Source organism: Streptacidiphilus rugosus AM-16, from assembly GCF_000744655.1.
Taxonomy (GTDB): Bacteria; Actinomycetota; Actinomycetes; order Streptomycetales; family Streptomycetaceae; genus Streptacidiphilus; species Streptacidiphilus rugosus.
On sequence record NZ_JQMJ01000004.1, the window covers coordinates 2309384 to 2366470 of the forward strand.

Sequence of the window (57087 nt, forward strand, 5' to 3'; positions counted from 1 at the left end):
GCCCCTCGATCTGCCGACCCGGGAAGGAGGGCGACCGCCCGTTCCGCCCAGGCGCCGCGCACCGTCGTCCGCCGTTCGCGGATGTCGCCGCCGACCGGCGGCCCGGCCCGTCCGTCCGGGCGGGGCCGTCGGTCGTGGCGGCCGTTCAGTCGCCCTCGGCGTAGTGGACGGCCCCCATCCAGTCGACGGAGACGACCTCCTCGTCGCCGATCACCCAGGCGTCGTGGCCGGCCCGCAGCGCCGACACCTCGCCGGGGCCGATCTCGAACTCGGTGCCGTCGGACATGCGGACGGCCAGCCGTCCGGAGACCTGGTACTGGAAGTGCGGCGCCTCGCACCACTCGGTGCCCGCGATCGGCTTCACGTGCTCGGCCCAGTGCCAGCCGGGCTCCAGCACCAGCCGGCCGACGACCCCGCCGCCCACGTTGAGAATCTCCGCACGGCCCTTCTCGAAGCTGCGGACCTCGTCCGGTGCGGCGAAGTCGCGGTGTTCGGTCTGCTTCATCGCTCTCTCCTCACTCGTCCCAGGCCTGGATGCCGGTCTGCCGGACGATCCGCCCGTCGCGCAGGTCCAGCACACTGGCGCAGAGCACGCGGGTGCTGTCCGGGTAGCGGCAGGCCTCCAGGTAGGCGGCGTGCTCGCCGGAGGCGTCGACGACGACGCGCTCCAGCCGGTGCTCCATGTCCCGCCCGCTGATCTCGTCCAGGTAGGCGGTGATGGCGGCCGCGCCGCGCAGCTCCAGCGGGCGGCTCGGCTGGTCGCGCCGGTCGACGAGGGTCACCTCGGCGTCGTCCGCGTACAGCGCGCGGAGGGCGGCGGCGTCGCGCTCCTCGATGCCCCGGCGCAGCGCCTCGGTGTCGAACGCGGGGGTGGTCTGCAAAGTGCTCATCTCGAGTTCCGCCTTTCTCGGTCGTCGCTCCTGGTCTGCTCGTCCAAGACGCTCCTCCGCGACCGTCAATCCACCGTCAACGCGCTGGTCAGCCCGGGTACGGACGGCCCACGCGGAGTCTTGCGCCCGGCCCCGGAGGGACGTCGCGCGCCGACCCCGCGCGCGCCCGCAACGCCCTGCCGGACCGGCTTGAGCGAGGCTCCAGATCCCGTCACGAGACTCTCCCCGCACGAACCACCGCACCGACCACGAACCCAGGAGGCTGACATGACCAACGCCACGCTGCCGACCGCCGAGGACATCCAGGTCGAGGACCTGTTCGACCTCGACGTGCGGATCGAGCTCGACGACGCCGACGCCGCCGAGGCCCGCTTCACCTCGATCACCTGCTCCTCCTGCTACCCCACGTGGTGCTGCTGACCTCGGCTGCCCGAGCGGCTCCGTCCCACCGCGCCGGTGCGACGGAGCCCGCGCCGATCCTGCCCGTCGACCACCACGAGGGACCGCCGCCGATGCCGATGCCGCCCGCCCCCGAGCCGCTTTTCCGCACCGCCCCGGTCGCCCTGCTGCGCGCCCCGCTCCGCGGCCGCGACCGACGCGCCCCCTGGGCCGACGACCCGACGGCCGGCACGGACCGGGTCGCCTGTGAGGAACTGCTGAGCGGCGCGGCCGGGGACGGGGTCTTCATGGACGCCCTCCGGGTGGCCAGCCCCAGCCTGGCGGCGCTGGTGGCCGCGTGCGCCCGGCCCGGCGGATCCGCCGGTCGCAGCGACGCCCAACTGCGTCGGGCCGTGGTCTCGGTGCTGCGCTACGAGATCCGGCTGCGCTCCCGCTGCACCCCCTTCGGCCTCTTCGCGGGCGTCGCCCCGGTCGCTCTCGCCGCCGCTGCCGAGGGCCCGGCGGCCAAGGTCTCCTGGTCGGGCCCGGCACACAGCCGTACCCGCGTCGACCTGGACTGGCTGCTGCGGCTGGTCCAGCAGCTGGAACGGGACCGCGAGCTGCTCCCGCACCTGACGCTGCACGTCCACGGCGGGACCGTCCCGCGCGGTGACCGGCTGGTGACCGCCGCGCCGTCCAACCCCGGGGTCACGGCGGGCGACAGCGCCCGCAGCGAGGTCTCGGTACGGCTGACCCCGGTGGTCGCCGCCGCCCTGGAACTCGCCGCCGCCGGCCTCACCGGCAGCGCGGCCGCCGCCGAGCTGGAGCGGCGCTTCCCCGCCGCCGCGCCCGGCGCGGCCGCCACCCTGCTGGCCACGCTGGTCCGGCAGGAGTTCCTGATCACCGGCCTGCGCCCGGTGCTGGACGGCGGTGACCCGCTGGGCCGGGTGATCGGCGTGCTGAGCGCCGCGGAGGAGTCCGCCGGTAGGCCGCTGCCGATGCTCGCGGCCCTGCGCGCCGTCGCCGCCGACCGCGACCGGTACGACGACGCACCGCTCGGCGAGCGTGGTGCGACGCTGGCCGCGCTCGAACAGAGGATGCGTCAGCTCGCCGACGCCGACCGGCTGGTCCACGTCGACCTGGCGCTGGGCGCCGAGGTGCGACTGCCGCACTCCGTCGCCGAGGAGGCGGCCCGCGGGCTGGGCGTGCTGTGGCGGCTGTCCCAGGCCGTACCGACGCCGCTGCGCGGCTACCACGGGGACTTCCTGCAACGCTACGGACCGGACCGGGTCGTCCCGGTGCCGGAGGTGCTGGACGACACGCACGGGCTCGGCTCCCCGGCCGGCTACACCTGGCCGGCCTCCTCCCGCACCGCGGACCCTGCCCCGCAGCCGGACAGGGAACGGCAACTGCTGCTGGGCAGGCTCGCCGCGGAGGCGGTGCGCGACGGCGCGAGGGAGGTGGTGCTGACGGACGAGCTCGTGGCCCGGCTGGCCCCTGGAGAGCCCGCCGCTGAGCTGCTCCCGCGCTCCTGCGAGCTGTTCTGCACCCTGGTCGCCGCCGACGAACGGGCGCTGGCGGAGGGGGACTTCCTGCTGGTCGGCCACGGCGGGCAGGGCGCCCTGGAGGCCGGCGCCACCTACGGCCGCTTCGCCGGGCTCGCCGGTTCGGTCAACGAGGAGCTGGCCGCGTTCTGCTTCCCCGAGGAGCCGGACGCCACGCACCTGGCCGTCTCCTTCCAGCCGCGTCTCACCCGGGCATTGAACGTCGCCAACAGCCCGCGCACCGCCGGGCACGAGGTGGCGGTCGGGCTGCCGCCGGACCCTGCCGCGACGGCCGTACGGCTGGAGGAGATCGGCGTCGGCGCGACCCTCGACCACCTGTATCTGGTGCACCTGCCCACCGGGCGGCGGCTGCTCCCGCACGCCCACCACGCCCTCGACCTGCGCGGCCAGGCGCCGAACGCCGCCCGCTTCCTGCTGGAGGTCGGCCGCGAGGCCCACCGCGCGCACGCGCCCTGGGACTGGGGACCGGCCGCGAACGCGCCGTTCCAGCCCCGGGTCCGCTACGGCCGGACGGTGCTCGCCTCCGCCGTCTGGCGCCTGGACGAGTTGCGCGGGCACACCCGGCTCGACCCGGCCGGCTGGGCGGAGGCCGTGCACGGCTGGCGGGAGCGCTGGCGGGTTCCGGCGCGGCTGGTGCTCACCCGCGCCGACCACCGGCTGCCGGTGGACCTGACCGAGAGCCGGCATCGGGAGCTGCTGCGCGACGCGCTCGCCAAGGACGCCGATCTGCTCGCCGTCGAGCTGCCCGGCGGCGAGGACCGGGCCGACGGCTGGCTGCGGGACTCCGAGGACCTGGCGCACCACTCCGAGCTGGCGCTGGCCTTCGTCCGGCGGCCGTCCGCCGCGGCGTCCTCCGCCGCGGCCGCGCTCGCCCGCACGACGCCGGTGCGCCCGGCCGGGCCGCGGCTCGCCGGGCCCGGCGGCGAGTGGCTGTACGCGAAGCTCTACCTCGCGGGCCGCAGGACCGACTCCTTCCTGGTCGAGCAGCTCGCTCCCTTCCTCGCCGAACTTCCTGAGCCGGCACGCTCGTTGATCGACCGATGGTTCTTCATCCGCTACCGGGACCCGGACGACCACGTCCGGCTGCGCTGCCACGGTCCCGCCGACGGCCTGTGGCGGGAGCTGCTGCCCCCGCTGCGCGACGCGGTCCGGCGGTGGAACGCCCAGGGCCTGGTCGGGCGACTGGTCCTGGACGGCTACGACCCCGAGTGGGAGCGCTACGGCGGCCCCGAGGCGCAGGCCGCCGCCGAGCGCTTCTTCGCCGCCGACAGCCGCACCGCCCTCGCGCTGCTGACGCTCGCCCGGCAGCGGGACGGCCGGAGCGGCCCGGTGCCGTGGGACAAGGACACCCTGGCCGCGCTCGCGCTCGCCGCCGTCGCGCACGGCTTCGGCCCGCCGCCGGCGGCGGACCCCTGCTCCCGCTACCCGGATCCGGGCGCGGCCTGGCTGGCCGGGAGCGCGGTCGGCGTGCAGCCGCCCGCCGACTTCCGGACGCATCGGGCGCAGTGGCTACGGCTGATCGACCCGGTCGGCGGCTGGCCCGCGTTGGCCGAGCACCCGCTCGGCGGACGGCTGACGCGGGCCCTGGCCGACCAGGCGGAACAGCTGCGGGCCTATCGCGAGGAGCTGGACGCGATCGCCGCCCGCGGCGCCGACTGGTCCCCGCACTCCCGGGTGCTGACGAGCCTGCTGCACATGTCGTGCAACCGGCTGCTCGGCACCGACCCCGAGGCCGAGAAACGCGCGCACGCCCTGGCCCGCGCCTGCCTGACGGGCAACGCCGACCGGAGGAGGCACCAGCGGTGACCACGGCACCGGTGTCCACCGGGGTGGGGACCGCTCGGACCCGGCGGATCGCCGCCGTGGTCGACCGGGTGGCCGCCGCCCTCGACGGCGATCCCGGTCCGACCGGGCCCGCGGTCTCCCTGGAGGGCGGCGCCGGGGTCGCCCTGCTCCTCGCCGAGCTGGCCCGTCGCGACCCCGCTCGGCTGCCCGCCGCGCACGGCCGACTGGCCGCGGCCGCCGAGGCCCTGAAAGGAACCGCCTCGTTCGGCGGGCAGCACGGCCCGGCCGCCGTGCTGACGGCCGTTCAGGCGGCCGCCAAGGTCGGCGGCCACTACCCGGGGCTGCGCCGCACCCTGACGGCACATGTCGCCGCGGAGCAGCTCGGCCGCCTGGCGGCGACCGAAGGCACCGGACCGGGGGTCACCTGGGCCGACTACGACGTCATCACCGGGGCCGCCGGGGTCGGGCGGGTGCTGCTCGGCGCGGTCACCGACGGCGACGCCGAGGAACGGGCCGCCGCCGAGCCCGCGCTGCGCGCCACCCTCACCCGCCTCGTCGGGATCAGCCGACCGGTGCGGGTGGACGGCCGGCAGGCGCCCGGCTGGTGGGTACCGGCCCACCGCCAGGTGACCGAGGCGGACCGGACCCGCTTCCCACGCGGCGCTCTCGACCTCGGGACCGCGCACGGCATCGCGGGCCCGCTGGCACTGCTCGCCCGCAGCGCCGAACTGGGCGTGACCGTCGCAGGACAGTCGGCTGCCCTGCGCCGGATCGGCGACTGGCTGGCCGAGCGGGCCGACCGGGACGCCTACGGGCCGTACTGGGAGCCGCGGCTTCCGCTGGACGACGAGTGGGCCAGGGCCCGGGGCGGGCGCACGCCTCCTGCTCCACCCCGCACGGCCGGGGCGGGCGCCGCCTGGTGCTACGGGACGGTCGGCATCGCCAACAGCCTGCTGCGCGCGGCGGGAGTGACCGGCGAGCAGGACTGGGCCCGGCTCGCGCTGGCCGGCGCGCACGGGGTGTCGGCCCGGCCGGGCAGTCTCGACGCTCTGCGGGGTCCCACCGTCTGCCACGGCGAGGCCGGCTTCCTGCAGACCCTGTGGCGGCTCGGACGCCAGTCCGCCGACCCGGCCCTGCTCGCCCGCTGCGACGCGCTGGCCGACCGGCTGGCCGGGGCCTGGGACGAGCGGTCCCGCTACGGCTACCGGCACCTGAGCGGCCCCCGCGGCGCGGCCGGGCCGCAGTACGGCCGACCGCCGGTCGAGGACAACCCCGGCATCTTCGAGGGCGCCGCAGGCGTGGCCGCCGCCCTGCTGTCGACGCTGCCGCACCCCGCCGGGACGGACGGCGAGGCGCACGAGCCGGTCTGGGACCGCGTCCTGCTGCTGTCCTGATCGGCGGATCCGACGGCTCCCCGGCAGGCCCACCTGCACGGTTCGCCTCCCGCGCCGGAGGCCGGAGCAGGGCCGGACCGGCCGTGCCGACGGCCCGGGCCGATCCGACGCGGATCTGAAGACGGCCCTAGCCTGGAGGGGTGGAGACCGGCAGCCTGGGGATCCGGCTGTTCGGCGAGCTCACGGTGGAGCTCGGCGGGCGTCCCCTCGCGCTGCCCGCCGGGCGGGCGAGGGAGCTGCTGGCGTGGTTCGCGCTCGCGCCGGGACCGCACGCGCGCGGGCGCGTCGCCGGGACCTTCTGGCCCGCCGCGCCGGAGCAGGCCGCCAGGGCCAGCCTGCGCAGCACCGTCTGGTCGCTGCGGGCCGCGCTGGGCGAGGCCGCGGAGGAGCACCTGATCGCCGACCGGTCCTGCGTCGGACTGCGCGCCGAGTACCTGACCGTCGACCTCGCGGAGTTCGCACGGCTGGCCGAGGACGGCCGGCCGCGGGAGGCGATGGCGCTGTGCCGGGGCGAGCTGCTGTCCTCCTTCGATCAGGACTGGGCGGTCAACGCCCGCGAGGAGCACCAGGTCAGGGTCGCCGCCCTGCTCGCGCAGACCGCGCAGGCCGCGGGCGAGGGCGGGGAACTGGGCGAGGCGCTGGCCGCGGCGGGCCGACGGCTGGCGCTGCGTCCCTACGACGAGGAGGCCGCCGCCGCACTGATGGAGTTGCTCGCGGCGTCCGGCAACCGTCCGGCGGCGCTGGCGGTCCACGCCGGCCTGCGGCGCCGGCTGGAGCGCGAGCTGGGCGTGACCGAGGGGCCGCAACTCGCCGCGCTGGCCCGCAGCATCCGTGCGGCCGACCGTCCCGCGCCCACCCCGCGTCCGCACCCGCGTCCGCACCCGCCCCGATGCTGGGACGCGAGGCGGAAGTCGCCGCACTTGACCGGGCCTGGCAACAGGCCGAACAGGGCCGGGGCTCGGTGTTCGCCCTGGCGGGCGACGGCGGCATGGGCAAGACCCTGCTGGTCACCGAGTTGCGGCGGCGGCTCGACGCGAGCGGCGTCCGGACCCTGACCGGTTACGCGGACGCGCCGGCCGGAGGCGTGCCCTACGCCCTGTGGGCGGACGTGCTCGCCGACCTGGCCGACCCCGCCGCCGACGGGGAGCACCGGGTCGATCCCGACGCCGAGCGCCTGCGGCAACTGGAGCGCTGCACGCAACTGCTGCTGCGGGCCACCAGGGAGGGTCCGCTGCTGCTGGTTCTCGAGGACGTGCACCGGGCCGACCCTTCCAGCCTGGACCTGCTCGCCTACGCGGGCCGCCGGCTGGCCGGTCAGTCGTCCTGCCTGGTGGTGCTGACCCGGCGTCGGCTCCCCGGCCACCGAAGACTCGACGCGGTCCTGGCCGCGCTGCGCGCCTCCGGCAGCATCGGCGGCGAGGTGGAACTGGCCCCGCTCCCCGACCGGGTGCTGCGGCAACTCGCCCTGTCTCAGCCGGGACTGACGGAGGCCCAGGCAGCGCGGATCGCCCGGATCGCGGACGGCAATCCGCTGCTCACGGTGGAGGCGGCCCGCGCGGCGGCGCTGCGCGACGCCGACCTGGCGGCGGGGCTGCGCGGAGCCGTCCACGCGGCGCTCGGCCGGCTCTCGCCCGAGGCGCGCCAGGCCGTCACCTTCGTCGCGGCCGCGGGACGCGCGCTGTCCATGCCCGAACTGCGCTCCCTTCCGCTCGCCGACGCCGACGCCGCGGCCACGGAGGCCCTGAGCTCGGGGCTGCTCCAGGCTGACGCCTCCGGCGTCGGCTTCCGCCACGCGCTGCTGCGCGACGCCTGCTACGCCGACCTGCCCGGCCCCCCGCGCGCCGCGGCCCACGCCGCGTTGGCCACGGCGCTGGCCGCCCGCTCGGAGACGTCGGCCGGGCCGCGGTCGGGGCGGACCCGGACGGCCGCCGAGCTGGGCCGGCATCTGCGGCTGGCCGGGGAACCGACGGCCGCGGCCGCACGGTACGCCGAGGCAGCCCGGGCGGCCCGCGCCGTGTGCGCGCTGCGGGAGGCGGCGGGCTTCCTGCGGGAGTCCCTCGCGCTCGTCCCCGACGCGCCGGACCTGCTGGTGGAACTCGCCGAGGTCGAGGCCTGGCAGGGACGTCTGCCGGAGTCCGACCAGGCCTTCGAGCGGGCACTGGAGCTGATCGCCCCCGAGAACAGCGCGCCGCAGGTGCGCGCGTGGCTGCGGCGCGGCTACTGGATGCGCGGCGGGCTCTGCCATCCGCGCGAGTCGCAGCGCAGCTTCACCCTCGTGCTCGACCTGCTCGACCGCGCACCCGAGGCGGCCGACGCCGACACCAGGGCCCAGGCACTGGCCGGGCTCGCCTGGGCGCAGGCCGTCGCCGGAGATCCCGCGGAGGTGGAACGGATCCTGCGTGAGGTCTCCGAGGTGACCGGCCACCGCACGCCCAGCGATCTGCTCGCCCACGACATCGCGCTGGCACGCGGCCACGCGCTGATCAGGGCGGGTCAGCTCAGCGAGAGCTACGGCCCGCTTATCGCGGGCGCGGCGGCGGCCGGGCGGGCGGGCCGTCCGGAGCTCGGGTACAGCTCGCTGATGAACGCCGCCAGCGCCGCGGCCTGTGCCGGCGACTGGGAGCGTGCGCTCGACTTCACCGACCGCTGTCTGGCGCTGGTCGTCCCCAACGGCCTGCTGCGCGACACGGTCTACACGCATTCGGCGCGGGTGGCGGTGCTCTGCAGGCTGGGCCGGCCGGTCGAGGCGCGGGCCGCCTGCGCGGCGGGCGAGGAGGTCGCGGCGCGCACCGGTCTGCCGGACCTGATCGCGCTCGGCCATCACGACCGAGGGCAACTGGCCCTGGCGGTGGGCGATCCGGCCACCGCCGCGACCGAGCTCGCGGAGGCGCTGGCACGGCAGGAGGTGCCGGTCAGCCGTCCCCGCACGCGGCTGCTGCTCGCCGAGACGCTGGCCAGGGCCGGACGGTGGGAGCACGCGCGGGCCCAACTGCGCGAGGCGGCGCTGGAACCGGTCTCCGCCGGCGACTTCCCCGCGACCCTCGTGGCCCGGATGAGCCACGTCCAGGGCCTGATCGCGCTCGCCGAGGGCGACCGGCGGACGGCCGCGGCGCGGCTGGAGGAGTCGGCGGCGGCCTGGCGCCGCAGCGTGGGCCACTTCGACGGGGACGCGGTCTCCGGCTCCCTGATCGATCTGGGCCGCCCTCCGATCAGCGCGCTGGTCGAGCCCGCCCGTGAGTTGTCGGCGGTCCTCGCCGACCTCGCCACGCTGGACGATCGAAGGAAGAGGTGACGCGCCGTGCCGGAGTTCGACGAGGAACTGGCCATCGCCGCCCCGCCCGAGGAGGTGTGGAAGCTGCTCTACGACCCGGTCGGCTTCCCCCGCTGGTGGGCCGGGGTCGGCAGCGTCGACACGACGACGCCGGACGGCTACACCCTCTACCCGGAGGGCTACCCGGACTTCCCCATGCCCCAGCTGCTCAGCGCCAGCCGCGCCGACGGCGTGGTGCGGATCTCCTGCCTGGTCTCCGACCTGGTCTTCGAGTGGCGCCTGAGCTCCACACCCGACGGCGCGACCCTCCTCTCCGCCCACGTCGAGATCCCCGCCGCGGAGTCCGCCCGCCTGGCCACCCAACGCGAGGTCATCCACACCTCCCTCCACCGCCTGTCCGCGCTGGCCGCGCAGGCCGCCGGGAGCAGCCGGGGCTGAGGGCTGTACCGAGCAGGCCGAACGTCGTCTGCCCGCCCGGACGCGCCTGCGCGCGGGTGGTCGACCGCCGCGCGCGACACCGGCTGAGCCGAGGCTTCCGCCGGCGGGATCCGGCGGTCATGACAAGGGCGGGGCCGAGCAGGCCGAACGGCCGCTCGGCCGCCCGGAGGTCCCGGCACGCACGCGGCCGACCGCCGCGCGCGGCGCCGCTGGACCGCTGAGGCAGCGGGATTCCCACGATCGGGGGACGTTCTGCGGCCAAGGACGGCTGACCCGCCCCGACGTCCAGGAGGACTGGGCGGGCGAGCCGTGCGCGGTGGCGGGCCGGCCGTCCTCGCGCCGGGCCGGGCCCACCCCGCAGGGCCTCCCCCAGCCCTCGGCCGCTGCGTGGTCGGCCCCGGCTGATCCGCCGCGGGTGACGTCAGGCCTAACGGACCGCCGCGCAGCAGTCCGCAGTGAGGCCGGTCGGGAGGCTGTCGCCGCCGAAGACCGTGACGGTCGCCTCGTCGCCGCCGAGGGCCGCCACGGCGAGCAGCAGCGCGCCGGCCGTCCAGGTGGTGCGCTCCTCGGGCCAGATCGCGTCGTCCTCGAAGACGTAGCCGGTCCAGTAGCCGCCGTCCTCGTGGCGCAGGTGCTGGATGGACTGCAGGATCTCCACGGCGCGGGTGGACTCGCCGATCGCCCACAGGGCCAGCGCCAGCTCCGCGCTCTCCCCACCGGTCACCCACGGGCGGTCGGAGACGCAGCGCACGCCGAGCCCGGGCACGACGAAGCGGTCCCACTCGCGCTCGATCCGCTCCTTGGCCGCCGGGCCGCGCAGCGCCGTGCCGAGGACCGGGTAGTACCAGTCCATCGAGTAGCGGTCCTTGTCGAGGAAACGCTCGGGGTGGTGGGCGACCGCGTGACCGAGCTGACCGGCCGCCAGCTCCCAGTCCGGCTGCGGCTCCTCCAGGTAGTCGGCGATCGCCAGCGCGCAGCGCAGCGCGTGGTGGACGCTGGAGCAGCCGGTCAGCAGGGCCTCGTCGGGCGCCGAACCGTTCTCCTCGCGCCGCCAGGAGACCGTGCCGTCCGCCCGGCCGAGCCCCAGCACGAAGGCCACCGCCCGGCCGACGGTCGGCCAGATCTCCTCCAGGAAGGAGTCGTCGCCGGTCGCCAGGTGGTGGTGCCAGGCCCCGACCGCGACGTAGGCGCAGAAGTTGGACTCCCGGTTGAGGTCGCTCGGCTCGCCCTCCCGGTAGGCGGCATACCAGGAGCCGTCCGTGTTCTGACGTCGCATCAGCCAGCGGTAGGCGGCCTCGGCCGCCGCGTGCTCGCCGGCGACGTCCAGCGCCATCGCCGCCTCGACGTGGTCCCAGGGGTCGAGGTGACCGCCGGTGAACCACGGGATCGCGCCGTCGGCGCGCTGCTCGGCGAGGATGCTGCGCACGGTCGCCGCGGCCTGCTCGGAGGTGAGCACGCCGTCCAGGGTCAGCGTCCTCACGCCCGGCTCCCGTGCGGCTTGGTCGCGTAGGCGACGAAGCTCTTGCCGATGGCGGGGTTGAGCGCCTTCTCGGTCCAGCGGGTCAGCTTGCCGATCACCGGGGCGCCGACGATGTCCCAGACCAGCAGCTGGTGGTAGGCGCGCACCGGCAGCGCCTTCTCGTTGTCGACGCCGACCGCGCACTTGATCCACCAGTACGGCGAGTGCAGCGCGTGGGCGTGGTGCGTGCCGTAGGGGTCCAGACCGGCTCCGCGCATCTTCTCCAGCAGCTCGTCGCCCCGGTAGATGCGGATGTGGCCGCCCTCGACCTCGTGGTACGCGTCCGAGAGCGCCCAGCAGATCTGCTCGGGCAGCCAGCGCGGCACGGTGATCGCGATCGAGCCGCCGGGACGCAGCACCCGCACCATCTCGGCGAGCACGCCCTTGTCGTCGGGGATGTGCTCCATCACCTCGGAGATGATGATCTTGTCAAAGCTGTCGTCGGGGAAGGGCAGCGACAACGCGTCGCCCTCGACCGCGATGGCGGAGGCGCCGGCCGGGGCCTCGCCCTCCAGCTCCATCGCCGCGAACCAGCGCCGGACCTCGCGGATCTCCTCCGGGTTCCGGTCCAGGGCGACCACGCGGCCGCCGCGCCGGTACACCTCGAAGGCATGGCGTCCTCCGCCGCAGCCGAGGTCGAGCACCCGGTCGCCGGGGGCGATCGGGAAACGGGAGAAGTCGACGGTCAGCACGGCCGGGGCTCCTAACGGTTGCGGTGAAGGGGCGAGGCGGAGGAACGGGGGTGGGGTCAGACGTAACGCCAGCCGGCGCCGGAGCGGGCGTGCCGCCCGACCCCGGTGGCGATCGCCTCGCGGTAGCGCTCGACGGTCAGCTCGGCGGCCCGTCGCCAGGTGAAGCGGGTGAGCACGCGCTCGCGTCCCGCCGCGCCGATGCGGGCCCGCAGCTCCGGCTCGTCCAGCAGCCGGCCGAGGGCCAGCGCCAGGGCGCCGGGGTCGCCCGGCGGCACCGCCAGGCAGCTCTCCCCGTCCGGCCCGGCGACCTCGGGGATCGCGCCGCCGGTCGTGGCGACCAGCGGGGTCCCGGTGGCCATCGCCTCGGCGGCGGGCAGCGAGAAGCCCTCGTAGAGGGAGGGCACACAGGCGACCTGCGCGCTGCGGACCAGGTCCACGAAGGCGGCGTCGTCGATGCCGCCGCGGAACTCGACCGCGCCCTCCAGGTCCAGACGGCGGATCGCCTCGGCGACCGGCCCGCCCTCGGGCCGCTTCCCGACGACGACGAGATGCGCGTCGCGCTCGGTGCGGACCTTGGCGAGCGCCTCGACCAGGTGCACCAGGCCCTTCAGCGGCACGTTGGCGCTGGCCGTGGTGACGATCCGGCCGGGGACCTCGGCGACGGCGGGGTTCGGCGACCACAGGTCGACGTCCGCGCCGATCGGCACGACGTGGACTCGCTGCGGCGCGACGTCGAGGTGCTCGACGATCTCCCTGGCGGAGCTCTCGGAGACGGTCAGCACCGAGTCGAGCCTGGCCGCGACCCGCCGCTGCATCCTGGTGAAGCCGTACCAGCGACGCACCGAGAGCTTCTTCAGCACGCCGCCGGCCGCGGCGAGGTCGAGCGCGCGGTCGACGGTGATCGGGTGGTGGATCGTGGTGACCAGCGGGAAGCCGATCCGGTCCAGGCCGAGCAGACCGTAGCCGAGGGTCTGGTTGTCGTGCACGACGTCGTAGCGGCCGCGGTGCAGGGCGAGGTGCCGCCGGGCGCGCAGGCTGAAGGTCAGCGGTTCGGGGAAGCCGCCGGTGCGCATGATCGCCGTCTCCAGCACGTCGACGGGCCCGCGGTACTCGGACAGCCCCGGCGTCCGGAACGGGTCCGGGTCGCGGTACAGGTCCAGGCTGGCGATCTCGCCGAAGGCGAGCCTTCCCGGCCCGGCGGGGTCGACGGCGTCGAAGTCGAGCGTCGGGTAGGGCTGACCGCCCAGCACGTGCACGTCGTGCCCGAGCCGCGCGAGCTCCCGCGACAGGTGCCGGACGTACACGCCCTGCCCGCCGCAGAACGGATTGCCCTTGTACGACAGCAGGGCGATACGCAGCGGCTCGTCGTGGCTCGCGGTCAACTGGACCCCTCTCCTGGGTCTCTTGCTTCTCTCCTGCGCCCTCCCCGGGCTGCCCCGGTCAGGGTAATCTAGAACACGTTCCAGCGGGGTGGCAGCGAGAGAGCTTGAAGATTACCGGTCCGTAGCTTTTCGAAATCCGCCGGGGCGGGTGATTCGCGCCACGCACGCCCTCTGCGCCATCATTCGTGGGATCCAGTGGTAGGTACGTAGGAGCTCTCGATGACGACCAGCCCGCGGCCGGCGGCACCGCCGCTCACCGAGCGTCAGGAGGCGCGGCGCCGCCGCATCCTGCACACCGCCGCGCAGTTGGCCTCCCGCGGCGGCTTCGAGGCCGTGCAGATGCGGGAGGTCGCCGACACGGCGGGCGTGGCCCTCGGCACGCTCTACCGGTACTTCCCCTCCAAGGTCCACCTGCTCGTGGCGACGATGCAGGACCAGCTGCAGCTCTTCCAGGAGCAGACCCGCAAGCATCCCGCCGTCGGCGAGGACCCGGGCGCGCGGGTGGCGGAGACCCTGATGCGGACCTTCCGCGGCCTCCAGCGCGAGCCGCAGCTCGCCGAGGCGATGGTCCGCGCCCTCACCTTCGCGGACCGCTCGGTGAGCGCGGAGGTCGACCAGGTCAGCCGGATCACCGGCGCGCTGATCCTGGACGCGATGGGCCTGGACCACCCGCCGACCCGCGAGCAGTTGGCCGCGGTGCGGGTGATCGAGCACACCTGGCACTCCGCGCTGGTCACCTGGCTCTCCGGCCGGGCCTCCATCGCCCAGGTCCGCATCGACCTGGAGACGGCCTGCAAGTTGTTGACTCTGGAGGGCTAGTCGCACCTCCCCAGGGGCGCGGGGAACTGCGCGACAAGCCACTGACATGCGGATGGTCCTCAACGCGCAGGGCCATCCGTCCACGGTGGTTGCTCGCGTAGTTCCTCGCGGCCCCAGGAAGGTGCAACTGAACCTAGTCGGGGAAAACCGGGTCCCCCGTCTCCGCCAGTTGGATGAGGATCGCCTCGACCGGGCAGCTCTCCGCCGCGGCGAGGACCGCCTCGGAGGCGTCGATCTCCTCCTCGATCGGGTGCGACTGGCGTGCCGAGTCCAACCGGAACGCCTCCGGCGCGCTCGCCGCGCAGAAGCCGCCGCTGATGCAGACCCCCCGGTCGACCTCGACCCGCCAGCGGTCGCCCATCAGCTCTCCCCGGGGACGGCGTAGCCCTGCGGCAGGTTGATGGTCTTCTCCTCAAGGAAGCCGGCCAGGCCCTCGACACCGAACTCGCGGCCCAGGCCGGAGTTCTTGAAGCCGCCGAACGGGCCGTTGAAGTCCAGGCTGAAGCTGTTGACCGAGAAGGTCCCGGTCCGCACCTGCCGGGCGATCTCCACGCCGTGCTCTGCGTCGCCGGCCCAGACACTGCCGGAGAGGCCGTAGTCGGAGTCGTTGGCGATGCGGATCGCGTCCGCCTCGTCGTCGTAGGGCAGCAGGCAGACCACCGGGCCGAAGATCTCCTCGCGGGCGACCCGCATCCGGTTGTCGACCGAGCCCAGCAGCGTCGGCTCCACGTACCAGCCCTTCGGCTGCGCGGCCGGGACCCCGCCGCCGGTGAGGACCTTCGCGCCCTCCTCCTGGCCGATCCGGATGTAGTCGAGGTTCCGCTGCTGCTGGCGCTTGGCCACCAGCGGGCCGATCTGGGTCTCGGCCGCGAGCGGGTCGCCGACGACCAGCGCGCTGACGGCCGCCGCCATCTTCTCGGCGATCTCGTCGTAGCGGGAGCGGGGGGCCAGCACTCGGGTCAGCGCGACGCAGGCCTGCCCGTTGTTCATGTAGGAGGAGCCCATCAGGTTGGTCACCGCGGCGTCGAGATCCGCGTCAGGGAGCAGGATCGCGGCGGACTTGCCGCCCAGCTCCAGGGTGACCCGGGTGAGGTTGCGCGAGGCGACCTCCATGACGCGCTTGCCGGCCGCGACGGAGCCGGTGAAGGAGACCTTGTCGATGCCGGGGTGTCCGACCAGGTACTCGCTGACCTCGCGGTCGGCGGGCAGGATGCTGAGGACGCCCTCCGGCAGCCCGGCCTCGGTGGCGATCTCGGCGAGCAGGTACGAGTCGAGCGGCGTCTCCGGCGACGGCTTGAGCACCACCGTGCAGCCCATCAGCAGCGCGGGGGCGAGCTTCGCGGCGGCGATGAACTGCGGCACGTTCCACGGCGCGACCGCCGCCACCACGCCGACCGGCTCGCGTCGGACCAGGATCGGGCTGAGCACGCCGCTGCGGTACTCCTCGAGGACCACCTTGCGGGCGTTGCCGATCGCGGCGTCCCAGATCATCATCGGGCCGAAGGCCTGGGCCAGGATGCTCCACGAGTACGGCGAGCCGTTCTCGGAGCTGATGACGCGGGCGATCTCGTCGGCACGGGCGGCGATGCCGTCCTTGATCCGCGTGCAGACCTCGATCCGCTCCTCCAGGCTCATCCGGGGCCAGGGGCCCTCGTCGAAGGCCCTGCGCGCGGCGGCGACGGCCCGGTCGACGTCCTCGCGGGAGGCGTGCGGCACGCGTCCGATGACCTCCTCGGTGTGCGGAGAGATCACCTCGATCACGTCGCCGCCCGCCGGTGCGACCAGCGCACCGCCGATGTAGAGCTCGCCGTACTCGGTGACGCCACCGCTGTCGGTCATCGATCTCTCCTCCCACGGGACACCGGAAAGCGGCCGTCCCACTCCATGAGAACTGATACCAGTTCTACTTATAGGCGGCAATGCCCATGCAGTACCCTCCCCACTTAGGTGCAAGACGCAAGGAACGTGTTCCATATTTCAGGAGGCCCCGTGCTGCAGGACACCCCCGACCGTGCGGCATGGCGCGACCGGGTCCTCCCGCCCGTGCAGGACTTGGGCGGCGGCGTGTGGAGCATTCCCGTGCCGATCCCCGACAGCCCGCTCCGCTACACGCTCGTGTACCTGCTGGAGAGCGCGCGCGGTCCGGTCCTGGTCGACACCGGCTGGGACGACCCGACCGGCCGCGAGATCCTCGCCGCCGGCATCGGGCAGGCGGGTTTCGCGCTCTCCGACATCCACGGAGTGCTGATCACCCACCACCACCCCGACCACCACGGCCTCTCCGCGCACGTCCGCGAGGCGTCCGGGGCGTGGCTCGCGATGCACGAGGCCGAGGCGGCGGTGGTGCGGGCGATCCGCGACGTGCCGACCGAGAAGTGGATCGGCCGGATGGCCCGGTCCATGCGGGCGGCGGGCATCCCGCAGGAGCACCTCGACGGGCTGGCGTCCTGGGGCGGCGACTCCGAGAACGGTCCGGCGACGCTGGGCGCGGCGGTGCCGGACCGCGAACTGGTCCACGGCGAGAGCGCGGGCGTGCCGGGACGCGAACTCCGGGTGATGTGGACGCCGGGCCACACGCCGGGACACGTCTGCCTCTACCTGGACGAGAAGCCGAGAACCCGGCTGCTGAGCGGCGACCACCTGCTGCCGACGATCAGCCCGGTGGTGAGCCTCTACCCGGAGAACCCGCAGGACGAGCCGACGGACCCGCTCGGCGACTTCCTCGACTCCCTGGAGCGGATCGCGGCGCTCGCGCCGGAGGAGATCCTCCCCGCCCACCAGTACCGCTTCACGGACGCGCCGGGCCGCGTGCAGACCCTGCTGGACCACCACGCGGAACGCCTCGCCGACCTGCACAGCCAGCTGCGCGACGAACCGCTGACCCTGTGGCAGGCGGCCCAGGGCATGCACTGGAACCGCCCCTGGTCCGAACTCGGCTTCCTCGCCCGCCACCTCGCGGTCTCCGAGGCCGCGGCCCACCTCCGCCGCCTGGTGAAGACGGGCCTCGCCGAAGCGGTCACCGACGAGGAGCCGATCCGCTACCACGCGAGATAGCAGGCGAGCAACCAGGCAGTGCCTCAGGGGCGCGGGGAACTGCGCGAGCAACCCCCCGGGGCGGATGGCCCTGCACGTTCGGGGCTCCACCTGCGTGGGTGGCTTGTCGCGCAGCTCCTCGCGCCCCTGAGGTAGTGCAACTGCCCTCTGCTCCAAGGCGTCGCGCCCGCGCGCCGGAGGCGCGCAGTTCCTCGCGCCCCTGGGGAGTTGCCACCCACCCGTTGCTACGACGTGCCCCACCCGCGCCCAGCCTCACTCGCGGGGTGACCGTGGCCACAGGATCCGGCCTCTGGGAGCGCCCGCGACGCAGGCTAAGGTGTGGCTCACAACTTGATCCGCGTCCCAGCAGGGGAAGCCGGTGGGATTCCGGCGCTGACCCGCAACCGTAGAGCCGGAGTACCTGCCAGGGGACGCGAGCGGCGCGCCGTGCCCGGTCAGGGCCCGGCACCGTCGAGGCTACGGATCGTCCACCGCTCATCGAAAGGCTCCATCCGCCATGCTCTCCGCCGTCCGCCCCGCCGCGAAGGCGGCCTGCGGTGTCGCACTCTCCGCCGCCGTCCTGCTCGGCGCAGCCGGCCCCGCGCTCGCCGCGTCGGCGAGCCCCGCGCCGCTGCCGACCGCGCTCTACGGCAAGAGCGACGCCACCTACGACGGCGTCTGGCGGCAGTCGCTGAGCCTGCTCGCGCTGCACACCCAGGGCGTCACCCCGGCCGCGGCCGCCGTGGACTGGCTGACCGTGCAGCAGTGCGCCGACGGCGGCTGGTCCTCCTACAACGCGGACCCGGCCAAGCCCTGCACCGCGGCCACCGAGGACACCAACGCCACCGCCGTCGCCGTCCAGGCGCTGGCCGCGCTCGGTGGGCACGACGCCGCCGTGGCCAAGGCCGTGGCCTGGTACAAGAACGTGCAGAACAAGGACGGCGGCTGGTCCTACAACCCGGGGGCCGCCAGCGACGCGAACTCCACCGCGCTGGTCGTCACCGCGCTCGCCGCCGCCAAGACCGACCCGGCGTCCGTGTCCAAGGACGGCAAGAGCGCCGTCCAGGGCCTGGCCGCGTTCCAGCTCGGCTGCTCCGCGCCCGCGGCCCAGCAGGGCTCGTTCGCCTACCAGCCGGACAAGAGCGGCAAGCTCGCCGCCAACGGTCTGGCCAGCGCGCAGGGCACGCTCGGCGCCCAGCAGGCGTTCCTGCCGGTGGCCGCGTCCACCGCGAGCGCCGCCGCGACCGCGGCCTGCACCGACTCCGCGGCCTCCGCCGCGAACTACCTCGCCGCACAGCTCAAGGGCGGGCAGGAGCACCTGACCCAGGCGCTCGCCGGCGCCGCGCCCAGCCCCGACTACGCCGCCACCTCGTGGGCCGTCATGGCGCTGGCCCACCAGGGCCGGCTCTCGGACGCGCAGGGCGCGATGACCTGGCTGCAGCAGAACGGCCAGGCGTGGACCCACGACCAGACCGGCGCGCTCAGCCCGAGCGCCCTCTCGCTGCTGATCCTGGCGGCGCAGGCGACCGGCGTGGACGCGACGAAGTTCGGCACCAGCAACCTGGTGACGCAGCTGGAGAGCACCGGGCCGGCCCCCGCCGCGACCCCGGGCGTCGCGAGCGCCCGGCGAGCCCCGCCTCCGCGACCGCCGCGCCCGCGAAGAAGAGCAGCGGCAGCTCGCCGTGGTGGATCTTCGGCGTGGTGCTGGTCGCCAGCATCGGCGCCGGACTGTTCATCAGCTACACCCGCGGCAACCGCGGCAAGCGCTCTTGATCCGCACCCGCACCGCACGGGCGGCGGCCGTTCTGGCCGTCGCCCTGCTCGCGCTGCCGCTGCTGCTCGCCCGGCCCGCGTCGGCGACCGCCTACCGCTACTGGTCCTTCTGGTCCTGGGCCGGCAACGGCTGGAGCTACCAGCAGCAGGGGCCGAACACCGCCGTCCCCGCCGACGGATCGGTCGACGGATGGCGCTTCGGCGTCAGCGTGGACAGCGCGCACGCCGTGCAGCCGCGCAGCGCCGCGACGCCGTCCTTCGCCGAGCTCTGCGCCAGGACCCCGGCGGTGAGCGGGAAGAAGCGGGTCGCCGTGGTCCTCGACTACGGCACCGACTCCGGCGCACCCGCCGAGCGGACCGGCTGCGCCGTCCTGTCGACCGAAGCCAGTTCGGCACAGCTGCTCGCCCAGCTCGTGCCGCCGCTGCGCTACGACAGCAACGGCATCCTCTGCGCGATCTCCGGCTACCCGGCCCAGGGCTGCGGCGAGGCGGTGGCCGACAACGGCTCCGCCCCACCCGCGGCCGCCGCCCCGAAGTCCGGCGGCTCGTCCGCCCCGGTCGTCGGCTGGGCGGCCGGCGCGGCGCTCGTCGTGGCCCTGGGCGGGGCCGCGTGGTGGCGCAACCGCCGCCGTGCGAACGGCAACTGACTCCCCGACCGGCTGACCCTCCACGACATGAAGCACTCCCTGCATCCCGGCGCCTGGTGGCTGTGGGCCCTCGGGCTCGCCACGGCCGCCTCGCGGACCACCAACCCGCTGCTGCTGCTCCTCGTCGCGGCCGTGGCGGGCTACGTCGTGGCCGCGCGCCGCACCGACGCGCCATGGGCCCGCTCCTACGGGGTCTTCCTGCGGATCGGGCTGCTGGTGCTGGGGATCAGGGTGGTCGCCTTCACCCTGCTCGGCTCGCCGATCCCAGGGACGCACATCCTGTTCACGCTGCCGCAGATCCCGCTGCCGGACTGGGCGAAGGGCGTGCAGCTGGGCGGGCCGGTCAGCCTGGAGGGCCTGCTCTTCGCCACCTACGGCGCGCTGCGGCTGGCCGTACTGCTGGCCTGCGTCGGCGCGGCGAACGCGCTGGCCAACCCGGCGCGGCTGCTGCGCTCCCTGCCCGGCGCGCTCTACGAGGCGGGCGTCGCCGTGGTGGTGGCGCTGACCTTCGCGCCCAACCTGGTCGCCGACACCCAGCGGCTGCGCGCCGCCCGGCGCCTGCGCGGCCGGTCGGAGAAAGGCGTCAAGGCGCTGCTGACCATCGGCGTCCCGGTGCTGGAGGGCGCGCTGGAACGCTCGGTCAACCTGGCGGCGGCGATGGACACCCGCGGCTTCGGCCGTCAGGCCGACGTGCCGCGCCGGGTCAGGCTCACCACGGCCGCGCTGACGCTGGCCGGACTGCTCGGCTGCTGCGTCGCCGCCTACGGCCTGCTCGGTGCGGACGGCGCGACCTGGGCGCTGCCGCTGCTGGCCGTCGGCGTGCTCGCCGCGGCGGGCGGCCTGCTGCTCGGCGGACGCCGCGCCGTCCGCACCCGCTACCGCCCCGACCGGTGGGACCTGCGCGCCTGGCTGGTCGCCGGCTCGGGTGCCGCCGTCGCGGCCGGCATGGTGCTCTGCGGCGACGCCTATGCCGACGTTCTCAATCCCCCGCCGGTGCCGCTGGCCGCACCGGCCTTTCCGCTGCTGCCCGCGGCGGTCGTGCTGGTCGGGCTGCTGCCGGCCTTCGTCGCCCCGGCCCCGCGGCAGCCCGCCAGGAAGGAGGCCCGGACGTGATCCGCTTCGAGGACGTGTCCGTCCAGTACGCCGACGCGGCCGCGCCCGCGCTGTCCGGCGTCGACCTGGAGATCCCCGAGGGCGAGCTCTGTCTGCTGGTCGGGCCGTCGGGCTCGGGCAAGTCGACGCTGCTCGGCGCGGTGAGCGGGCTGGTACCGCACTTCACCGGCGGCGTGCTGCGCGGCCGGGTGACCGTGGCCGGACGGGACACCCGCACGCACCGGCCCCGTGACCTGGCCGACGTGGTCGGCACCGTCGGGCAGGACCCGCTGGCGCACTTCGTCACCGACACCGTGGAGGACGAGCTCGCCTACGGCATGGAGTCGCTGGGCCTCGCGCCCGAGGTGATGCGCCGCAGGGTCGAGGAGACGCTGGACCTGCTGGGCCTCGCCGAACTGCGGGACCGGCCGCCGGCGACGCTCTCCGGCGGGCAGCAGCAGCGGGTGGCGATCGGCTCGGTGCTGACGGTCCATCCGAAGGTGCTGGTCCTGGACGAGCCGACCTCCGCGCTGGACCCCGGCGCGGCGGAGGAGGTGCTGGCCGTGTTGCAGCGGCTGGTGCACGACCTCGGCACCACCGTGCTGCTCGCCGAGCACCGGCTGGAGCGCGTGGTGCAGTACGCGGACCAGGTCGTGCTGCTGCCGGGCGGCGGTCGGCCGCCGGTGGTCGGCGAACCCGCCGAGGTGATGGCTCTCTCACCGGTGCACCCGCCGGTCGTCGCGCTGGGCCGGGCGGCGGGCTGGAGCCCGCTGCCGCTCTCGGTCCGCGACGCGCGGCGCAGGGCGGCGCAGCTGCGCGAGCGGCTGGCGGGCGCGGCGCCGCCCGCAGCGGCTCCCCTTCCGGCAGGCGAACCGCTGGCCTCGCTCGACCGGGTGCTCGTCCGCCGCGACCAGGTGCAGGCGCTCAACAGCGTCTCCCTGGCCTTCCGGGCGGGCGAGATCACCGCACTGATGGGCCGCAACGGGGCGGGCAAGTCCACCCTGCTGGGCGCGCTCGTCGGCCTGCACGCCCCGACCGGCGGCGCCGTCCGCGTCGGCGCCCTCACCCCGCACCGGACCGCTCCCGCCGCGCTGCTGCGCCGGGTCGGCCTGGTCCCGCAGGAGCCGCGCGACCTGCTGTACTGCGACTCCGTCGCGGCCGAGTGCACGGCGGCGGACGCCGACGGCGGCGCGGCGGACGGCGCCTGCCGGGCCCTGGTCGAGCGGCTGCTCCCCGGCATCGCGGACGACCTCCACCCGCGCGATCTCTCCGAGGGCCAGCGGCTGACCCTCGCCCTCGCCGTGGTGCTGACCGCCCGTCCGGGGCTGGTGCTGCTGGACGAGCCGACGCGCGGCCTGGACTACGCCGCGAAGGCGCGCCTGGTCGAGATCCTGCGCGACCTCGCCGCGGCCGGCCACGGCGTGCTGCTGGCCACCCACGACGTGGAGCTCGCGGCGGAGCTGGCGCACCGCACGGTGATCCTGGCCGAGGGCGAGGTCGTCGCCGACGGTCCGACGGACGAGGTCGTGGTCTCCTCCCCCGCCTTCGCCCCGCAGGTGGCGAAGATCGTCGGAGCCGGCCCGTGGCTGACGGTCGGCCAGGTGACCGAGGCGCTGGGCCTGCCGTCATGAAGCACCCGGAACTGAACCGCCCCGTCCCGCTCGGCCGCCGCTCGACCGCCCTGCTCGTCACCGTCTCGGCGCTCGGCCTGGTCGCCTTCGGCTGGCCGCTGCTCGCCTCCCCGCGCTCGGCGCTGGCGGCGCACTCGACCGACGCGCCCTGGCTGTTCGCCGCGCTGCTCCCGCTGCTGCTCGCCGTGGTCGTCGCCCAGATCGCGGAGGGCCGCAGCGCGACCGGCGGGCAGGCCGGTCTGGACGCGAAGTCCATCGCCCTGCTGGGCGTCCTCGCGGCGGCGGGCGCCGCGCTGCGCCCGCTCGGGGCGGGAACGGCGGGGTTGGAGCCGACCTTCTTCCTGATGGTGCTCGCCGGACGGGTCCTCGGGCCGGGCTTCGGCTTCGTCCTCGGCAACGTCACCCTGTTCGCCTCGGCGCTGCTGACCGGCGGCGTCGGCCCCTGGCTGCCGTTCCAGATGCTCGCCATGGGCTGGGTCTGCCTGGGCGCGGGCCTGCTCCCCGGCCCGGCGTCGCTGCGCGGCCGCCGCGAGCTGTGGCTGCTGGCCGCCTACGGCGCGGTCTCGGCGGAGCTCTACGGCCTGATCATGGACCTCCAGGGCTGGCCCTACATCGCGGGCCTGAGCAGCTCCATCTCCTTCGTCCCCGGCGACCCGTTCGCCGCGAACCTGGCCCGCTTCGTGCTCTACCACCTCACCACGGCCATGGGCTGGGACCTGATGCGCTGCGCCCTCACCGCCGTCCTCTGCCTCACCCTCGGCCGCGCCGTCCTCCTCTCCCTCCGCCGCGCCTCCCGCCGCGCCGCCTTCCACGCCCCGGCAGGGTTCGAGCCGACGGGCGGTCAGAGGAAGTCGCTGGTGTCCAGCGAGAAGCCGAAGGGCTCGGGCAGCAGCACCGGATCGCCGAAGGGGATCGACTCCCCCACCGAGTAGTCGTCCTTGTCCGGCTGGCTGTAGAGGATCACACGTTCCTCTTCGCGGTCGACGACGAGGTAGAGCGGGATCCAGGCGCGGGCATAGCTATGGCGCTTGACGATGCGGTCGTCCGTGGGGCGAGTACTCGTCACCTCGACGACCATCGCCACACCCTTGCTCGGCATCCACGACGGCGCACCCCGAAAGAGGCGGAGCTCGCGCGGCGCGATCGTGATGTCCGGAAGCACGTGGTTCTTCGGTTCCACGACAGCACTCGACATCTGCAGACCCTTGTTTCCCGAGCAGCTCATCCGAACCCGGGAATCCCGGAACACCTGCTCCAGGATCGTGCTGATGTAGTCCTCGTGGTCCCCGTCAGGAGCAGGGGACACGACGATCTTCCCTTCGACAAGCTCGGCCCTGAAGCCCTCCGGGGTCTCCAGGCCGAGGAAGTCGTTCAGGAGGAGCTCAGCCGTCGCCGGCTCGATGTCGAACGCCATAGCACTCATGCTGCACCCCCTCGATGTCGACGACCAGCTTTACGGACCGTCGCGAGCCGCACCGGAGAGTCAGGTCGTGTTCACCCGATCGGGTCGGCGAGTTCCGCGTCGAGGATGCGGGACCACTGGCGCACGATCCGTGCGCGCCGTGCTCCGTCGTCGCTGAGGATGTCGGCGAGGCCGAGGCCGCGGGCCATGTCGAGGGTGGCCTGGACGGTTTCCCGGACGCCCGGGCGGGACTCGTCCGCACCGAGGAGGGCGACCGCGGTGCGGTGGACCTCGCGGCCCACGCGGGACTCGAGTTCCAGGACGCGGGGGCGGAGCTGGTCGTCGGTGCTGACCGCGACCCAGAGCTGGAGCGCGGCGCGGAACAGCGGGCCGGTGTAGAGGTCGACCAGCATGCCGACCACCGCCTGGGTGCGGTTCGCGCCGCGCGCGGGCAGCGCCGCCGCGCGGGCGTCGAGCTCGGCGCGGCGCTGGACCGCGACGTGCTCGACGGCGGCGGTGAAGAGGTCCTCCCTGGTCGGGAAGTGGTGCTGCGCCGCGCCCCGGGAGACCCCGGCCCGCTCCGCGACGACCGCCACCGTGCTGCCGGACCAGCCCACCTCCGCGAGGCAGTCGACGGCCGCCTCCAGCAGCCGCTGCCGCGTGGCACGGCTGCGGTCCTGCTTGGGCGCCCGGGAGGGGGCGGGAGCTGCGGCGACGGACTGTGGCGACACGGGCTGTTCCTTTCCGCGACGAACTCTACGGTGCGTCTTCCCCCCTCCCGCACGAGCGCCGGGGCGCTCTCGGGGAGGAGGGCTCCGCACGACGACGGGCCACGGGCCGGGGCCGGTGCGACCGGGCGGGACCGTCCCCGGCCTCGGGGCCCGGCCGGAACGGGAAGGCTCCGGCGCAAGACCCGACCGGGGCGTCGGCCTCGGCGTCCGCCGTGCGCCAGGCCTCCGCCCGAGGAAGGCGGGGATGGCGGGGAGCGTGGCCGCTAGTACGACTTGGGCAGCCCCAGCGTGTGCTGGGCGACGAAGTTGAGGATCATCTCCCGGCTGACCGGCGCGATCCGCCCGACCCTGACGCCCGCGATCAGCGCACCGAGACCGTACTCGCTCGCCAGGCCGTTGCCGCCGAGCGTCTGCACCGCCTGGTCCACGGCGCGGACCGCCACCTCCGCACCCGCGTACTTGGCCATGTTCGCCGCCTCGCCCGCGCCGAAGTCGTCGCCCGCGTCGTAGAGGAAGGCGGCCTTCTGCGTCATCAGACGGGCCAGTTCCAGCTCGATCCTGATCTGCGCCAGCGGGTGCGCCAGCCCCTGGTGCGCGCCGATCGGGGTGTCCCAGACCGTCCGGCGCTTCGCGTAGTCGACCGCCTTGTCGAGAGCCAGGCGCGACATGCCCAGCGAGTAGGCCGCCGCCATGATCCGCTCCGGGTTGAGCCCGGCGAAGAGCTGGAGCAGGCCCGCGTCCTCGTCGCCGACCAGCGCGTCGGCGGGCAGGCGGACGTCGTCCAGGAAGAGCTGGAACTGCCGCTCGGGCATCTGCAGTTCCATGTCGATGGGCCGGTACTCGAAGCCGGGGGTCTCCCTCGGCACGATGAACAGCGCCGGCTTCAGCTTGCCGGTGCGCGCGTCCTCGGTGCGCCCGACGACGAGGGTCGCGTCCGCCGCGTCCACCCCCGAGATGAAGACCTTGCGGCCGGTGAGCAGCCAGTCCGAGCCGTCGCGGCGGGCCGTGGTGGTGAGCCGGTGGGCGTTGGAGCCGGCGTCGGGCTCGGTGATGGCGAAGGCCATCCGACGGGTGCCGTCGGCGAAACCGGGGAGCCACTGCTGCTTCTGCTCGTCGGTGCCGAAGCGGGCCAGGATGCTGCCGCAGATCGCCGGGGTGACCACCAGCATCAGCAGCGGGCAGCCGGCCGCGCCCAACTCCTCCAGCACCAGGGCGAGCTCCTGGATGCCCGCGCCGCCGCCCCCGTACTCGGTGGGCAGGTTGACGCCGAGGAAGCCCAGCTTGCCCGCCTCGTACCAGAGTTCGTCGGCGGGCCGGTGCTCCTTGCCGCAGGCGAGGCTGTACTCGAGGCCGTAGCGGGTGCCGAGCGCGCGCACCGCGGCGCGCAGGTCGCGGCGTTCCTCGGATTCCACGAAGGTGCTGTCGAAGGTGGTGTGCGAGGTCGTCATGGCTGCGGGGTCCCCTCCGGGGTCGTGGTGCTGCCGTTGCTGTCTTCGTCGCTGTCCGGGAGCTCGCCGATCACGGCGAGCAGTGCGCCGGTGTCGACCTGGAGGCCGACGCCCACGCGCAGTTCGGTGACCACGCCGTCCGCCGGTGCGGTGACGCGGTGCTGCATCTTCATGGCCTCCAGCCAGAGCAGCGGCTGGCCGGCGCTGACCCGGTCCCCCACCGCCGCCTCGACGCGGACCACGGTGCCGGGCATCGGCGCGAGCAGCGAGCCGGCGGCCGTCTCCCGCTCCGGCTCGGGGAAGCGGGGCAGGGCGGTGAGCGCGACCGCGCCGAGCGGCGAGTCGACCTGGACCAGCGCGCCGTAGCGGGCGACCTCGAAGGTCCGCCGCACGCCGTCGAGTTCGAGCACCACGGCCTCGGGCGTGGAGGCGACCAGGGCCACGCCGGGATGGGTCTCGGCGACCAGGCCGCCGCGCGTCTCGCGGTAGCGGACCTCGTGCTCGACGCCCTCCACCGCGTACCGCTTGATCTGCGGCTGCGCCGGAACGTTGCGCCAGCCGCCGCCGAGCGGCGTCCGGCAGGCCGCGGCGTCCGCCAGGGCGGCGGCCAGCGCGGAGAGCGCGACGGCGTCCTTGTCGGGCCCCGCCCCGGCGAGGTCGTGGCGCGCCAGGAAGGCGGTGTCGACCCGTCCGGCCAGGAACTCGGGGTGCCGCAGCACCCGGACCAGCAGGTCCGTGTTGGTGGTCAATCCGTGCACCCGGGCCCGCGCCAGCGCGCCGGCGAGGCGCCTGGCGGCCTCCTCGCGGGTCGGGGCCCAGGCGATGACCTTGGCGAGCATCGCGTCGTAGTGGACGCCGACGGCGCTGCCGTCCTCGACGCCCGCGTCGAGCCTCAGTCCCGCCTCCTCCCCCGCGCGCGGGGGCGTGAAGCGGGCCGTGACGCCGGGGAGTTCCAGCCGCTCCAGGGTTCCGGTCTGCGGCTGCCAGTCGTGGGCCGGGTCCTCCGCGTAGAGGCGGACCTCCACGGCGTGCCCGCGCGGCGCGGGCGGCTCGGCCGTGGGCAGCCGACCGCCCTCGGCGACCAGGAGCTGCAGCCGGACCAGGTCCAGGCCGGTGACGCACTCGGTGACCGGGTGCTCCACCTGGAGCCTGGTGTTCATCTCAAGGAAGCAGAAGCGTCCGTCCGGCGCGAGCAGGAACTCGGCCGTGCCGGCCCCGACGTAGCCGATCGCCCGCGCGGCCGCCCGGGCCGCCTCGTGCAGCCGGTCCCGGGTGTCCTCGGCGAGTAGCGGGGCGGGCGACTCCTCGACGACCTTCTGGTGCCGCCGCTGGATCGAGCAGTCACGCTCGCCGACCGCCCAGACCGTGCCGTGCGCGTCGGCGAGCAGCTGCACCTCGACGTGGCGGCCCGTCTCCACGTACGGCTCGACGAAGACCTCGTCGCTGCCGAACGCGGCCAGCGCCTCGGCCCGCGCAGCCGCCAGCTCCGCTTCCAGCACGCCGAGTTCCCGCACGACGCGCATGCCGCGACCGCCGCCTCCGGCCGCGGCCTTGACCAGCAGCGGCAGGTCGGCCGCGGTCAGCGCCTCGGGCGGGGCGGCCGTCAGCACCGGCACGCCGGCCGCGGCCATCAGCTCCTTGGCCCGGGTCTTGACGCCCATCGCGGCGATCGCGGCGGGCGGCGGGCCGATCCAGACCAGTCCGGCGTCCAGTACCGCGCTCGCGAACTCGGCGCTCTCGGAGAGGAAGCCGTAGCCGGGGTGGACCGCGTCGGCCCCGGCGGCGCGGGCGGCGGCCAGGATCAGGTCGGTGCGCAGGTAGGTGTCGGCGGGCGCCGCGCCCGGCAGCCGGACGGCGGCGTCGGCCTCGCGGACGTGGGGCGCGTCGGCGTCCGGGTCGGCGAAGACGGCCACGGTGCCGATGCCGAGCTCGCGGCAGCTGCGGAAGACGCGTCGGGCGATCTCGCCGCGGTTGGCCACCAGGACGGAGCTGATCACGGCGTTCCTCTTGGCTGCAGGGGTGTTGGTCATCGCGCTCACGGTCATCGCGCTCACATCCGGAAGACGCCGTAGCCGCCGCGTGCGCCCTCGATCGGCGCGCCGTGGACGGCGGAGAGGCAGAGGCCGAGGACGGTCCTGGTGTCGCGCGGGTCGATCACGCCGTCGTCGTAGAGGCGGCCGGAGAGGAACATCGGCAGCGACTCGGCCTCGATCTGCTGCTCCACCATGGCGCGCAGACCGGCGTCTGCCTCCTCGTCGTAGGCCTGACCGCGGGCGACGGCCGAGGCGCGGGCCACGATCGAGAGCACCCCGGCGAGCTGCTGCGGCCCCATCACCGCCGACTTGGCGCTGGGCCAGGCGAAGAGGAAGCGCGGGTCGTAGGCGCGGCCGCACATCCCGTAGTGGCCCGCGCCGTAGGAGGCGCCGATCAGCAGCGACAGGTGCGGGACGCGGGAGTTGGAGACCGCGTTGATCATCATCGCGCCGTGCTTGATGATGCCGCCCTGCTCGTACTCGCGGCCGACCATGTAGCCGGTGGTGTTGTGCAGGAAGAGCAGCGGGATGTCGCGCTGGTTCGCCCACTGGATGAACTGGGTCGCCTTCTGCGCCTCCGCGCTGAACAGCACGCCCTGCGCGTTGGCCAGGATGCCGACGGGATAGCCGTGGATCCGCGCCCAGCCGGTGACCAGGCTCGGCCCGTACAGCGGCTTGACCTCGTCGAAGTCGGAGCCGTCCACGACGCGGGCGATGACCTCCCGCGGGTCGAAGGGCTGCCGCAGGTCGGAGGGGACGATGCCGAGCAGCTCCTCCTCGTCGTACTTGGGCGGCTCGACCAGGGCGGTGGCCGGTCCCGGCCCCTGCTTGCGCCACTCCAGCCGGGCGACGATCCGCCGGGCCCGGTGGATCGCGTCGGCCTCGTCGGCGGCGAAGTGGTCGGCCAGGCCGGAGACGCGGGCGTGCATCCGCGCGCCGCCCAGCGACTCGTCGTCGCTCTCCTCGCCCGTCGCCATCTTGACCAGCGGCGGGCCGCCGAGGAACACCTTGGACCGCTCGTCGATCATCACGACGTGGTCGGACATGCCGGGGACGTAGGCGCCGCCCGCGGTGGAGTTGCCGAAGACGACGGCGACGGTCGGGATTCCGGCGGCGGAGAGGCGGGTGAGGTCGCGGAATATCGCCCCGCCGGGGATGAAGATCTCCTTCTGGCTGGGCAGGTCGGCGCCGCCGGACTCGACCAGGCTGACCAGCGGCAGCCGGTTCTCCAGCGCGATCTGGTGGCAGCGCAGCGCCTTCTTCAGCGTCCACGGGTTGCTCGCCCCGCCGCGCACGGTCGGGTCGTTGGCGGTGATCAGGCACTCGGTGCCCTCGATCCGCCCGATCCCGGTGACCATGCCCGCGCCGACCGGGTACTCGCTGCCCCAGGCGGCGAGCGTGGACAGTTCCAGGAACGGGCTGTCCGGGTCGATCAGCAGCTCGATCCGTTCGCGCGGCAGCAGCTTGCCGCGGGCCCGGTGGCGGTCCACGTACTTGGGGCCGCCGCCGGCGACGGCCTTGGCCTGCTCGGTGTCGAGTTCGGCCAGCTTCTCCAGCATCGCCGCGCGGTGCGCGGCGAAGTCCGCGCCGTGCGGGTCGACGCCGGTGGACAGAACGGTCACAGCAGGGCCTCCGGGATGTCGAGGTGCCGGGCGCGCAGCCACTCGCCGAGGGCCTTGGCCTGCGGGTCGAAGCGGGCCCGCGAGGCGACGCCCTCGCCGAGGATCCCCTCGACGGTGAAGTTGAGCGCGCGAAGGTTCGGCAGCAGCGTGCGGGTGACGGTCAGACCGGCCGTCTCGGGCAGGAGTTCGCGCAGCGCGGCGGTGGTGAGGGTGTGCGCGAGCCAGCGCCAGCCGGCGTCGCTGCGGGCCCAGACGCCGATGTTGGCGTTGCCGCCCTTGTCCCCGCTGCGCGCGCCCGCGACCAGGCCGAGCGGCGCACGGCGGGTCGGACCGCCGGGGACGGGTGGCGGCGGGAGTTCGGGGTCGGGCAGCGGCTCCAGCGGCAGGGACGCGGGTGCGGCCGGGACGGCGCGGCGGGTGCCGTCGGGCAGCACGGCCGTGTGCGGGGTGTCGGCCGGGTCCGCCTCGAGCGCCTCGAAGATGCCGTAGGGCGTGCCCTTCTGCGGCATCCCGGCGAGGTGGAAGCCGGGATAGCCGGCCAGCGCCAGCTCGATCGGCGCGGCGGAGACCGCCCGGCCGACCAGGGCGGCGTCGGGGTCGCGGGCGACCAGCCGCAGCAGTGCGCTGGCCTCCTCCTCGGTGGCGGCGTCGGAGTGGTCGGTGCGGGCCAGCGTCCAGCGGAGCTCGGCGGGACGGCTCTTGCCGAGGCTCGTGTCGAGTTGACTCCTCATCAACTCGGCCTTCTCCTCGATGTCGAGCCCGGTCAGCACGAAGAGGGCCTCGCCGATCCAGCCGCCCAGACGGTTCACGCCGACCTTGAGGGTGGGCGGCGGGGCCTCGCCGCGCACGCCGTGGATCAGCACCCGATCCGGGCCGTCGGGGGCGAGCCGCACGCTGTCGAGCCTGGCGGTCACGTCGGGGCCCGCGTAGCGGGCGGGGCCGGTCTCGTAGAGGAGCTGGGCGGTGACGGTCTCCGTGGTCACCGCGCCGCCGGTGCCCGGGTGCTTGGTGATCACGGCCGAGCCGTCGGCGTGGATCTCGGCGAGCGGGAAGCCGGGGTGGCCGAGGCCGCCGGGGATCTCGTGGAAGAAGGAGAAGTTCCCCCCGGTCGCCTGCGTCCCGCACTCCAGCACGTGCCCGGCGACGACGGCCCCGGCGAGCCGGTCCCAGTCGTCGGCGGCCCAGCCGAAGTGCGCGGCGGCGGCCCCGCTGACCAGGGCGGCGTCGGTGACCCTGCCGGTGACCACGACGTCCGCGCCGGCGCCCAGGCAGGCGCTGATGCCCCAGCCGCCGAGGTAGGCGTTGGCCGCGAGCGCGTCGGGCCGCTGCGCGCGGACGGTGGCGAGGACGTCGTCCCCCTCCACGTGCGCGATCCGCGCGGCCCCGAGACCGAGCCGCTCGGCGAGCTCCCGCAGCCGGTCCGCGAGCCCGGCGGGGTTGAGCCCGCCGGCGTTCACGACGATCCGCACCCGCCGGTCCAGCGCGAGGCCGAGGCACTCCTCCATCTGGCGCAGAAACGTCCTGGCATAGCCGAGCGACGGATCCTTCAGCCGGTCCCGCCCGAGGATCAGCATGGTCAGCTCGGCGAGATAGTCCCCGGTCAGCACGTCCAGCGGCCCGCCGGTCAGCATCTCGCGCACCGCGTCGAAGCGGTCCCCGTAGAAACCGGACGCGTTCCCGACCCGCAACGGCCCTTCGGGCACGGCGACTCTCCCCTCACCTCTGGCGTGGCACAGCGCGGCAGAACCAGCCTGGCAGCGGGACAAGAAACAATCAAGCGTGCTTGCTTGATTTTCTGGACTACGCTGGCGCGATGGCTCCAGTCGATCTTGCCGACGACCCGCATGCGCTGCTCACGCTGCTCCTCGACGCCGCCGACGGGCGCTTTCCCGCGGTGGACGGCGAGGTGGAAGTGCTGCCGCCGTTGCGGAACGGGCTGGGCTGTTCGTTCGCGTTCACCGGGCACGCCGTGGTCGCCACCGCGCGCAGCGCGGAGGAGGTGCGGGCGCAGGGGCCGGACGGGTTCGGCGGCTCGGCCGGTCCCGACTTCCTGCGCTGGCTGGCCGGCCCCGACGGGTGGATCGGCTGCCTGGACGCCTCCCTCGTCGCCCACGGCACCGGCCGCCCCGGCGAGCGCGCGGCGCTGCCCGTGACGACGGAGCACGACGCGCACGCGCGCGTCCGCTACGCCCGCGAACTGCGGGAGGAGGTGCGGGTCTTCGGCGACGAACGCGGCTTCGTGACGCTGAGCGCCGGCCTGGCCGGACGCCCGGAGTTGAGCGTCGAGCTGCCGGAGGCGGCGCGCCACGGCAAGGGCGACGGCCGCTCCCTGCTGCGCGACGCCCTGACGCTGATCCCCTCCGGGGAACCGGTCTTCGCCGCCGTCTCCCCGGGCAACGCCCGCTCGCTGCGGTCGTTCCTGGCCGTGGGCTTCGTACCCATCGGCAGCGAGGTCGTGATCAGACCCGCAGGCGCAGGGCGCGGACAGGCGAGCTGAGAGAGGAAAGGAAGCGATCGCAGGACGGAGCGGCACCCAGTCTCGCCCGGGACCAGGCCGAGCACGCCTCCGGCCGACGGCCCACCGGCACCCCTACTCCGGGTCGGGGCGCCGCCTCGCGAAGATCATCGCGCCGCGAGGGCTCTCCGCCGAGGTCAGCGTGGTCTGGGCCTCGACGGTGAAGCCCGCCGCGTCGAGCCGGGCCGCGACCCGGTCCGGCTGCCGCCGGTGGACGTGGACGTGGACGGGGCTGCCGTCGAAGCCCTTCGTGCGCAGCACCGACTCGTCCCCGACGTGGAAGGCGAGCAGCAGCGGAGCGCCTGGCCGCAGGGCGCGGCGGAAGTGGCCGAGGACCGTCCCGATCTCCTCCTCGGGGACGTGGATCAGCGAGTACCAGGCGAGCAGGCCGGCCAATGAGGCGTCGTCGACGTGCGCGTCGAGGTCGGTCATCGAGCCGGTCTCGAACCGCAGGCGGGGGTGGTCCCGGCGGGCCACCTCGATCATCGCCGGGGACAGGTCGATCCCGAACGCGTCCACCCCCAGGCTCCGCAGGTGGGCCGTGATCCGGCCCGGCCCGCACCCCACGTCCGCCACCGCGCCGCCGCCGGCGCTGCGCACCTGGTCGGCGAAGAGGGCGAGGGCCGCGCGTTCGTGGGGCGTCTCGTCGAGGAGGTCGCGCACCCAGTCCGCGTAGGCGGCCGCGAGGGTGTCGTAGGACGTCCGGGTGTCCGCCAGCCAGTCTTCACTGCTCATGGCGGACACCGTAGTTCACGACCGCCGGCGTCGGGCGGGCGACCGCTCAGAGCCGCTGGATGATCGTCCCCGTCGCCAGCGCGCCACCCGCGCACATGGTGACCAGGGCGAACTCCTTGCCGCTGCGCTCCAGTTCGTGCAGCGCGGTGGTGATCAGCCGGGCGCCGGTGCAGCCCACCGGGTGCCCGAGGGCGATGGCCCCGCCGTTGACGTTGACCTTCTCCATGTCGGCCTTCATCACCTGGGCCCAGGACAGCACCACCGAGGCGAACGCCTCGTTGATCTCGACGATGTCGATGTCCTTCAGCGTCATGCCCGCCTTGCCCAGCACCGCACGGGTCGCGTCGATCGGTCCGTCCAGGTGGTAGTGCGGGTCCGCGCCGACGAGCGCCTGGGCGACGATGCGGGCGCGCGGGGTGAGCCCCAGCGCCCGCGCGGCGCGCCGCGAGGCCCACATCACGGCGGCCGAACCGTCGGAGATCTGCGAGGAGTTGCCCGCCGTGTGGATCGCCGTCGGCATCACCGGCTTCAGTCCGGCCAGCGCGTCGAGCGAGGTGTCGCGCAGACCCTCGTCGCGGTCGAAGAGCCGCCACATGCCCTGGCCGGCCGCCTGTTCCGCCTCCGTGGTGGGCACCTGCACCGCGTAGGTCTCGCGCTTGAACCGCTCCTCCGCCCACGCCTGCTGGGCGCGCTGCTGGGAGAGCAGGCCGAGCCCGTCCACGTCCGCCCGGGTCAGCCCGCGGTGGCGGGCGATCCGCTCGGCGGCCTCGAACTGGTTGGGCAGGTCGACGTTCCACTCCTCGGGGAACGGGCGCCCGATCCCGCCCGCGGAGCCGCTGCCGAGCGGGACCCGCGACATCGACTCGACGCCGCAGGCCACGCCCACGTCGATGGCGCCCGCCGCGACCATGTTGTGGATCATGTGGTTGGCCTGCTGCGAGGACCCGCACTGACAGTCCACGGTGGTGGCCGGGACCTCGTAGGGCAGCCCCATCGCGAGCCAGGCGTTGCGCGCCGGGTTCATCGACTGCTCGCCCGCGTGGGTCACCGTTCCGCTGACGATCTGCTCGACCACGTCCGGCTGCACGCCGGTGCGCGCGAGGAGTTCGCGGAAGGTCTCGCCGAGCAGGTAGGCGGGATGCAGGTTGGCGAGCGCGCCGCCCCGCTTCCCGATCGGAGTCCGTACTGCCTCGACGATGACGGGCTCAGCGGCCATGAGCAGTCCCTCCCGACTGGCCTAGAACTGATACTCGTTCTAGTTCTGCGGACCTTTGTATTCGCCGCAGAGCCCTCGCGCAAGGCCCTTGCATCCACTAGAACGTGTTACTACCGTCGGGGATAGATCTGACGCTCCGTCAGAGAGGCGCAGCACTGGAGGCCCCGAGATGTCCTGCCCGGCCCTGCCCAACGGTTTCGACCCGACCGATCCGGAACTGAACCAGCAGCGGATCCCGCTCCCGGAGTTCGCGGAGCTGCGCCGGAGCGCCCCGGTCTGCTGGATCCCGCAGGCGGACGGCACCAGCGGCTTCGACGACGGCGGCTACTGGGCGGTCACCCGCCACGCGGACGTCAAGGAGGTGTCCACCCACCCGGAGACCTTCTCCTCCAGCGCCAACACCGCGATCATCCGCTTCCACCCGGGCATCCAGCGGGACGCCATCGACAACCAGCGGCTGATCATGCTGAACATGGACCCGCCGGAGCACACCCGGCTCCGCTCCATCGTCCAGCGCGGCTTCACCCCGCGCGCCGTCAACGCGCTCCAGGACGCGCTGCGCGACCGCGCCGAACGGATCGTCCACTCCGCGATCAAGGAGGGCAGCGGCGACTTCGTCGCCGACGTCGCCTGCGAACTGCCGCTCCAGGCGATCGCCGAACTGATCGGCGTCCCGCAGCAGGACCGGGGCAAGATCTTCCACTGGACCAACACCATGGTCGGCTACGACGACCCCGACCTGGCCATCACGCAGCAGCAGGGCATGGAGTCCGCCGCCGAACTGATGATGTACGCCATGGGGATGGCCGAGGAGCGCAAGGGCTGCCCGGCCGACGACATCGTCACCAAACTGGTGGCCGCCTCCGACCAGGGCAACCTCAGCTCCGACGAGTTCGGCTTCTTCGTGCTGGTGCTCGCGGTGGCGGGCAACGAGACCACCCGCAACGCCACCACCCACGGCATGCACGCACTGCTGACCCACCCCGAGCAGTGGGAGCTCTACAAGCAGCGCCGGCCGCAGACCGCCGCCGACGAGATCGTCCGCTGGGCCACCCCGGTGACCTCCTTCCAGCGGACCGCCCTGCGCGACGTCGAGCTGGGCGGCACGGAGATCAAGGCCGGCCAGCGGGTCGGGATCTTCTACGCCTCGGCCAACAACGACGAGTCCGTCTTCGAGCGCCCCGAGGTCTTCGACGTCCTGCGCGACCCGAACCCGCACCTCGGCTTCGGCGGCGGCGGCCCGCACTTCTGCCTGGGCGCGAACCTGGCCAGGCTGGAGATCGACCTGATCTTCAACGCCATCGCCGACGCCATGCCGAACATGCGCCTCACCGGCGACCCGAGACGGCTGCGCTCGCCCTGGCTCAACGGCATCAAGCGGCTGGACGTCCGGTACGCCTGACGCCCCGCGAACGGGGAGCGGCGGCCCGCAGGTGCGCGGGCCGCCGCTCCGTCGGTCCGTCTCCGGCACTACGGCCGGAACTGGACCTCCTGCGGGTCGTGGTCGCTGGTCTGGTTCGCGTACTCGGAGTTCATGTGCACCACCTGGTACGACACGTCGCCCACGCCCGGCGAGACCAGGATGTGGTCCAGCACCTGCGAGACGCCCTCGTACACGTAGGTGTACTGCTGGTCGGTCGGCAGCGTGGTGATCAGGTCGGTCAGGATCGACGGGCCGGTGCCGTCGGCCGTGCCGGTGGTCAGCGAGTGCAGCGCCGGGCTGAACTGGTAGTCGTTCAGGTCGCCGACGACCACCACGTTCGCGCTCTTCTTGGCGTTCAGGAGCTGCTGCACGAAGTCGTGCACCACCTGGGCCTGGCCGGAGCGCTGCAGCGCCGAGGACTGCGCAGGGAACTGGAAGCGTCCGTCCTGGTTCTGGTCGCCCAGCTTCGCGTCGAAGTGGTTCGCGATGACGAAGACCGGCTTGCCGCCGAAGCTGAACTCGCCGACCAGCGGCTTGCGGCTGGAGCCCCAGACCGGGTTGGTCGGGTCGATCCGGCCGGGCGACAGCGTCAGCTGCGGCTCGCCGTCGACCTTGGTGACGGCGGTGCCGGTGGTCGAGCGGTTGACGTCCGCCGCGCCCCGGTCCACGAAGGAGACCCGGGCCGGGTTGAACAGGAACACGACGCGGATGTTGCCGCCGGGCTGGCCGCCGTCCTGGTCGTTGACCGGGTCGATCTCGCGGTAGCTGTACTGCGGGCCCCCGGCCGCGGCGATCGCGGCGGTGAGCTTGCCGATGGTCTGGTCGGCCGCGACGGTGCCGTCGTCGGTGGCGCCGGAGTTGTCCTGGATCTCCTCCAGGGCGACGATGTCCGGCTTGGCCAGGTTGGTCACGATGCCCTGGGCCAGCGCCGCGAACTTGCTGTCCGCGTTGGACGGGGCCAGGTTCTCCACGTTGTAGGTGGCGATGGAGAGCTGCCTGGCCTTGCCGGGGGTGGCCACGACCGGCTTCAGGCCGTTCGACTGGACCGTGCCCAGGCTGGAGGCGGCCAGCAGGAAGCCGCCGTACTGCGAGTAGTCGATGGCGCCGACCGTCGCGCCGGTGAAGGCGTCGCCCACGCTGACGCCGGGCTTGCTGCCGTCGTCGGCGACGACCTCCAGGCGGCCGGACGGCGTCTTGTTCTCGCCCAGCAGCTCGCTGCCGCCGCGGTAGCTGACCGCCTCGGTCGGCTTGACCGTGACGTACTGCTCACCGTAGGCGTCGGTGGGGCCGATCACCCGCGCGTCGTCGATCTCGACCCGCATGCCCTCGATGGACTCGTAGTAGTCCAGCACCGAGCGGCTCGGGGTGATCGGGGTGGTCTCGATGTTGGCGCCGCCGAGGTCGGGGGCGTACACCGAGGGGACCGTGCCGGCGTTCAGCACGATCGGCGCGGGCAGCGCGTTGCCGCTGCTGAGCGTGGTGACGGTGGGGCCGGTCAGCTCGGTCTGCGAGAGGTTCGAGGTGGTGGCCGCGGTGTCGCCGCTCGCCAGCGGGTAGTACTGCTGCACCTTGGCGGTGACCAGCACCGAGTCGCCCACCGCGACCGTCGGGGCGGCGGAGCCGGTGTAGACGAAGACGCCCTCGCTGGTGGCCGGGTCGGCGTCCGGGTTCGGGTCCTGGATCCAGAAGCCCTTGGTGCCGCTGGTGCGCAGCGCGGTGACCACGCCGGGGACGGCGGTGACCGTCTTGCCGTTGTACGGCGAGAGCCAGGAGGTGCCCTGGATGTCGTGGATCCGCAGCGGGCCGGGCGTCGGCGTCGGGGAGGCGCTGGCCGACGCGGACGCGGACGCCGAGGCGGAGGCCGAGGCCGAGGAGGACGGCGTGGTGACGGGGGTCGCGGTGTTGCGCGGACCGGGGGTGACGGCGGTGAAGTCGGCGCCGTTCTGGTCCGTGTCCGTCGAGGCCGCGTCGCGGGCGGCCGCGGTGGTGTTGCTGAGGGCCGGCGCGTCGGCGCTGCCCTCGTGGACCACGGCGGTGCCGTAGCCGACCAGGTCGCGCACGGTGGTGTCGGCGGCGCAGTCGGCCGCGGTCTTGCAGGCCAGCGCGGTCTGCGAGGTGACCAGCGCGACGGTGCCGTTGGTGCCGCTCATGTTGACCGAGCCGGTGGCGTCCGGGGTCGGCAGCGCGTCGGTGCCGCCCGTGCCCGCCGCCTCCTGGACCAGGTAGTACCCGCCGGGGGCGATGCTGCCGGTGAGCGGGGTGACCTGCCAGGTGGTGGTCGCGCCGGGGGTCGCCGAGATGTACTGGACCGACCAGGCGGACAGGTCCACGGCGGTGGCGCCGTTGTTGTGCAGCTCGATGAAGTCGTTCTTCAGAGTGGCGCCGGTGTTGCCGCCTCCTCCGAAGACCTGACTGACGACCACGTCGGCCGAGGGCGTCGCCCCGGCTGTCGGTGCGACGACGACTGCCGCGACGGCTCCACCGGCTGCGACGGCGGCGAGCAGTACGCGGGAACGGGTTCTGGACACGGTCCTCCTGCGATCCTTCGGGACGGATTCGGGACGGATTCTGAAGGGCGTTCAGGGGCCAGCATGGGGCGGTCGGATGAACCCCGTGTGGCGAATCGGAAGATTGCCGCTGTGAGTTTGCATAAGCGCAGGTCAGATCAGTTCTACGCGCGATGGCTACGCGCGTGGAACTGTGCCCCGTTCTGCCCCGGTTGGGCGGGCTTCGCCCGAAGCCCGGCCTGCGGGGACGGTGCCCGACTCACCCGTTCGGATCGGTCCGGGAGCGGCGCGGAGCGGCCGCTGGTAGGTCTGGGACATGTCCCAGCAGCAGGCGGTAGACGCGCGTCCGGACGGTCCTCCGACCGAGGAGAGTCCCCGCCGGGTCCGGCTGGTCTTTCTCGGCGTGATGCTGGGCATGTTCCTGGCCGCGCTGGACCAGACGATCGTCTCCACCGCGCTGCCGACCATCGTGGGCGACCTCGGCGGAGCCAACCACCTCTCCTGGGTGGTCACCGCCTACATGCTGGCCGCCACCGCGACCACCCCGCTCTGGGGCAAGCTCGGCGACCTCTTCGGCCGCAAGCACGTCTTCATCATCAGCATCGTCATCTTCCTGGTCGGCTCGGCCCTCTGCGGGCAGTCCAGGAACATGGCCGAGCTGATCGCCTTCCGTGCCGTGCAGGGCCTGGGCGGCGGCGGGCTGATGGTGCTCGCCATGGCGGTGATCGCCGACGTGGTGCCGCCGCGCGAGCGGGGGCGGTACCAGGGCGTGATCGGCGCCGTCTTCGGCGTCTCCTCGGTGGTCGGACCGCTGCTGGGCGGCTTCCTGGTCGACAACCTGAACTGGCGCTGGGTCTTCTACGTCAACCTGCCGGTCGGCGCCGTCGCACTGTTCGTCATCGCCACCGCGCTGCACGCGAAGAAGCCGGAGACCAGGCCCAGGATCGACTACCTCGGCACGGTGCTGCTGGCCGCCGCCTCCACCTGCCTGGTGCTGATCACCAGCCTGGGCGGCACCACCTGGGACTGGAACTCGGTGCAGGTCTGGGGCTGCGCGATCGGCGCGGTGGTCCTGATCGTCGCCTTCGTGCTGGTCGAACAGCGGGTCCCCGAGCCGGTGCTGCCACTGCGACTGTTCCGCAACCGGATCTTCACGGTCTGCTCGGGCATCGGCTTCGTCGTCGGCCTGTGCATGTTCGGCGCGCTGTCCTACATCCCGCTCTACATGCAGGTGGTGAACGGCAACTCGCCCACCGTCTCCGGGCTCCGCCTGCTGCCGATGATGGCCGGCGTGCTGATCACCTCGATCGGCACCGGACAGCTGATCAGCAGGACCGGCCGGTACAAGATCTATCCGATCATCGGCACCGCGCTGACCTGCCTGGCCCTGGTGCTGCTCGCCCAGGTCGACGAGAAGACCAGCTCGACCGTGATGGGCTTCTACATGCTGGTGCTCGGCCTCGGGCTCGGCCTGGTGATGCAGGTGCTGATCATCGCCGTGCAGAACTCCACGGACTTCGCCGACCTGGGCACGGCGACCTCCGGGGTCACCTACTTCCGGTCGATCGGCGGCTCGTTCGGCGCGTCCATCTTCGGCACCGTGCTCAACAACCAGCTGAACTCGAAGATCACCACCGCGCAGCACGACGGGACGCTCTCCCCGCAGTTCCCCGTGCAGCAGGTGCTGGCCGACCCGACCAGCGTCGCGCACGCCACCCCGGCGCAGAAGCCGCTCGTCGAGCCCTTCCTGCACATCTTCGCGGTCTCGCTGCAGACGGTCTACCTGGTGGCCGCGGGGATCGCCGTGATCGCCTTCGTGCTCTCGCTGTTCCTGCGCGAGGTTCCGCTGCGCACCGCGACGCGCGAAGCCGCCGGCCAGGGCGAGGCCGCCGGGCCGCCGACCTTCCGCACCTCCGCGGAGGAGATCGAGGGCATGATCACCCGGCTCTCCAGCCGGGAGAACGTCTGGGAACGCTACGGCCGCGCGATCGACCGTTCCGGCGTCGACATCAGCGTGCCGCAGGCCTACGGGCTCTTCCGGCTGCACCATGCCGGCCCGATCACCCAGGAGGAGATCTGCCGCCGGCTCAAGGTGGCCCCCGAGGAGATCAGCCCGAAGCTGGACGCCATGGTCGCCTCCGGCCGGGTGCAGCGCGACGCCGGCGGCGTGCTGACGCTGACCCCGAACGGCCAGGAGGTGATCAGCCGTCTGTCGGAGGCACGGCTGGCCCTGCTCGGCGAGAAGCTGGACGGCTACTCCCCCGAGCAGCACGCCGAACTCGTGGCCATGCTGCGCACTTTGGCCGACGACTCACTGGACGCGCCGGGCCGGGTCTTCAGCGACTGACGGCCCACCGGATGATCGGTACACGAGCAGCTGTTCGCTCGTTCGCATGAATGCTGCATAATCAGCGCGATCGACGCACGGGACGCGTGCGCGCGGGTGGTTCTGGAGCAGGGGGAGTGATGGGGTTTCCGCCACGCGACGGGAGCGACGACGACACGACGGTTCTGCCGCCGATCGACGGCGACCCCTCCCTGGTGCGCCCCTACGTCCACGCCGCCGACGACGACTTCGGCACGCCGCCCCACGGCGGCCCGGCGCTGCACCTGCCGGTGCCGCTGCCCGACCCGATGCTCCCCACGCCGGTGGCCCCGACGGAGACCTCCCCCGTGCGACGGGTCGGCGCGACGACGCCCGTGCCCGCACCCCGGACCCCCGCCCACGACGTCGAGGCGACCTCGCTGCTGCCCATGCCGCTGCCCGCGACCGCGCCGCTGCCCGTACCGGTCGGCGGCCCCGCCGCCGGTCCGCGCGGTGGCGGACGGGCCGAGGCCCGCCGCGCGGCGCAGCGGCGCAGCAAGACCGCGGCGCTGGCGGGCGGCGCGATCGCGCTGGCGGCCGCCGGGACCGTGATCGCGCTGCTGACCCAGTCCAACTCCGGCAGCCCGGTCGCCTCCGCGCAGCCGACCGACCCGGGCGTGGCCGCTCCCGTGGCTCCGGACACGGCCGCGCCCAGCACGCAGCCCGCGCCCTCGAAGACCACCGCGAGCCACTCGGCGAAGCCGAGCGCCACCCGACCGAGCACGCACCCGTCGGCCTCCGCCGCCCGGCACACCGCTCCCGTGGCGCCGACGAGCCAGGCGCCCTCCTCCCCCTCGCCCTCCTCCAGCGCCACGGACAACGGCGGGAACGGCACGGACGACGGCACCCTGCAGACCGGCTCCACCGGCCCGGCCGTGGTCACCCTCCAGCACGAGCTGCGGTCCCTGTGGATCGACCGGGGCTTGCACGCCACCGGCGTCTACGACGATCAGACGGCCGCCGACGTCGCGACCTTCCAGATCTGGTACGACGTGCAGGGCGACCCGCCCGGCGTGTTCGGGCCGAACTCGCAGGCCAAGATGGCCGACCTGATGAGCGGCAACGGCGGTCGCCAGGGCGGCGGCAACGGCTGACGCCGCAGGGCCGCGCGCCGCTCACTCGGGCGGGAGCCGCCCGGCGAGCTCGCGCCAGATCTCCCTGGCGTCCTCCAGGTCGTCGCGCGAGCGCAGCAGTTCCGGGTCCCGGTCGGCGCGGGTGCGGGCCCGTTCGAGTCCGGCGCGGGACTCGTCCACCGCGCCGGTGTCGCCCTTCGCCTCCTCGACCTCGCGCTTGAGCCGGTCGAGCTGCTGCGGCAACTGGTCCAGCCGACGGCGTTCGTCCGCCGCGGCGTTGGTGATCCGGTCGGCGAACGACCGGACCGTGCGGTAGCTGCGCAGCGGCGCCGTCGAACCGGCCGGTTCCTCGCCCTCGTCGCCCCGCTTCGCCCCGCCGCCGCGCCGGGACGGGTAGTCCTCGCGCTCGATCCCGCCGTAGGCGAGGCGGACCACCAGCTCGGTGAAGTCCCCCTGGGGAACCGATTCGGCCTGGGTGACCTCGCCCAGCGCGAGGCTCTTCCCCCTGATCCGCAGCACGCGCTCGTGGAGCACCACCGAGTCGAGAGCGTCGAGGCGGGCGCCGGGACCGGGCTCGCGGGCGTCGGCGAGCGCCCGCTCCGCGGTGCGGATACGTTTCTGCTGTTCCCGCTCCGCGGTCTTCACTCCGGCCTGGTGCGAGGCGAGGTGCCGGTCCAGGCGACGCCGGTGCGCACGGTGCTCCCGGCGGGCCCCGCGCAGCGCCCGCCGGTCGGCGGCGAAGGCGGGACCGAAGGCGAAGCGCGCGGCGCCGGGGTAGCGCCACCACCAGTACCCGGTCGCCGCCGCGGCTCCCACGAGCAGCAGCAGCGCCGTCCATCCCAGCACGTGCACAGCAGCCCCCTGCCTGTCACCGATCTCGGCACGGGCATACCCGGCCGGATGCGCCGACACCCTACTCTTCGAGGGCCCGTGCGAGAGGGCGGAATCGCGTTCGAGCCGCTGGTCAGCCGGTGATCGCGCCGGTGATGCTGATGCCCGCGAAGACCAGCATGATCAGCGCCGCGACGCGGGTGATGGTCTTCAGCGGCACGTGCTTCATCAGCTTCTGGCCGCCGAGGATCGCCAGCCCGCCGACCGCGCAGAGCGCCAGCCAGGAGCCGAGGCCGACCGCGAGCCAGTCGCTGTACTTGGCCGCCAGGTTCGCGGTCATGATCTGGGTCAGATCGCCGAACTCGGCCACCGCGACCATCAGGAAGCTCGCTCCGGCGACCCGCCAGAAGCTGTTCGACCGGGGGGTGCGACCGCCCTCGGCGTCCTCCTCCTCGTCCTTGTGCAGGAAGAGCATCAGCGCGCCGGCCAGGAAGAGCGCCCCGACCACGCCCTCGACCGCGCGGTGCGGCAGCAGCGACAGCAGGCGGCCGGCCACCAGCGCCAGGCTGACCTGCACGGCCATGGCCGCGGCGACGCCCGCGAAGACGTAGGAGGCGCGGTAGCGGGTGCCGAGCACGAGGCTGGCCAGAGCCGTCTTGTCGGGAAGCTCGGCGAGAAAGATGATGCCGAAGGTGATGCCGGCGACGGCGATGCTGTTCACGGAAGGATCGTCCTCGAGTGTCGATCTGCGCCGGCCTCCGGCCCACGACTGCGGGGACGCTTCGGCTCGGCAGCGGGCATGGGTATGACGGCTGCGGCCGAAGGTCTCACCAGCGCGACCCGGCGACTGTTGTGTCGCCGCCTCGTGCCCCGGGCGCCGGGCGGCCCGCTGGGGGCTGCCAGTATGTCGACGGTCCGGTGGGGGCTACTCCCCTTCGATCGTCGACCAGTCTAGCCGAGACGCCGGACCGGCCGCGAAGGCCGCCCTCGGGAACGGCCCGGCGTCCACGCGCGTCCCAGCATGCATAGGCTTTGCATAAAATCTCAGTTTTCGGGGGACCCACCACCATGGCCGGCAACTTCGCACACCGTGTCCGCACCACCGCACTGCTCGCCGTGGGCGCCGCGGCTCTCAGCGGCGTCCTCGTGCCGGGGACCGCCTACGCGAAGTCCGGCGTCCACGTCCAGGTGAACACCCAGGTGCTCAGGATCGGCCAGAACGTGCAGGTCACCGCGGCCGGCGGGGACGACTCGGTCCGCTACACCTACCTCTGCCTCGACCAGCGGGTCGGCGGCGGCAACTGGCAGTCGCTGGGCTGCTCCTCGGCACCCTGGCGGTCCTACTCCCGCACCGTGCGGGCGACGACGCGCGGCACGGAGCAGTTCCGCGCCCGGCTGCTCGGGCGGCGGGCCCCGAGCGGTCCCCTCTGGCTGGACCGCGTCTCCGGGGCCGTGACGGTCCTGGTGCGCTGACCCGGCCCGCCCCGACCGGCGGCCCGCCCGCGCGGGGCGGTCTCGACAAGCCGGGGCGGGCGGGTGAGGGTGACCCCATGGACTACACCTCGCTCGGCCGCACCGGCCTGTCCGTCTCCCGGCTCTGCCTGGGCACCATGAACTTCGGCCCGCACACCGAGGAGGCGGGGGCGCACCAGATCATGGACACGGCCCTCGCGCAGGGCATCAACTTCTTCGACACCGCCAACGTCTACGGGCAGACCGCGGGCAAGGGCCGCACCGAGGAGATCATCGGCAGCTGGTTCGCCCAGGGCGGCGGCCGCCGCGAGCGGACCGTGCTGGCCACCAAGCTCTACGGCGAGATGCCCGTCGCCGGCGCGCCGGACCACTGGCCCAACGCGGGCCGGCTCTCGGCACTGAACATCCGCCGCGCGTGCGAGGCCAGCCTGAAGCGGCTGGGCACCGACCACATCGACCTCTACCAGATGCACCACGTGGACCGGTCCGCGCCGTGGGACGAGATCTGGCAGGCGATGGAGGTCCTGGTCCAGCAGGGCAAGATCCTCTACGTCGGCAGCAGCAACTTCGCCGGCTGGCACATCGCCACGGCGCAGGGCGCGGCCGCCCGCAGGAACAACGTCGGGCTGGTGGCCGAGCAGTCGCTCTACAACCTGATGGCCAGGACGGTCGAGCTGGAGGTGCTGCCGTCCGCGGAGCACCACGGGCTCGGCGTCATCCCGTGGTCGCCGCTGCAGGGCGGCCTGCTCGGCGGGGTGCTGCGCAAGGCCGGGCAGGAGGGGGTGCGCGGCGCGAGCAGGCTCAAGAACCTGGACCAGGCGCAGATCGCCCAGTTGCAGCGCTGGGAGGACTTCTGCGACAAGCTCGGCGCGGAGCCGGGCACGGTCGCCCTGGCCTGGCTGCTCCACCAGCCTGCGGTGACCGCGCCGATCATCGGCCCGCGCACGGACGGGCAGTTGGAGTCCGCGCTGGCCGCGCTGGAGCTCACCCTCGACGCGGACGCCCTGGCCGAGCTGGACGCCATCTTCCCCGGCCACCGGCCCGCGCCGGAGGACTACGCCTGGTAGGCCGCGAGGCGACCCCGCGCTTCTCCCGGCGGATCGTCCCGGCAGGCCCTAGCATCGGCGGGTGAGCGCCGATCAGATCACCTACGTCGCCTTCCTGAGAGCCGTCAACGTCGGCAAGCGGAAGGTGGAGATGGCCCGGCTCCGGGCCGAGCTCGACGGGCTCGGCCTGGAGTCGGTGCGCACCTACATCGCCAGCGGCAACGCCTTCTTCACCGCCCCCGCCGGCCCGGCGAAGCAGCGCGCGGCGCTGCGGGCCCGGATCGAGGCCCGACTGGAGCAGGCCTTCGGCTTCACGATCCCCACCGCGCTCTACACCCTCGACGAGGTCGAGGACGCCTGGGCGCGGGCGCCGTTCGGCGACATGGACCGGGCGGCGGACGAGCGGTTCAGCCTGCTGTTCACCACGGGCGCGCTGGACCCCGCGGTGCTGCCGCAGGCCGACCCGAAGGGCGGGTGGGAGGTCCTCGGCGTCCACGGCGCGACGGCCTACGTCCACTACCGCGTCGTCGAGGGCCGCGCCCCGGCCAACGCGGTCCCCGTGCTGGAGAAGGCCTTCGGCGTCCAGGGCACGGGCCGCTTCCACCACACCGTCGAAAAGATCATCGCCGCCGCGAAGAAGCACTGACGGGCGGTCGTCCGAGGCAGCAACGGGCCGGCGCGGTGGGAGAGCCGGCCACGCGTCGAGTGAGACGCGCCGAGCCGCCCGGGCCCGCCCGCCTGCCGAGCCACATCCCCAGGCGCCGTCAGGCGGACAGGCGTGCCGAGATGGCCCCTGCGCGCGCTGCGCCCGGCCGTCGGGGCACGCCCTTCCCGGGTCGCTTCGCGCCCGGCCGCGCGCCTTGCCGCCAGGCGGCGAGCCGGACGATCGGCCCGCCTGGTTCGGCGCGGGCTTTCGGTCCCCCTCCTATCGGCCCCTCGGCCCGCCGCCAGGCGCATGCGCCGTCAGGTCGGGCGCACGGTCGACCTGATGCGGGCGAGGAGGGCGCGGAGTTGGTCGCGTTCGGCCGGGGTGAGGCCGGAGGTGGCGTCGGCGAGGGCCTTGGCGTCGGCGGCTTCGGCCTGGTCGTGGTGGAGGCGACCGGCTTCGGTGAGGGTCAGCAGGAAGGAGCGGCGGTCGTCGGGGTGGCGGACGCGGGCGACCAGGCCGTCCCGTTCCAGGCCGTCGACCACCGCCGTCGTCGTGCGCGCGGCGACGCCCAGCAGTTCGCTGAGATCCCGCATCCGCAGCGGCACGCCCTCGCGGGCGAGCATCCGCAGGGCGCGCAGGCGGGCCACCGAGGCGCCGAGGGGCCGGAGCCTGGCCTCCACGAAGACCCGCAGGTCGACCGTGGTGTCGAAGAGCTCGTCCACCAGGACGTCACTGCTCCCGTGCCGTTGCCGCTGCCCCGTGCCGCGTCCCGCCTCGTCCGTACCCACGTCGCGCCTCTCCTCGCCCACCCGAAACCCATTTCATGAGCACACTCATAGTGAGTATGCTCAGTATCCATGACCGCCCGCCGCGTCGGCCTGCTGCGCAATCAGCGGGTCATCGTCCCTGTCATGTTCGTCGCCATCGCCTTCATCGTCATTGTCGACGGTGCGATCACCATCGTGGCGCTCCCCTCCATCGCCGCCAGGTTCCAGCTCTCCCCCGCCGCCCTCGACGGCGTCGTCGTGGTCTATCCCGTCTGTCTCGGCGTCATGATCCCCGCCTCCGCCTGGCTGCTCGGCCGGTTCGGCGGACGCCGGATGCTGGTGCTGGCCCTGGCCGTCTTCACCCTCGCGTCCGCGCTCTGCGGCGCCGCGCAGAGCCTGCCGCAGCTGATCGTCTTCCGGGGGCTCCAGGGTCTCGCGGCCGGACTGCTCACGCCCGTCGCCCAGGGACTGCTGTTCCGCACCTTCAGCCAGCGTGAGCAGGTGCGACTGGCGCGCTTCACGATCATCCCGCAGCAGCTCGCGCCGACCCTGGCGCCGCTGCTCGGCGGCGTGCTGGTCACCTCGCTCGACTGGCGCTGGGTGTTCCTCGTCAACGTGCCCGTCGGCGTGGTCGCCGCCGTCTTCGGGCTCTGCTTCCTCGACGAGCACCGCGAACAGCGGCCCGACCGGCTGGACCTGCCGGGCCTGCTGCTCAGCGGCGGCGCGCTGGGCGCGCTGATGTACGGGGTGTGCGCCGGCCCCGACCTGGGCTGGGCGGCCCCGCCCGTGCTCTCCGCCCTCGGCGTCGGCGGCGTGCTGCTCGCCCTCACCGTCAGGACCGAACTGCGCACCGCGCAACCCGCGCTGCGGCTGCGGCTCTTCGCCGACCGGATGTTCCGCAAGGCCGGCTGGCTCAGTCTGGTCGGCATGGTGCCCGTGCTGGGGCCGCTCTTCCTGGTGCCGCTCTTCGTCCAGCAGGCGCAGGGCCGCAGCGCCCTGGCCTCCGGCAGCACCACCTTCGTCGAGGCCGCCGGGGTGCTGCTGACCGTGCAGGTGGTCGGCGTCCTCTACCACCGGGTCGGCCCCGGGCCCATCGTCGGCGTCGGCCTGCTCGGCGTCGGCGGCGTCAACCTCCTGCTGGCAGGCAGCGACGCGCACACCTCGCTGTGGACCCTGCGGCTGGACATGTTCCTGCTGGGCGTCGCGATGGGCGGCTTCTTCATGCCCGTGACCGTCGCCTCGCTCGCCACCCTCGACCGGGCCGACTCCGCGCAGGCGGCGACCCTCGGCACCGTCGTCCGACAGACCGGCAGCGCGCTCGCCCCGGCCGTCGTCACCGCCGTGCTCGTGTTCGGCACCGCGCCGAGCGCCGCCGGGCACCCGCCCGTCTCCGCCTACCGGCTGGTCTTCCTCGTCCTGGCCGCGATCGCGCTGCTCACCGGGCTCTTCGCGCTCACCCTGGGCCGTCCCAGTCCAGCGTCGGCGGCAGCACGCCCTCCAGTGTCAGCAGCCAGCGCTTCACGTCCAGTCCGAGCTCTCCCCCGAAGAATCCGCCCAACCCGTCCGCGGCCACCACACGATGACAGGGCACCAGTAGGAACAAGGGGTTCGACCCCATGATCTGACCGACCGCGCGGGCGGCGAGGTGCTGCTCCACCTCGTTCTCGAACGCGCCGCTGCGGGCGGCGAGCTCCCCGTAGGTGATCGTCTGCCCGAAGCCGACCGTGCGCTCCAGCGTCTGCAGCACCTGGCGCTGGACGCCCTCCGTGCCGCTCCAGTCGAGCGGCAGCTCGAACGCGCGCCGGCGGCCCGCGAAGTACTCCGCCAGCCGGGCGCCGACCCTGGCGGCCCGCTCGTCCCCCGGCGGGCAGACCTCGCCCGGCGGGCCGTCGTCCCAGAACGAGGCGCCCACGACGCCCCGGTCCGTCACCGCGAAGCTGATCGGCCCGGTGGGCAGCGGTGAGGGCACCGTCACCCAGTTGGCCTGTGTCTCCATGCTCCCGACTGTAGCGGCCGGGTACGACAGCGCCCGCGGCACCGACGGTCGGGCGGCGGCAGGGCCCCACCCCGGCGCTCGTGGACCTCGGGCGCGAGGTGGAGGCGGTCCTCGCTCCGGGCGCGGCGGCGGGGCCCGGGAGGCGAGTCGCTCGCCGAAGGGGGCGGGTGCCGGCCGGGCTGGACGCGCTGCTCGGCGGGTCGCCGCGAAGGTGCTGCCGCGTCCGATGGGCAACGGGCACCCGCGGTTCTTCGGCTGGGTGAACGCCGCCCCGCGCCCGCGGGCGTGCTCGGGGCGTTCGCCGCGACCGCGGGTCGGCGGGGCGGCGTCTCCCGGTCAGCTCTCCAGCGCCAGGGCCGCCGCGCCGATCAGGCCCGCGTCCGTGCCCAGTTCGGCCGCGCGGACGGCGATGTGCCGGGTGAAGGGCAGCGTCGCATAGGAGGTCAGATGCCGCCGCAGGGGATCCAGCAGCAGCTCGCCGGCCCGCAGCACGCCGCCGCCGAGGACCGCGACGTCCAGCTCGACCAGCGTCGCCGTGGCCGCGATCCCCGCCGCCAGCGCGCGGCCGGCGCGGTCGAAGGCCGCGGTCGCGATCGGGTCGCCCGCCCGCGCGGCCGCGGCGACCTCGGCGGCCCCGAACGTCGCGTCGCCGGGCGCGCCCGCGGTGGCCGGACGCCAGCCCCGGGCCAGGGCCCAGGAGGCGATGGCGGTCCCGCTCGCGACCCGCTCCAGGCAGCCGCGCGAACCGCAGGGGCAGGGCTCGCCGTCCAGGTCCACGGTGATGTGGCCGAGGTGCCCGGCGTTGCCGGTCGGGCCGGGGTACACCCGGCCGTCCAGCACCAGGCCCGCGCCCACGCCGGTCGAGACGACCACGCAGAGCGCGTTCGCGAAGCCGCGGGCCGCGCCGCGCCAGTGCTCGGCCGCGGTCATCGCGACCGCGTCGCCGCCAAGAACCGTCGGCAGCCCGGCCACCTGGGGCAGGCCGCGGATCCGCGCCACGACCGGGAAGCCGCGCCAGGCCCTGATGTTGACCGGGCTCACCGTGCCGGCCGCGATGTCCACCGGCCCGGCGCTGCCGACGCCCACCCGGTCGACCCCCGCCCAGCGGGGGTCGTCCGCCAGCAGCGCCACCACCTCGGCCACGGCGGCGAAGACCTGGTCCGGGTCCTCGGCGCCGGCTCTCGTCGGACGCTCCACCTGGTGGTGCAGCGCGCCGTCCGCGCCGACCAGACCGCCTGCGATCTTGGTGCCGCCGATGTCGATCGCCGCGACGTACGAGGCCGTCCGGGTCCAGGTGCTGGGCGCAGTGCTCATGGCCAGCGAGTTTGCTGCGCGCCCGGCCCGGTGTCCAACCGGCGCGCACCGGGTCTCAGAGCTTGAAGCCGTCCTCGACCTGGATCCGCACGTGCGGCGCGAGCTGCTGCACCGTGTCGAGGAAGGCGCGGCCGTCGAGCTTCCACATCGAGACCGACCGGCTCGCGAGGAGCAGCTCGGGGCTCTTGTCCGTCATCCAGGCCGAGGCCTTGGCGGCGCGCGGCGAGCCCGAGCCGGGGAGCGCCGGCGCTCCGGGCACCCGGTGCAGGCCGACCCAGTACAGCTTCTTCCACAGGCTGACCCGCTGGACCCACAGCTCCACGCCCACGATGTCCGACCACGGCACCAGCACGGTGTACGCGTCGTACCGCAGCGGGCTGCCGCCGAGCAGGACGCCCGCCTCGTCGGCGCGCAGCGCGACCTTGCCGCTGAAGGCGATGAGGGCGGTCATGCCGATCAGGAACACGCCGACGACACCGATGAAGAGACGCAGGATCAGCGATACGTGGGAGCCCGCGGGGGCGAGGACGCCGAAGGCGACCAGCGCCAGGGAGACGAGGACGGTCACGACGTCCCTGGTCCGCCAGCCGTAGCGGGCCTCGTAGGACGTGGTGGACGCGGTCATGGGAAGAGTCACGGGCGCAGATCCTGCCAGATGGCGACCCGGCACGACACGGGGAAATCCGCGCCGCCATGGGGAACAGATCCGCCCGGCCTGCTGGTTGGATTCCGACTGAAGGGCCGCCGGTTCACCTCCGGCGACGCGGACCCGCGTCAAACGCCCTTGCCATCGAAAGGACTTCCGCACATGCGCTATGCCGTCCTGGGCACCGGCATCGTCGGCCGCACGCTGGCCGGAAAGCTGTCCTCACTCGGCCACGAGGTCGTCATCGGCACCCGTGACCCCGACGCCACCCTCGCCCGCGAGCAGGCGGACGCGGCCGGCAACCCCTCGATCGCCGGCTGGCTGGCCAAGCACCCCGCCGTTCGCCTGGTCCCCTACGCCGAGGCGGGCGCCTTCGCCGAGGCCTACGTCAACGCGACCTCGGGCGCGGGCAGCGTGCCCGCGCTGGAGGCGGTCGGCGCCGCGCACCTCGCGGGCCGGATCGTGATCGACATCGCCAACCCGCTCGACTTCTCCCAGGGTTTCCCGCCCTCACTCGACCCGGTCAACACCGACAGCCTGGCCGAGACCATCCAGCGCGCCTTCCCCGAGGCCCGCGTGGTGAAGGCGCTGAACACGATGAGCGCCCACCTGATGGTGAACCCGTCGGCGGTGCAGGGACCCCACTCTGTCTTCGTTTCCGGCGACGACGCGGACGCGAAGAAGTCGGTCACCGAACTGCTGGAGGCCATCGGCTGGCCTGCCGAGGAGATCTACGACCTGGGCGACATCACCAGCGCGCGGGGCTCCGAGATGCTGTTGCCGATCTGGCTCCGCCTCTACGGCAGCCTGGGAAACGCCGACTTCAACTTCCACATCCAGCGCGGCCCGGCTCCGCAGCAGTGACGCCTCCGGCGGGCCCGGCTCCGCGGTGAGTCGGGCCCGCCGACCGCGCGGCCCCGAGGGGGCGGTTCGGCGCGTTCGGAGCCCTCCACCGGTGCCGGCCAGAACCCCCGGAGTGTCGAGGCGGGCAGCCTCCGCGAGCGCCGGTCGCGGCCGGTCAGCCCGCCGGAGCCCGGACACCCGGAGTCACGCCGCGTCGAGGAACGCAGCGGCCGGTCCGGCCCCGACGGTTCCCGGAAACCCCGCGCCCGTCCGTCCAGAGCAGCGGTCCCGGCCGGACCACCCGCCGAAGCCCCGGAGGTGTGCAGCCGTCGCACGGCGACGGGCGCGACTACCGGGGGCGGGCTCGGCGGTCGCGCCGTACCGCGGCGCGGAGCACCTGGCCGCAGCGGCGGGCGTAGGCGCGTTGGAAGAGCGGGACCAGCGGGCCGAGCACGCGGGCGAGACGGCCGCCGGGGCGACTGAAGGCGGTGACGTCGAGCCAGACGTCACCGCCCGCGTCGCACGAGACCAGGAACGCCTCCTCCCCGCACTCGGGATGACCGGGCAGCGTGCCGTAGGCCCAGCCGCGGCGCTCGGGGTCGTCGACGACCCACACCACCCGGCAGGAGCCGCGGACGACCCCGGCCAGGGTGATCCGCACCTGCGTGCCGACCTCGGCCCGCGGCGTGCTCGCCGCGACCGCGACCGGGATCCGCCGGTGCATCCGCCAGTCCATCAGCAGCTCCGCCGCCGTGCGGAACGCGGCCTCGCCGTGGCCGAGGCGCGTGCGATGGCGCAGATGGGCGTAGCCGGCGGGCAGCCGCCCGTGCCGGGTCGCCCCCACCTCGGCGTAGGTGAGGGCGCTCACGACGACTCCGCCTCCAGCTCGGAGACGACCGCTTCGACCTGCTCCAGCCAGCCGGTCCAGAAGCGTTCCATCTCGATGCCCGCCTGCAGCACCAGGTGCTGCAGCCTCGCCTCGACCGACTCCCGTCGGCCGCCGGGGAACTGCCGCTGCTCCATGGCCCGGTAGGCGGCCAGCTGGGCGGTGTGCAGGGCCAGGTGACGCTGCACCTCGGCGCCGAGGCGGCCCTCCCCCACGCCGACCATCGCCGCCGCGCGCAGCCGCAGGGCCAGCGGGTCGCGCAGCGGCCGGGGCTCGTCGCTGCGCGCCACCCAGGCGGCCAGCTCCTCCCGGCCGTCCGGCAGCACCTCGTACTCCTTGCGGCGGCCCTGGGCCGGGGGGCCGGGGATGGCCCGGATCAGTCCGGACTGCTCCAGCTTGCCGAGCTCCCGGTAGATCTGCTGATGGGTCGCCGCCCAGAAGAAGCCGATGGACCTGTCGAACCGCCGCGTCAGCTCCAGACCCGACGAGGGCTTCTCCAGGAGCGCGGTGAGGATGGCGTGCGGCAGCGACATGTCCTGATCCTAGGGCTCACCACTCCAGCACCAGCCAACCCCGATGCGGCAGCTCCGCGCCCGGATCCACCGGCGTCGGTTCCGCCAGCGGGGCGAGCAGGGTGGCGCGCGCGTCCGGCGGTCCGTCGGGGAGGTGGACGACGGGGCGGGCGGGGTCGGCGCTGCCGTTGGCGACCGCGAGGCGGGTGACCCCGCCGGAGCGGGAGAGGTGCGGGACCAGCATCGGTCCGCCGGTCACCAGCGGCAGCGCGGGCCGCTCGCCCTCCAGGAAGCGCACCGCCCGGTGCACCAGGCGCTGCCCGGCGTCGTCGTAGGGCAGCAGCTCGGGCGAGGTCGCGGCCAGGACGGCCACCCGCCCGCCGAGCCGGTTGCGGAACGCCGTCCGGCCTGCGCCCCACGGCAGGCCGGACGGCGTCCTGATCTCGGTCCAGACCTCCGTGTCGGGGCCCGGCGCCAGCCGCGCGAGGGCCGGCTGCACGTTCACGCTCAGCACCTCGCCGCGGGCCTCGCCGTCGTCGAGGAGGACGTGCTCCTCGGCGTAGATGTCGGGCGAGTCGCGCTGCTCCCGATCGACCAGCGCGGCGGCGTCCAGGCCGAGGAGCGCGCCGAAGCCGCGCCGGGTCAGCGCCTCGGCCGCCACGCCGTCCAGCAGCAGCCCGCCGCCGAGCAGGGCGAGCATCTCGTCGTCGTCGACGGCCCAGGCCGTCTGCCCGCACAGCGCCTGCACCGGCGCGCCGGGCGCGGCGGTGACCGGCACGCCGTAGCGCAGCAGCAGGTCGGCAACGGGTCCGGGGTCGACGGCCAAGCCGTGCAGCGAGTCGCCGGTGCTGTGCACGTGCGCGGCCGCGTCCTGCCGGAAGGCGAGGCCGACCCCGAGGGTGCGACGGTCGCGCTCGTACCGCTCGGCGACCCAGTCCAGTGCGGGACGCGAACGCCGCAGCAGCCCCGTGACGGCGGGGAAGCGCCCGGCGCGGCGTCCGTTCATCGGGTGCACGTTGAGCAACAGCGCGTCCGAGCCGGCGAGCTGCGCGGCGACCAGCTCGGACCAGGTCTGGGTGTCGGACTTGGACCAGGCGGTGTGCGGCCAGTTCTCGATCTCGGGCTCGCTCGTCACCCAGGCGGGACGCAGCGCCCGCTGCAGCTCCAGGGACCAGATCTGGCGGCTCAACTCCTTTCCGGGAGACTCGCTGTAAGGGGCGAAGTGCGGCCGCTGGACGGCCCGGCCGCCAACGGCGAGGGCGGCGTAGAGCGCCGCCCAGTCGCGGCCCTCCACGGACGCGGCGTCGAGCCCCGAGCTCATCAGGCCGAGCCGGGACCGGCCGCAGGAACGCCGGCCGACCTCCGCCGCCACCTCCTGCGCGACCTCCAACTGGGCCTCGCGCCAGACACGTTGCAGCAGGCCCCGCCAGGGGTGCGGCTCGCCGGGGGCGGTGAGCGCGGCGACCAGCTCCTCGCGGGCGACCTCCCGGCCGGCGAGCGCCGCGAACCGCTCCAGCATCAGCGGCTCGAAGCCGCCGCCCCAGCGCAGCGGCGCGTGGTTGTGGTAGCGGAAGTCGTCCTCCAGCCACAGCACGCGGAAGCCGAGTTCGGCGAAGCGGCCGTAGTGGGCGACGATCCACTCGCGCCAGTGCGGGCAGGCGAAGGAGGCCTGCGCGGCGGCGACCTCCCCGTACGGGGAGACCATGGGGGCGAAGCCGAGCTTCTCCAGCGTCCCGTGCCGGCCCCGGTCGGCGTGGCCGACGGTGACCCACGGGTTGAGGCTCACCTCCAGGCCCGCCGCGCCCAGCACGCCCCGCGCGAGGGAGACGGCCTCGAACCAGGCGTCCTCCTCGGCGCCGACCAGGTGTCCGGCGAAGGCCTCCTCCGCGCCGGTCAGCAGCACGACCTCGTCCACCCCGGCCTGCTCGCAGGCTCTGACCAGCTCCGCCGCGTCGGCGGCGACCCTGGCCGGGTCGGGGTCGGCGTGGATCTGGAACCTGAGGTGGTAGCGGGCGGGCATGCCACTCCCTTTCACTTGACGCTGCCGGCCACCAGGCCGGAGCGCCAGAACCGTTGCAGCGACAGGAACATCACGACCAGCGGGATCACCGAGACGGCCGCCGCGGTGATCACCACGTTGAACGGCACCGCGTCGCCGATGCCGCGCTGGGCCTGCCAGCCGACCAGGCCGACGGTGACCGGCTGGAGCCGGTCGTCGGCGAGCATCAGCGCGGGCAGCAGGTAGTTGGACCAGATCCCGACGAACTGGAAGAGGAAGACGGTGACCAGGGCGGGCGACATCAGCCGCAGCGCGATGGTCGTGAAGATCCGCACCTCCCCCGCGCCGTCCATCCGGCCCGCCTCCAGGAGCTCGTCCGGCACGGAGGCGGCGGCGTAGATCCGGGAGAGGTAGACCCCGAACGGGCTGACCATGCTGGGGACGAGGACGCCCCAGTAGGTGTTGACCAGGTGGACCGGTGAGAAGAGCAGATAGAGCGGGATCGCCAGCAGCGGCGCGGGCACCAGCACCGCGGCGAGCACCACGTTGAAGACGAACTCCCGCCCCCGGAACGCGTACTTGGCGAGGGCGTAGCCGGCCAGCGCGGAGATCACGGTGCTGACCGCCGCGCCGCCGACGGCGTAGAGGGCGGTGTTGAGCAGCCACCGGGGGTAGATGCCGCCCTGGCGGGTGAACACCTGGTGCAGGTTGTCCAGCAGGGCGAACCTCCCACCGAACCAGAAGCCGCTGCCGCTGAACAGTGCGGAGTTGGTCTTGGTGCTGGAGACGACCAGCCACCACACGGGCGCGAGGAAGTAGACCGAGGCGATCCCGAGCACCCCGAGCGTGAGCCACCGCGCGGGATTGACCGGCGCGCTGCGCAGACGAGGGGAGTCGGTCGCCGGGTCGGCTGCGGCGGGCCGGGACTGAAGCGTCGTCACAGGACCTCTCCCCGTCGCTGCACCAGCTTGAGGAAACCGAAGGACAGCACGAAGGCGAGCACCGCCAGCACCACCGACTCGGTCGCCGCATAGCCGAAGTTGTTGTCGTCGACCGCGTTGTAGGCGGCGAAGATGGGCGTGTAGCTGCTGCTCAGGTTGGGCGCGACATGCTGCAGCACGGCCGGCTCGTTGTAGAGCTGCGCGGTGCCGATGATGGAGAAGACGGTCGTCAGCACCAGCGCGGGCCGGACGATCGGGATCTTCACGTGCCAGGCGATCCGCCAGGCCGAGCAGCCGTCCATCCGGGCGGCCTCGGCCAGTTCCGGCGGGATGGCCTGCAGCGCGGAGTAGATGATCAGCATGTTGTAGCCGGTCCAGGCCCAGGTCAGCATGTTGCCGATGGTCGGGGCGAGCATCGCGTCCGAGGTCAGGTCCAGGTGCAGGCCGAGACCGTGCGCGGCCGCGGTGATCGGGCTGAGGCCCGGTGCCACCAGGTAGGACCACATCAGCGCGCCGACCACGCCCGGCAGCGCGTACGGCAGGAAGAAGGCGAGCCGGAAGAAGCGCTTGAACAGGGTGGTCTTCGCGTCCAGCAGCAGGGCGAGCAGCAGCGCCACGCCGAGCATCACCGGCACCTGGACCACGCCGATCACCAGCACGCGCAGCAGCGAGCCCCGGAAGTCCTTGTCGTGCAGCGCGTCGGCGTAGTTGCCGAGCCCGGCGAAGACCTTGGTCGGCGCCGAGAGGCCGAGGCCGTCGCGGTGCAGCTTGAACAGGCTCTCGTAGACCGTGTAGCCGATCGGCGCCAGGTAGACCACGGCGAAGAGCAGCGCGAAGGGCAGGAGGAACGCGGCGGCGGTTCCCACCCGCCGCCGCGCGTGACGCGAGACGCTCATCAGGAGACGCTCATCCCCTGCTGCTTCATCTGCGCGACCGTCTTGGACTGCACGGTGTTCAGCACGTCCGTCAGCCGGGTGCTGCCCTTGGCGCTGGTGCCCAGGCCGTCGCCCAGGTCGGTCGCGGTCTGGGTCATGGTGGGGCCCCAGATCCAGGAGGTGTCGATGTGCGGGGTCTCCGCCTTGAAGACGTCGAAGACGACCTGGCCGCCGTAGAAGGGATCGGGCTGGGAGAGCGCCGGGTTGGCCAGTGCGGAGGTCGCGGCGGGGTAGATGCCGGTGACCTTGATCAGGTTGCTGACGCTGGCGGGGTCGGTGCTCATCCAGGTGGCGAACTCGGCCGCCTCCTTCGGGTGGGCGCAGCCCTTCAGCACGACGGTGGCCGAGCCGCCGTCATTGCCGTAGACGGGGTTGTTGGCGTCCCAGACCGGCATCGGCGCGACGGCCCACTTGCCGCTGGTGCCCTTGACGCTGGAGGCGACGATCGGTGTGTCCCAGACGGCGTTGACGTCGGAGAGGATCTTGCCCGAGGCCATGTCCGCGTATAGGCTCGGGTCGTAGCTGGGGTCGGTCTTCAGCAGCTTCCTGTCGAGCAGGCCCTGCCAGAAGTTCGCGACCTTCCGGTTGGCCGCGCTGTTCACGCTGACCTGCCAGGAGCCGCCGCCGGTGCCGAACCACGGGGCCGCGGCCTGCCAGGCGAGCCCGGCGTAGTTGTAGGAGTCGTTGCCGAAGTCGCCCAGCGCCACGCTCGGGTCGGCGGCGTGCACCTTGGCCGCGTCGGCGGCGTACTCGTCCCAGGTGACCGGCGGCTTGGTGATGCCGTACTTGGCGAACAGGTCCTTGCGGTAGATCAGCGCCATCGGCGCGGTGTCGACCGGCGCGCCGAAGGTCTTGCCGCCGATGGTGACC

At 73.9% G+C, this 57087-nt stretch carries 48 protein-coding genes, 2 pseudogenes and 1 riboswitch (1 of these 51 running past the window's edge); of the genes and pseudogenes, 21 read left to right on the forward strand and 29 right to left on the reverse strand.

Annotated elements, in window-relative coordinates; genetic code table 11:
- Window positions 1-145: 145 nt before the first annotated feature.
- Together BS83_RS19575 and BS83_RS19580 are read right to left on the reverse strand one after the other, a co-directional pair.
- Window positions 146-505, reverse strand: a complete 360-nt coding sequence (locus BS83_RS19575) for a cupin domain-containing protein (protein ID WP_037604999.1) — start codon at window positions 503-505, stop codon at window positions 146-148.
- Window positions 506-515: 10 nt separating this feature from the next.
- A complete protein-coding gene (locus BS83_RS19580; RefSeq protein WP_037605001.1) occupies window positions 516-890 on the reverse strand; it encodes a nuclear transport factor 2 family protein in 375 nt (124 codons plus the stop codon).
- A gap of 267 nt (window positions 891-1157) precedes the next feature.
- Here BS83_RS19580 and BS83_RS45540 point away from each other — a divergent pair, with 267 nt between their 5' ends.
- The 6 genes and pseudogenes from BS83_RS45540 to BS83_RS19605 all read left to right on the forward strand — a co-directional run bounded on the left by BS83_RS45540 (window position 1158) and on the right by BS83_RS19605 (window position 9721).
- A complete protein-coding gene (locus BS83_RS45540; RefSeq protein ID WP_157597244.1) occupies window positions 1158-1310 on the forward strand; it encodes an FDLD family class I lanthipeptide in 153 nt (50 codons plus the stop codon).
- Entirely contained in the window at window positions 1298-4639 is a 3342-nt protein-coding gene (locus BS83_RS19585) for a lantibiotic dehydratase (RefSeq protein WP_051943376.1), read from the forward strand. The genes BS83_RS45540 and BS83_RS19585 overlap by 13 nt, the downstream gene beginning before the upstream one ends.
- A complete protein-coding gene (locus BS83_RS19590) occupies window positions 4636-6012 on the forward strand; it encodes a lanthionine synthetase C family protein (protein WP_051943378.1) in 1377 nt (458 codons plus the stop codon). Before BS83_RS19585 ends, BS83_RS19590 begins: the two co-directional genes overlap by 4 nt.
- A gap of 494 nt (window positions 6013-6506) precedes the next feature.
- Window positions 6507-6833, forward strand: a pseudogene (locus BS83_RS47620) (BTAD domain-containing putative transcriptional regulator); the annotation flags it as partial.
- A gap of 68 nt (window positions 6834-6901) precedes the next feature.
- Complete coding sequence (locus BS83_RS19600) at window positions 6902-9304, forward strand: ATP-binding protein (RefSeq protein WP_084713707.1); 2403 nt, start codon at window positions 6902-6904, stop codon at window positions 9302-9304.
- Window positions 9305-9310: 6 nt separating this feature from the next.
- Window positions 9311-9721, forward strand: a complete 411-nt coding sequence (locus tag BS83_RS19605) for an SRPBCC family protein (RefSeq protein ID WP_051943383.1) — start codon at window positions 9311-9313, stop codon at window positions 9719-9721.
- 427 nt (window positions 9722-10148) lie between these two features.
- On the opposite strand, the gene BS83_RS19610 is transcribed toward BS83_RS19605, so the two are convergent.
- Genes BS83_RS19610 through BS83_RS19620 form a run of 3 tightly spaced genes read right to left on the reverse strand, consistent with a single transcriptional unit; the run spans window position 10149 to window position 13314 of the window.
- Window positions 10149-11192: a prenyltransferase gene (locus BS83_RS19610; protein WP_198035443.1), complete on the reverse strand. Its 1044-nt coding sequence runs from the start codon at window positions 11190-11192 to the stop codon at window positions 10149-10151.
- Between the two features lie 5 nt (window positions 11193-11197).
- A complete protein-coding gene (locus tag BS83_RS19615) occupies window positions 11198-11932 on the reverse strand; it encodes a class I SAM-dependent methyltransferase (protein WP_037605005.1) in 735 nt (244 codons plus the stop codon).
- A gap of 56 nt (window positions 11933-11988) precedes the next feature.
- Window positions 11989-13314, reverse strand: a complete 1326-nt coding sequence (locus BS83_RS19620; RefSeq protein WP_037605006.1) for a glycosyltransferase family 4 protein — start codon at window positions 13312-13314, stop codon at window positions 11989-11991.
- Window positions 13315-13533: 219 nt separating this feature from the next.
- Here BS83_RS19620 and BS83_RS19625 point away from each other — a divergent pair, with 219 nt between their 5' ends.
- A complete protein-coding gene (locus BS83_RS19625; RefSeq protein ID WP_037605007.1) occupies window positions 13534-14133 on the forward strand; it encodes a TetR family transcriptional regulator in 600 nt (199 codons plus the stop codon).
- Between the two features lie 133 nt (window positions 14134-14266).
- On the opposite strand, the gene BS83_RS19630 is transcribed toward BS83_RS19625, so the two are convergent.
- Together BS83_RS19630 and BS83_RS19635 are read right to left on the reverse strand one after the other, a co-directional pair.
- The gene (locus tag BS83_RS19630; protein WP_037605008.1) at window positions 14267-14494 is read right to left on the reverse strand and encodes a ferredoxin; all 228 of its coding nucleotides are present in this window, start codon (window positions 14492-14494) and stop codon (window positions 14267-14269) included.
- Window positions 14494-15972: an aldehyde dehydrogenase gene (locus BS83_RS19635; protein WP_037605009.1), complete on the reverse strand. Its 1479-nt coding sequence runs from the start codon at window positions 15970-15972 to the stop codon at window positions 14494-14496. Before BS83_RS19635 ends, BS83_RS19630 begins: the two co-directional genes overlap by 1 nt.
- Before the next feature lie 150 nt (window positions 15973-16122).
- On the opposite strand from BS83_RS19635, the gene BS83_RS19640 reads away from it, so the two are divergent.
- Window positions 16123-17187 carry an MBL fold metallo-hydrolase gene (locus BS83_RS19640; protein WP_232248425.1) on the forward strand — a complete coding sequence of 355 codons (1065 nt, stop codon included), beginning with the start codon at window positions 16123-16125 and terminating at the stop codon, window positions 17185-17187.
- Between the two features lie 334 nt (window positions 17188-17521).
- A riboswitch (adenosylcobalamin-variant (AdoCbl-variant) riboswitch) is annotated at window positions 17522-17597 on the forward strand.
- Between the two features lie 925 nt (window positions 17598-18522).
- On the opposite strand, the gene BS83_RS19645 is transcribed toward BS83_RS19640, so the two are convergent.
- Window positions 18523-18750: a hypothetical protein gene (locus tag BS83_RS19645; RefSeq protein ID WP_037605010.1), complete on the reverse strand. Its 228-nt coding sequence runs from the start codon at window positions 18748-18750 to the stop codon at window positions 18523-18525.
- Between the two features lie 185 nt (window positions 18751-18935).
- Here BS83_RS19645 and BS83_RS19650 point away from each other — a divergent pair, with 185 nt between their 5' ends.
- From BS83_RS19650 to BS83_RS19665, 4 genes are read left to right on the forward strand one after another with little or no spacing between them, the layout of a single operon-like run.
- Window positions 18936-19586: an SCO2322 family protein gene (locus BS83_RS19650; RefSeq protein ID WP_051943385.1), complete on the forward strand. Its 651-nt coding sequence runs from the start codon at window positions 18936-18938 to the stop codon at window positions 19584-19586.
- 27 nt (window positions 19587-19613) lie between these two features.
- The gene (locus BS83_RS19655) at window positions 19614-20699 is read left to right on the forward strand and encodes an energy-coupling factor transporter transmembrane component T (RefSeq protein WP_051943387.1); all 1086 of its coding nucleotides are present in this window, start codon (window positions 19614-19616) and stop codon (window positions 20697-20699) included.
- Window positions 20696-22309: an ABC transporter ATP-binding protein gene (locus tag BS83_RS19660; protein ID WP_037605012.1), complete on the forward strand. Its 1614-nt coding sequence runs from the start codon at window positions 20696-20698 to the stop codon at window positions 22307-22309. The genes BS83_RS19655 and BS83_RS19660 overlap by 4 nt, the downstream gene beginning before the upstream one ends.
- Window positions 22306-23241: an ECF transporter S component gene (locus BS83_RS19665; RefSeq protein WP_084713709.1), complete on the forward strand. Its 936-nt coding sequence runs from the start codon at window positions 22306-22308 to the stop codon at window positions 23239-23241. The genes BS83_RS19660 and BS83_RS19665 overlap by 4 nt, the downstream gene beginning before the upstream one ends.
- Here the strand turns inward: BS83_RS19665 and BS83_RS44035 are convergent.
- From BS83_RS44035 to BS83_RS19695, 6 genes are all read right to left on the reverse strand, one after another.
- Entirely contained in the window at window positions 23151-23732 is a 582-nt protein-coding gene (locus BS83_RS44035; RefSeq protein WP_084713711.1) for a Uma2 family endonuclease, read from the reverse strand. The genes BS83_RS19665 and BS83_RS44035 overlap by 91 nt on opposite strands.
- 71 nt (window positions 23733-23803) lie before the next feature.
- Window positions 23804-24442 (reverse strand): TetR/AcrR family transcriptional regulator, encoded by a 639-nt coding sequence (locus BS83_RS19675; protein ID WP_037605014.1) that lies wholly within the window; start codon window positions 24440-24442, stop codon window positions 23804-23806.
- Between the two features lie 263 nt (window positions 24443-24705).
- On the reverse strand, window positions 24706-25890 hold the full coding sequence (locus BS83_RS19680; RefSeq protein WP_037605015.1) for an acyl-CoA dehydrogenase family protein: 1185 nt from the start codon (window positions 25888-25890) through the stop codon (window positions 24706-24708).
- The gene (locus BS83_RS19685; RefSeq protein WP_198035265.1) at window positions 25887-27920 is read right to left on the reverse strand and encodes an ATP-binding protein; all 2034 of its coding nucleotides are present in this window, start codon (window positions 27918-27920) and stop codon (window positions 25887-25889) included. The genes BS83_RS19680 and BS83_RS19685 overlap by 4 nt, the downstream gene beginning before the upstream one ends.
- 20 nt (window positions 27921-27940) lie before the next feature.
- Window positions 27941-29545, reverse strand: a complete 1605-nt coding sequence (locus BS83_RS19690) for an acyl-CoA carboxylase subunit beta (protein ID WP_037605016.1) — start codon at window positions 29543-29545, stop codon at window positions 27941-27943.
- Window positions 29542-31248 (reverse strand): acyclic terpene utilization AtuA family protein, encoded by a 1707-nt coding sequence (locus tag BS83_RS19695; protein ID WP_037605017.1) that lies wholly within the window; start codon window positions 31246-31248, stop codon window positions 29542-29544. Before BS83_RS19695 ends, BS83_RS19690 begins: the two co-directional genes overlap by 4 nt.
- Window positions 31249-31358: 110 nt before the next feature.
- Between BS83_RS19695 and BS83_RS19700 the strand changes: the two genes are divergently transcribed.
- Window positions 31359-32042: a hypothetical protein gene (locus BS83_RS19700; RefSeq protein ID WP_037605018.1), complete on the forward strand. Its 684-nt coding sequence runs from the start codon at window positions 31359-31361 to the stop codon at window positions 32040-32042.
- A 93-nt stretch (window positions 32043-32135) separates the two neighbouring features.
- On the opposite strand, the gene BS83_RS19705 is transcribed toward BS83_RS19700, so the two are convergent.
- On the reverse strand, window positions 32136-32795 hold the full coding sequence (locus tag BS83_RS19705; protein WP_037605019.1) for a class I SAM-dependent DNA methyltransferase: 660 nt from the start codon (window positions 32793-32795) through the stop codon (window positions 32136-32138).
- A gap of 46 nt (window positions 32796-32841) precedes the next feature.
- The gene (locus BS83_RS19710; protein WP_037605020.1) at window positions 32842-34011 is read right to left on the reverse strand and encodes a steroid 3-ketoacyl-CoA thiolase; all 1170 of its coding nucleotides are present in this window, start codon (window positions 34009-34011) and stop codon (window positions 32842-32844) included.
- A gap of 169 nt (window positions 34012-34180) precedes the next feature.
- Here BS83_RS19710 and BS83_RS19715 point away from each other — a divergent pair, with 169 nt between their 5' ends.
- On the forward strand, window positions 34181-35413 hold the full coding sequence (locus BS83_RS19715; RefSeq protein ID WP_037605021.1) for a cytochrome P450: 1233 nt from the start codon (window positions 34181-34183) through the stop codon (window positions 35411-35413).
- 68 nt (window positions 35414-35481) lie between these two features.
- Here BS83_RS19715 and BS83_RS19720 read toward each other — a convergent pair whose 3' ends face one another.
- The gene (locus BS83_RS19720; protein ID WP_037605022.1) at window positions 35482-37962 is read right to left on the reverse strand and encodes a lamin tail domain-containing protein; all 2481 of its coding nucleotides are present in this window, start codon (window positions 37960-37962) and stop codon (window positions 35482-35484) included.
- Between the two features lie 295 nt (window positions 37963-38257).
- Here BS83_RS19720 and BS83_RS19725 point away from each other — a divergent pair, with 295 nt between their 5' ends.
- Window positions 38258-40288: an MFS transporter gene (locus BS83_RS19725; protein ID WP_037605023.1), complete on the forward strand. Its 2031-nt coding sequence runs from the start codon at window positions 38258-38260 to the stop codon at window positions 40286-40288.
- 119 nt (window positions 40289-40407) lie between these two features.
- Entirely contained in the window at window positions 40408-41400 is a 993-nt protein-coding gene (locus tag BS83_RS19730; RefSeq protein WP_037605024.1) for a peptidoglycan-binding domain-containing protein, read from the forward strand.
- Between the two features lie 21 nt (window positions 41401-41421).
- Here BS83_RS19730 and BS83_RS41955 read toward each other — a convergent pair whose 3' ends face one another.
- Together BS83_RS41955 and BS83_RS19740 are read right to left on the reverse strand one after the other, a co-directional pair.
- Window positions 41422-42231: a hypothetical protein gene (locus tag BS83_RS41955; protein WP_051943390.1), complete on the reverse strand. Its 810-nt coding sequence runs from the start codon at window positions 42229-42231 to the stop codon at window positions 41422-41424.
- 112 nt (window positions 42232-42343) lie between these two features.
- A complete protein-coding gene (locus tag BS83_RS19740) occupies window positions 42344-42931 on the reverse strand; it encodes a TMEM165/GDT1 family protein (RefSeq protein ID WP_037605025.1) in 588 nt (195 codons plus the stop codon).
- 347 nt (window positions 42932-43278) lie between these two features.
- Here BS83_RS19740 and BS83_RS19745 point away from each other — a divergent pair, with 347 nt between their 5' ends.
- From BS83_RS19745 to BS83_RS19755, 3 genes are all read left to right on the forward strand, one after another.
- The gene (locus BS83_RS19745) at window positions 43279-43683 is read left to right on the forward strand and encodes a hypothetical protein (protein ID WP_037605026.1); all 405 of its coding nucleotides are present in this window, start codon (window positions 43279-43281) and stop codon (window positions 43681-43683) included.
- A 77-nt stretch (window positions 43684-43760) separates the two neighbouring features.
- A complete protein-coding gene (locus BS83_RS19750) occupies window positions 43761-44750 on the forward strand; it encodes an aldo/keto reductase (protein ID WP_037605027.1) in 990 nt (329 codons plus the stop codon).
- Window positions 44751-44811: 61 nt separating this feature from the next.
- Window positions 44812-45375: a DUF1697 domain-containing protein gene (locus BS83_RS19755; RefSeq protein ID WP_051943392.1), complete on the forward strand. Its 564-nt coding sequence runs from the start codon at window positions 44812-44814 to the stop codon at window positions 45373-45375.
- Between the two features lie 317 nt (window positions 45376-45692).
- Here BS83_RS19755 and BS83_RS19760 read toward each other — a convergent pair whose 3' ends face one another.
- Window positions 45693-46166 carry a MarR family winged helix-turn-helix transcriptional regulator gene (locus BS83_RS19760; RefSeq protein WP_051945463.1) on the reverse strand — a complete coding sequence of 158 codons (474 nt, stop codon included), beginning with the start codon at window positions 46164-46166 and terminating at the stop codon, window positions 45693-45695.
- Between the two features lie 69 nt (window positions 46167-46235).
- Here BS83_RS19760 and BS83_RS19765 point away from each other — a divergent pair, with 69 nt between their 5' ends.
- Window positions 46236-47765 (forward strand): DHA2 family efflux MFS transporter permease subunit, encoded by a 1530-nt coding sequence (locus BS83_RS19765; RefSeq protein ID WP_063774196.1) that lies wholly within the window; start codon window positions 46236-46238, stop codon window positions 47763-47765.
- Here BS83_RS19765 and BS83_RS44040 read toward each other — a convergent pair.
- From BS83_RS44040 to BS83_RS19775, 3 genes and pseudogenes are all read right to left on the reverse strand, one after another.
- Window positions 47695-48141 (reverse strand): annotated as a pseudogene (locus BS83_RS44040) (methylated-DNA--[protein]-cysteine S-methyltransferase); the annotation flags it as partial. The gene BS83_RS19765 and the pseudogene BS83_RS44040 sit on opposite strands and share 71 nt — an antisense overlap.
- 336 nt (window positions 48142-48477) lie before the next feature.
- On the reverse strand, window positions 48478-49455 hold the full coding sequence (locus BS83_RS19770; protein ID WP_051943395.1) for an ROK family protein: 978 nt from the start codon (window positions 49453-49455) through the stop codon (window positions 48478-48480).
- A 55-nt stretch (window positions 49456-49510) separates the two neighbouring features.
- Window positions 49511-50092: a hypothetical protein gene (locus BS83_RS19775; RefSeq protein ID WP_157597246.1), complete on the reverse strand. Its 582-nt coding sequence runs from the start codon at window positions 50090-50092 to the stop codon at window positions 49511-49513.
- Window positions 50093-50263: 171 nt separating this feature from the next.
- Between BS83_RS19775 and BS83_RS19780 the strand changes: the two genes are divergently transcribed.
- On the forward strand, window positions 50264-50965 hold the full coding sequence (locus BS83_RS19780) for an NADPH-dependent F420 reductase (protein WP_037605029.1): 702 nt from the start codon (window positions 50264-50266) through the stop codon (window positions 50963-50965).
- A 328-nt stretch (window positions 50966-51293) separates the two neighbouring features.
- Here BS83_RS19780 and BS83_RS19785 read toward each other — a convergent pair whose 3' ends face one another.
- The 6 genes in view from BS83_RS19785 to BS83_RS19810 are tightly spaced (at most 16 nt apart) and all read right to left on the reverse strand, a layout consistent with a single transcriptional unit that may run on beyond the window.
- Window positions 51294-51812, reverse strand: a complete 519-nt coding sequence (locus BS83_RS19785; RefSeq protein ID WP_157597247.1) for a DUF1990 domain-containing protein — start codon at window positions 51810-51812, stop codon at window positions 51294-51296.
- Window positions 51809-52363: a PadR family transcriptional regulator gene (locus BS83_RS19790; protein WP_037605030.1), complete on the reverse strand. Its 555-nt coding sequence runs from the start codon at window positions 52361-52363 to the stop codon at window positions 51809-51811. The genes BS83_RS19785 and BS83_RS19790 overlap by 4 nt, the downstream gene beginning before the upstream one ends.
- Window positions 52364-52379: 16 nt before the next feature.
- A complete protein-coding gene (locus tag BS83_RS19795; protein ID WP_037605031.1) occupies window positions 52380-54362 on the reverse strand; it encodes a hypothetical protein in 1983 nt (660 codons plus the stop codon).
- A gap of 11 nt (window positions 54363-54373) precedes the next feature.
- Window positions 54374-55282, reverse strand: a complete 909-nt coding sequence (locus BS83_RS19800; RefSeq protein WP_037605032.1) for a carbohydrate ABC transporter permease — start codon at window positions 55280-55282, stop codon at window positions 54374-54376.
- Window positions 55279-56178, reverse strand: coding sequence for a carbohydrate ABC transporter permease (locus BS83_RS19805; protein ID WP_037605033.1), 900 nt, complete (start codon window positions 56176-56178; stop codon window positions 55279-55281). The genes BS83_RS19800 and BS83_RS19805 overlap by 4 nt, the downstream gene beginning before the upstream one ends.
- Window positions 56178-57087: the 3' portion of an ABC transporter substrate-binding protein gene (locus tag BS83_RS19810; RefSeq protein WP_232248428.1), read on the reverse strand. It continues 404 nt past the right edge of the window; the window shows 910 of its 1314 coding nt (coding positions 405-1314); the start codon falls outside the window, past its right edge — the gene reads right to left on this strand; the stop codon is at window positions 56178-56180. The genes BS83_RS19805 and BS83_RS19810 overlap by 1 nt, the downstream gene beginning before the upstream one ends.

Coding starts and splice junctions, on each gene's coding strand:
- BS83_RS19575 (WP_037604999.1), bottom strand. CDS start 505: ATGAAGCAGACCGAACACCGCGACTTCGCCGCACCGGACGAGGTCCGC.
- BS83_RS19580 (WP_037605001.1), bottom strand. CDS start 890: ATGAGCACTTTGCAGACCACCCCCGCGTTCGACACCGAGGCGCTGCGC.
- BS83_RS45540 (WP_157597244.1), top strand. CDS start 1,158: ATGACCAACGCCACGCTGCCGACCGCCGAGGACATCCAGGTCGAGGAC.
- BS83_RS19600 (WP_084713707.1), top strand. CDS start 6,902: ATGCTGGGACGCGAGGCGGAAGTCGCCGCACTTGACCGGGCCTGGCAA.
- BS83_RS19625 (WP_037605007.1), top strand. CDS start 13,534: ATGACGACCAGCCCGCGGCCGGCGGCACCGCCGCTCACCGAGCGTCAG.
- BS83_RS19630 (WP_037605008.1), bottom strand. CDS start 14,494: ATGGGCGACCGCTGGCGGGTCGAGGTCGACCGGGGGGTCTGCATCAGC.
- BS83_RS19635 (WP_037605009.1), bottom strand. CDS start 15,972: ATGACCGACAGCGGTGGCGTCACCGAGTACGGCGAGCTCTACATCGGC.
- BS83_RS19655 (WP_051943387.1), top strand. CDS start 19,614: ATGAAGCACTCCCTGCATCCCGGCGCCTGGTGGCTGTGGGCCCTCGGG.
- BS83_RS19665 (WP_084713709.1), top strand. CDS start 22,306: ATGAAGCACCCGGAACTGAACCGCCCCGTCCCGCTCGGCCGCCGCTCG.
- BS83_RS44035 (WP_084713711.1), bottom strand. CDS start 23,732: ATGAGTGCTATGGCGTTCGACATCGAGCCGGCGACGGCTGAGCTCCTC.
- BS83_RS19680 (WP_037605015.1), bottom strand. CDS start 25,890: ATGACGACCTCGCACACCACCTTCGACAGCACCTTCGTGGAATCCGAG.
- BS83_RS19685 (WP_198035265.1), bottom strand. CDS start 27,920: ATGACCAACACCCCTGCAGCCAAGAGGAACGCCGTGATCAGCTCCGTC.
- BS83_RS19700 (WP_037605018.1), top strand. CDS start 31,359: ATGGCTCCAGTCGATCTTGCCGACGACCCGCATGCGCTGCTCACGCTG.
- BS83_RS19705 (WP_037605019.1), bottom strand. CDS start 32,795: ATGAGCAGTGAAGACTGGCTGGCGGACACCCGGACGTCCTACGACACC.
- BS83_RS19710 (WP_037605020.1), bottom strand. CDS start 34,011: ATGGCCGCTGAGCCCGTCATCGTCGAGGCAGTACGGACTCCGATCGGG.
- BS83_RS19715 (WP_037605021.1), top strand. CDS start 34,181: ATGTCCTGCCCGGCCCTGCCCAACGGTTTCGACCCGACCGATCCGGAA.
- BS83_RS19725 (WP_037605023.1), top strand. CDS start 38,258: ATGTCCCAGCAGCAGGCGGTAGACGCGCGTCCGGACGGTCCTCCGACC.
- BS83_RS19730 (WP_037605024.1), top strand. CDS start 40,408: ATGGGGTTTCCGCCACGCGACGGGAGCGACGACGACACGACGGTTCTG.
- BS83_RS19745 (WP_037605026.1), top strand. CDS start 43,279: ATGGCCGGCAACTTCGCACACCGTGTCCGCACCACCGCACTGCTCGCC.
- BS83_RS19750 (WP_037605027.1), top strand. CDS start 43,761: ATGGACTACACCTCGCTCGGCCGCACCGGCCTGTCCGTCTCCCGGCTC.
- BS83_RS19765 (WP_063774196.1), top strand. CDS start 46,236: ATGACCGCCCGCCGCGTCGGCCTGCTGCGCAATCAGCGGGTCATCGTC.
- BS83_RS19770 (WP_051943395.1), bottom strand. CDS start 49,455: ATGAGCACTGCGCCCAGCACCTGGACCCGGACGGCCTCGTACGTCGCG.
- BS83_RS19780 (WP_037605029.1), top strand. CDS start 50,264: ATGCGCTATGCCGTCCTGGGCACCGGCATCGTCGGCCGCACGCTGGCC.
- BS83_RS19790 (WP_037605030.1), bottom strand. CDS start 52,363: ATGTCGCTGCCGCACGCCATCCTCACCGCGCTCCTGGAGAAGCCCTCG.
- BS83_RS19795 (WP_037605031.1), bottom strand. CDS start 54,362: ATGCCCGCCCGCTACCACCTCAGGTTCCAGATCCACGCCGACCCCGAC.
- BS83_RS19805 (WP_037605033.1), bottom strand. CDS start 56,178: ATGAGCGTCTCGCGTCACGCGCGGCGGCGGGTGGGAACCGCCGCCGCG.